This is a genomic window from Brevibacillus parabrevis (assembly GCF_003710905.1).
GTDB lineage: Bacteria > Bacillota > Bacilli > Brevibacillales > Brevibacillaceae > Brevibacillus > Brevibacillus parabrevis.
Genome location: NZ_RHHV01000006.1, coordinates 230,686 through 288,356 on the forward strand (window position 1 = coordinate 230,686; position 57,671 = coordinate 288,356).

Annotated in this window: 53 protein-coding genes (2 of these 53 only partly in view); 10 read left to right on the forward strand and 43 right to left on the reverse strand. The window is 51.4% G+C overall.

What is annotated here, in order from left to right; genetic code table 11:
• A protein-coding gene (locus tag EDM60_RS07505) for a DEAD/DEAH box helicase (protein ID WP_122963407.1) crosses the window boundary here: on the forward strand, nucleotides 1-2,673 show its 3' portion. Its footprint begins 195 nt before the window's first position; only the last 2,673 of its 2,868 coding nucleotides appear in the window; its start codon lies beyond the left edge, outside the window; its stop codon occupies nucleotides 2,671-2,673.
• Between the two features lie 2 nt (nucleotides 2,674-2,675).
• A complete protein-coding gene (locus EDM60_RS28475; RefSeq protein ID WP_167470250.1) occupies nucleotides 2,676-2,813 on the forward strand; it encodes a hypothetical protein in 138 nt (45 codons plus the stop codon).
• A 66-nt stretch (nucleotides 2,814-2,879) separates the two neighbouring features.
• On the opposite strand, the gene EDM60_RS07510 is transcribed toward EDM60_RS28475, so the two are convergent.
• From EDM60_RS07510 to EDM60_RS07525, 4 genes are all read right to left on the reverse strand, one after another.
• Entirely contained in the window at nucleotides 2,880-5,132 is a 2,253-nt protein-coding gene (locus EDM60_RS07510) for an EAL domain-containing protein (protein ID WP_122963408.1), read from the reverse strand.
• Between the two features lie 184 nt (nucleotides 5,133-5,316).
• A complete protein-coding gene (locus EDM60_RS07515; RefSeq protein WP_122963409.1) occupies nucleotides 5,317-6,102 on the reverse strand; it encodes an IucA/IucC family C-terminal-domain containing protein in 786 nt (261 codons plus the stop codon).
• Nucleotides 6,103-6,193: 91 nt separating this feature from the next.
• The gene (locus EDM60_RS07520) at nucleotides 6,194-7,942 is read right to left on the reverse strand and encodes an ABC transporter ATP-binding protein (protein WP_122963410.1); all 1,749 of its coding nucleotides are present in this window, start codon (nucleotides 7,940-7,942) and stop codon (nucleotides 6,194-6,196) included.
• Between the two features lie 197 nt (nucleotides 7,943-8,139).
• Entirely contained in the window at nucleotides 8,140-8,889 is a 750-nt protein-coding gene (locus EDM60_RS07525; RefSeq protein WP_122963411.1) for a YheC/YheD family protein, read from the reverse strand.
• 414 nt (nucleotides 8,890-9,303) lie between these two features.
• Between EDM60_RS07525 and EDM60_RS07530 the strand changes: the two genes are divergently transcribed.
• Nucleotides 9,304-10,758, forward strand: coding sequence for a SulP family inorganic anion transporter (locus tag EDM60_RS07530; protein ID WP_122963412.1), 1,455 nt, complete (start codon nucleotides 9,304-9,306; stop codon nucleotides 10,756-10,758).
• A 226-nt stretch (nucleotides 10,759-10,984) separates the two neighbouring features.
• On the forward strand, nucleotides 10,985-12,214 hold the full coding sequence (locus EDM60_RS07535) for an MFS transporter (protein WP_122963413.1): 1,230 nt from the start codon (nucleotides 10,985-10,987) through the stop codon (nucleotides 12,212-12,214).
• Nucleotides 12,215-12,367: 153 nt separating this feature from the next.
• Here the strand turns inward: EDM60_RS07535 and EDM60_RS07540 are convergent, their stop codons facing one another.
• From EDM60_RS07540 to EDM60_RS07590, 11 genes are all read right to left on the reverse strand, one after another.
• On the reverse strand, nucleotides 12,368-12,994 hold the full coding sequence (locus EDM60_RS07540) for a LysE family translocator (protein ID WP_122963414.1): 627 nt from the start codon (nucleotides 12,992-12,994) through the stop codon (nucleotides 12,368-12,370).
• A 96-nt stretch (nucleotides 12,995-13,090) separates the two neighbouring features.
• Nucleotides 13,091-14,428 carry a sensor histidine kinase gene (locus EDM60_RS07545; protein ID WP_122963415.1) on the reverse strand — a complete coding sequence of 446 codons (1,338 nt, stop codon included), beginning with the start codon at nucleotides 14,426-14,428 and terminating at the stop codon, nucleotides 13,091-13,093.
• Between the two features lie 7 nt (nucleotides 14,429-14,435).
• Nucleotides 14,436-15,125, reverse strand: coding sequence for a response regulator transcription factor (locus EDM60_RS07550; protein WP_122963416.1), 690 nt, complete (start codon nucleotides 15,123-15,125; stop codon nucleotides 14,436-14,438).
• 23 nt (nucleotides 15,126-15,148) lie between these two features.
• Nucleotides 15,149-15,751: a TVP38/TMEM64 family protein gene (locus EDM60_RS07555; protein ID WP_122963417.1), complete on the reverse strand. Its 603-nt coding sequence runs from the start codon at nucleotides 15,749-15,751 to the stop codon at nucleotides 15,149-15,151.
• 131 nt (nucleotides 15,752-15,882) lie between these two features.
• Complete coding sequence (locus EDM60_RS07560; RefSeq protein ID WP_122963418.1) at nucleotides 15,883-16,374, reverse strand: GyrI-like domain-containing protein; 492 nt, start codon at nucleotides 16,372-16,374, stop codon at nucleotides 15,883-15,885.
• A 74-nt stretch (nucleotides 16,375-16,448) separates the two neighbouring features.
• Nucleotides 16,449-17,393: a helix-turn-helix transcriptional regulator gene (locus EDM60_RS07565; protein WP_122963419.1), complete on the reverse strand. Its 945-nt coding sequence runs from the start codon at nucleotides 17,391-17,393 to the stop codon at nucleotides 16,449-16,451.
• 112 nt (nucleotides 17,394-17,505) lie between these two features.
• The gene (locus EDM60_RS07570; RefSeq protein WP_122963420.1) at nucleotides 17,506-17,715 is read right to left on the reverse strand and encodes a hypothetical protein; all 210 of its coding nucleotides are present in this window, start codon (nucleotides 17,713-17,715) and stop codon (nucleotides 17,506-17,508) included.
• Between the two features lie 76 nt (nucleotides 17,716-17,791).
• Complete coding sequence (gene eutC / locus EDM60_RS07575; RefSeq protein WP_122963421.1) at nucleotides 17,792-18,625, reverse strand: ethanolamine ammonia-lyase subunit EutC; 834 nt, start codon at nucleotides 18,623-18,625, stop codon at nucleotides 17,792-17,794.
• 22 nt (nucleotides 18,626-18,647) lie between these two features.
• Complete coding sequence (locus EDM60_RS07580; protein WP_122963422.1) at nucleotides 18,648-20,009, reverse strand: ethanolamine ammonia-lyase subunit EutB; 1,362 nt, start codon at nucleotides 20,007-20,009, stop codon at nucleotides 18,648-18,650.
• A gap of 298 nt (nucleotides 20,010-20,307) precedes the next feature.
• Complete coding sequence (locus EDM60_RS07585; RefSeq protein WP_122963423.1) at nucleotides 20,308-20,697, reverse strand: response regulator; 390 nt, start codon at nucleotides 20,695-20,697, stop codon at nucleotides 20,308-20,310.
• A 265-nt stretch (nucleotides 20,698-20,962) separates the two neighbouring features.
• Nucleotides 20,963-21,403: an Rrf2 family transcriptional regulator gene (locus EDM60_RS07590; protein ID WP_122963424.1), complete on the reverse strand. Its 441-nt coding sequence runs from the start codon at nucleotides 21,401-21,403 to the stop codon at nucleotides 20,963-20,965.
• Between the two features lie 155 nt (nucleotides 21,404-21,558).
• Here EDM60_RS07590 and EDM60_RS07595 point away from each other — a divergent pair, with 155 nt between their 5' ends.
• Together EDM60_RS07595 and EDM60_RS07600 are read left to right on the forward strand one after the other, a co-directional pair.
• On the forward strand, nucleotides 21,559-22,845 hold the full coding sequence (locus EDM60_RS07595; protein ID WP_122963425.1) for an acyl-CoA thioesterase/bile acid-CoA:amino acid N-acyltransferase family protein: 1,287 nt from the start codon (nucleotides 21,559-21,561) through the stop codon (nucleotides 22,843-22,845).
• Between the two features lie 433 nt (nucleotides 22,846-23,278).
• The gene (locus EDM60_RS07600; protein WP_122963426.1) at nucleotides 23,279-23,617 is read left to right on the forward strand and encodes a histidine triad nucleotide-binding protein; all 339 of its coding nucleotides are present in this window, start codon (nucleotides 23,279-23,281) and stop codon (nucleotides 23,615-23,617) included.
• 17 nt (nucleotides 23,618-23,634) lie between these two features.
• Here the strand turns inward: EDM60_RS07600 and EDM60_RS07605 are convergent, their stop codons facing one another.
• On the reverse strand, nucleotides 23,635-24,612 hold the full coding sequence (locus tag EDM60_RS07605; RefSeq protein ID WP_122963427.1) for a YpdA family putative bacillithiol disulfide reductase: 978 nt from the start codon (nucleotides 24,610-24,612) through the stop codon (nucleotides 23,635-23,637).
• 151 nt (nucleotides 24,613-24,763) lie between these two features.
• Between EDM60_RS07605 and EDM60_RS07610 the strand changes: the two genes are divergently transcribed.
• A complete protein-coding gene (locus tag EDM60_RS07610; RefSeq protein WP_233454086.1) occupies nucleotides 24,764-26,368 on the forward strand; it encodes an S-layer homology domain-containing protein in 1,605 nt (534 codons plus the stop codon).
• A gap of 105 nt (nucleotides 26,369-26,473) precedes the next feature.
• Here the strand turns inward: EDM60_RS07610 and EDM60_RS07615 are convergent, their stop codons facing one another.
• The 5 genes from EDM60_RS07615 to EDM60_RS07635 form a co-directional block, all read right to left on the reverse strand.
• On the reverse strand, nucleotides 26,474-26,947 hold the full coding sequence (locus EDM60_RS07615; RefSeq protein WP_122963428.1) for a GNAT family N-acetyltransferase: 474 nt from the start codon (nucleotides 26,945-26,947) through the stop codon (nucleotides 26,474-26,476).
• Between the two features lie 57 nt (nucleotides 26,948-27,004).
• Nucleotides 27,005-27,811 carry a TrmB family transcriptional regulator gene (locus tag EDM60_RS07620; protein ID WP_122963429.1) on the reverse strand — a complete coding sequence of 269 codons (807 nt, stop codon included), beginning with the start codon at nucleotides 27,809-27,811 and terminating at the stop codon, nucleotides 27,005-27,007.
• Between the two features lie 153 nt (nucleotides 27,812-27,964).
• The gene (locus tag EDM60_RS07625) at nucleotides 27,965-28,927 is read right to left on the reverse strand and encodes an L-threonine 3-dehydrogenase (protein ID WP_122963430.1); all 963 of its coding nucleotides are present in this window, start codon (nucleotides 28,925-28,927) and stop codon (nucleotides 27,965-27,967) included.
• Entirely contained in the window at nucleotides 28,924-30,117 is a 1,194-nt protein-coding gene (locus EDM60_RS07630; RefSeq protein WP_063227081.1) for a glycine C-acetyltransferase, read from the reverse strand. Before EDM60_RS07630 ends, EDM60_RS07625 begins: the two co-directional genes overlap by 4 nt.
• Before the next feature lie 311 nt (nucleotides 30,118-30,428).
• On the reverse strand, nucleotides 30,429-30,806 hold the full coding sequence (locus tag EDM60_RS07635) for a (2Fe-2S) ferredoxin domain-containing protein (RefSeq protein WP_122963431.1): 378 nt from the start codon (nucleotides 30,804-30,806) through the stop codon (nucleotides 30,429-30,431).
• 173 nt (nucleotides 30,807-30,979) lie between these two features.
• Here EDM60_RS07635 and xerS point away from each other — a divergent pair, with 173 nt between their 5' ends.
• Nucleotides 30,980-32,092 (forward strand): tyrosine recombinase XerS, encoded by a 1,113-nt coding sequence (xerS, locus tag EDM60_RS07640; RefSeq protein WP_122963432.1) that lies wholly within the window; start codon nucleotides 30,980-30,982, stop codon nucleotides 32,090-32,092.
• 100 nt (nucleotides 32,093-32,192) lie between these two features.
• On the opposite strand, the gene EDM60_RS07645 is transcribed toward xerS, so the two are convergent.
• The 16 genes from EDM60_RS07645 to EDM60_RS07720 form a co-directional block, all read right to left on the reverse strand.
• A complete protein-coding gene (locus EDM60_RS07645) occupies nucleotides 32,193-33,086 on the reverse strand; it encodes a manganese catalase family protein (RefSeq protein WP_063227078.1) in 894 nt (297 codons plus the stop codon).
• Nucleotides 33,087-33,154: 68 nt separating this feature from the next.
• Nucleotides 33,155-33,403, reverse strand: a complete 249-nt coding sequence (locus EDM60_RS07650) for a YuzF family protein (RefSeq protein ID WP_122963433.1) — start codon at nucleotides 33,401-33,403, stop codon at nucleotides 33,155-33,157.
• Nucleotides 33,404-33,711: 308 nt separating this feature from the next.
• The gene (locus tag EDM60_RS07655; protein WP_122963434.1) at nucleotides 33,712-34,545 is read right to left on the reverse strand and encodes a transglycosylase domain-containing protein; all 834 of its coding nucleotides are present in this window, start codon (nucleotides 34,543-34,545) and stop codon (nucleotides 33,712-33,714) included.
• 109 nt (nucleotides 34,546-34,654) lie between these two features.
• Nucleotides 34,655-36,235, reverse strand: coding sequence for an acetate--CoA ligase (locus EDM60_RS07660; RefSeq protein WP_122963435.1), 1,581 nt, complete (start codon nucleotides 36,233-36,235; stop codon nucleotides 34,655-34,657).
• Between the two features lie 232 nt (nucleotides 36,236-36,467).
• Complete coding sequence (locus EDM60_RS07665) at nucleotides 36,468-37,373, reverse strand: C40 family peptidase (RefSeq protein WP_122963436.1); 906 nt, start codon at nucleotides 37,371-37,373, stop codon at nucleotides 36,468-36,470.
• 280 nt (nucleotides 37,374-37,653) lie between these two features.
• Complete coding sequence (locus EDM60_RS07670; RefSeq protein ID WP_122963437.1) at nucleotides 37,654-38,283, reverse strand: fumarylacetoacetate hydrolase family protein; 630 nt, start codon at nucleotides 38,281-38,283, stop codon at nucleotides 37,654-37,656.
• Between the two features lie 72 nt (nucleotides 38,284-38,355).
• Entirely contained in the window at nucleotides 38,356-38,889 is a 534-nt protein-coding gene (locus EDM60_RS07675) for a hypothetical protein (protein ID WP_122963438.1), read from the reverse strand.
• Nucleotides 38,890-39,046: 157 nt separating this feature from the next.
• A complete protein-coding gene (locus tag EDM60_RS07680) occupies nucleotides 39,047-39,658 on the reverse strand; it encodes a VanW family protein (RefSeq protein ID WP_122963439.1) in 612 nt (203 codons plus the stop codon).
• A gap of 216 nt (nucleotides 39,659-39,874) precedes the next feature.
• Nucleotides 39,875-40,186 (reverse strand): ABC transporter substrate-binding protein, encoded by a 312-nt coding sequence (locus EDM60_RS07685; protein WP_141254141.1) that lies wholly within the window; start codon nucleotides 40,184-40,186, stop codon nucleotides 39,875-39,877.
• The gene (locus EDM60_RS07690; protein WP_122963441.1) at nucleotides 40,176-40,700 is read right to left on the reverse strand and encodes a helix-turn-helix domain-containing protein; all 525 of its coding nucleotides are present in this window, start codon (nucleotides 40,698-40,700) and stop codon (nucleotides 40,176-40,178) included. Before EDM60_RS07690 ends, EDM60_RS07685 begins: the two co-directional genes overlap by 11 nt.
• A gap of 188 nt (nucleotides 40,701-40,888) precedes the next feature.
• Nucleotides 40,889-41,239 carry a TroA family protein gene (locus EDM60_RS07695; protein WP_141254139.1) on the reverse strand — a complete coding sequence of 117 codons (351 nt, stop codon included), beginning with the start codon at nucleotides 41,237-41,239 and terminating at the stop codon, nucleotides 40,889-40,891.
• A 237-nt stretch (nucleotides 41,240-41,476) separates the two neighbouring features.
• Complete coding sequence (locus EDM60_RS07700; RefSeq protein ID WP_122963443.1) at nucleotides 41,477-42,409, reverse strand: VanZ family protein; 933 nt, start codon at nucleotides 42,407-42,409, stop codon at nucleotides 41,477-41,479.
• A 28-nt stretch (nucleotides 42,410-42,437) separates the two neighbouring features.
• Nucleotides 42,438-45,029 (reverse strand): ABC transporter permease, encoded by a 2,592-nt coding sequence (locus EDM60_RS07705; RefSeq protein ID WP_122963444.1) that lies wholly within the window; start codon nucleotides 45,027-45,029, stop codon nucleotides 42,438-42,440.
• Nucleotides 45,026-45,709 (reverse strand): ABC transporter ATP-binding protein, encoded by a 684-nt coding sequence (locus EDM60_RS07710; RefSeq protein ID WP_122963445.1) that lies wholly within the window; start codon nucleotides 45,707-45,709, stop codon nucleotides 45,026-45,028. The genes EDM60_RS07705 and EDM60_RS07710 overlap by 4 nt, the downstream gene beginning before the upstream one ends.
• Nucleotides 45,710-45,810: 101 nt before the next feature.
• Nucleotides 45,811-46,812: a sensor histidine kinase gene (locus tag EDM60_RS07715; protein WP_122963446.1), complete on the reverse strand. Its 1,002-nt coding sequence runs from the start codon at nucleotides 46,810-46,812 to the stop codon at nucleotides 45,811-45,813.
• Entirely contained in the window at nucleotides 46,813-47,496 is a 684-nt protein-coding gene (locus EDM60_RS07720; protein ID WP_122963447.1) for a response regulator transcription factor, read from the reverse strand.
• 259 nt (nucleotides 47,497-47,755) lie between these two features.
• Between EDM60_RS07720 and EDM60_RS07725 the strand changes: the two genes are divergently transcribed.
• Nucleotides 47,756-49,075 carry a serine hydrolase domain-containing protein gene (locus tag EDM60_RS07725; protein WP_122963448.1) on the forward strand — a complete coding sequence of 440 codons (1,320 nt, stop codon included), beginning with the start codon at nucleotides 47,756-47,758 and terminating at the stop codon, nucleotides 49,073-49,075.
• Between the two features lie 132 nt (nucleotides 49,076-49,207).
• On the opposite strand, the gene EDM60_RS07730 is transcribed toward EDM60_RS07725, so the two are convergent.
• Together EDM60_RS07730 and EDM60_RS07735 are read right to left on the reverse strand one after the other, a co-directional pair.
• Nucleotides 49,208-50,044, reverse strand: coding sequence for a hypothetical protein (locus tag EDM60_RS07730; RefSeq protein ID WP_063227064.1), 837 nt, complete (start codon nucleotides 50,042-50,044; stop codon nucleotides 49,208-49,210).
• 422 nt (nucleotides 50,045-50,466) lie between these two features.
• Nucleotides 50,467-51,633: an SMP-30/gluconolactonase/LRE family protein gene (locus tag EDM60_RS07735; RefSeq protein WP_063227063.1), complete on the reverse strand. Its 1,167-nt coding sequence runs from the start codon at nucleotides 51,631-51,633 to the stop codon at nucleotides 50,467-50,469.
• A gap of 543 nt (nucleotides 51,634-52,176) precedes the next feature.
• Between EDM60_RS07735 and EDM60_RS07740 the strand changes: the two genes are divergently transcribed.
• Nucleotides 52,177-52,833, forward strand: a complete 657-nt coding sequence (locus EDM60_RS07740; protein WP_122963650.1) for a TetR/AcrR family transcriptional regulator — start codon at nucleotides 52,177-52,179, stop codon at nucleotides 52,831-52,833.
• A 481-nt stretch (nucleotides 52,834-53,314) separates the two neighbouring features.
• Here EDM60_RS07740 and EDM60_RS07745 read toward each other — a convergent pair whose 3' ends face one another.
• From EDM60_RS07745 to EDM60_RS07760, 4 genes are all read right to left on the reverse strand, one after another.
• On the reverse strand, nucleotides 53,315-53,818 hold the full coding sequence (locus tag EDM60_RS07745) for a DinB family protein (protein WP_063227062.1): 504 nt from the start codon (nucleotides 53,816-53,818) through the stop codon (nucleotides 53,315-53,317).
• Nucleotides 53,819-53,999: 181 nt separating this feature from the next.
• Nucleotides 54,000-54,422: a hypothetical protein gene (locus tag EDM60_RS07750; protein ID WP_063227061.1), complete on the reverse strand. Its 423-nt coding sequence runs from the start codon at nucleotides 54,420-54,422 to the stop codon at nucleotides 54,000-54,002.
• Between the two features lie 43 nt (nucleotides 54,423-54,465).
• Nucleotides 54,466-55,527 carry a methyl-accepting chemotaxis protein gene (locus EDM60_RS07755; protein ID WP_122963449.1) on the reverse strand — a complete coding sequence of 354 codons (1,062 nt, stop codon included), beginning with the start codon at nucleotides 55,525-55,527 and terminating at the stop codon, nucleotides 54,466-54,468.
• Between the two features lie 602 nt (nucleotides 55,528-56,129).
• Nucleotides 56,130-57,671, reverse strand: the 3' portion of a protein-coding gene (locus EDM60_RS07760) for a glycerophosphoryl diester phosphodiesterase membrane domain-containing protein (protein ID WP_122963450.1). It continues 282 nt past the right edge of the window; the window shows 1,542 of its 1,824 coding nt (coding positions 283-1,824); the start codon falls outside the window, past its right edge; it ends in the stop codon at nucleotides 56,130-56,132.

Genomic DNA, 57,671 nt, shown 5'->3' on the forward strand with positions numbered 1-57,671 from the left:
GAGGCCCTGTCCTTTTTTTCCGATCCGCCATGGCTCTTGCACGGGAGTTACTCTGTGGACGAGCGTTTTGCGGAGTACCGCGATGCGGCTGTCACACTGACGCATACGCTTGCCGCCGGTGCCATCCTCCCCGATTTTGCCGAATGGAAACGGGGGCGGTTTGGCTGGAAAGCGGAGCCTGCTCCTTCGACGCTCCCCTCCTACGGCGACAGGTGGCTCTCGCACGTCCTCGAAGAATTGGTCGATGCGCCTGGAGAAGTCGGTCGTGCCTGGGATCAGCTTGTCGCCCATTTTCCCGCTCTGTTGGTTGCGGGCGACGAGCTTTCCGTCCATTTGCAAGAAGGAGAATGGCTGCAATCGATCGGCTGGCTCCCGGATGTGACGCCGTTTCGCACTTGTTTGCAAATTATCGAGCCTGCCCATTCGGAAAGCGACTGGCTGCTGCAAATTTACTTGCAGGACCGGGAAGAACCGGATCGGCTGTTCGTGATCGAGCCTCATTTGTTGGGGGCGGCTACTGCGCAAATGGCGAAAATCCCGCTGGAATGGAAAGAGCATTGGCGGCGCCTGCAGAGCGATCTGGAAAAATGCCGCGAGATTTTTCCTTGGCAACGATCCGGTGCAGGTGAACGGACTGAACTGCGCACCCAGCTCACGAATGAGGAGGCGTGGATTTTTCTTACCTCTTGCAGCCTGCAACTCGTGCAAGCGGGCATTCACGTCTTTTTGCCCGCCTGGTGGGAGCAAGTACGCCGGGTCAAACCAAAGCTCAAGGCAAAAGTTTCCTCGTCTGTCGGTGCGAGCAGACAGTCTTTTCTCGGCATCTCCCAAGTCATGGACTTCGAATGGAAGCTCGCCCTCGGGCCTGTCGAGCTGAGCGAAGAAGAGTTTGCCCAACTGATTCGCCAAAAGCAACGGCTGCTGAAAATAAGAGGGCATTGGGTTCAGCTCACGCCCGATCTGTTTGCTGAGCTTCAGCAAGCGTTGCAAAAAACGAACGCCAAAAACGGCCTGACCTTGCGCGACGTGATGAGCATGCATCTCACCACCAATACCGAGGTCGAGGAATCGCCTGACGACCACGATCCGGATGAACCGTACCCGCTCACCGTGGAAATCCAGCTCAATGCCCATCTGCTGGAGCTGATGCACCGTTTGCAGGAGACGAAGCGCATCCCGATTTTGCCCCAGCCGGACGCTTTTCACGGGACGCTGCGCAACTATCAGTTGGAAGGAAGCTCGTGGCTGTTGTTTTTGCGGCAATTCGGCTTGGGAGCGTGTCTCGCTGACGACATGGGGCTGGGAAAAACGGTGCAGTTCATTACGTACTTGCTGCACGTAAAGGCTTCCGGCGCGAGCCAGTCGCCTTCGCTGCTCATCTGTCCGACGTCGGTCATCGGCAATTGGCAGAAGGAATTGCAGCGGTTTGCCCCTTCGTTGAAAGTGTTCATTCACTATGGGAACAATCGTCCCAAAAAAGCAGAGTTCGAGCCTGCCATCGCGGGGGCCGATCTGGTTATCACGTCCTATGCCCTCTCCCATCTCGACGAACAGGAGCTGTCCACGATCACCTGGAGTACGATTTGTCTGGACGAGGCGCAAAACATCAAAAACGCCTACACGAAGCAGGCATCCGCCGTCAGGGACTTGAAGGCGTGGCACCGCATCGCGCTGACGGGAACGCCGATCGAAAATCGATTGAGCGAGCTTTGGTCGATCTTTGATTTCCTCAATCCCGGCTATTTGGGCAGTCTGAGCGAATTTACGCACCGCTTTGTGCAGCCGATTGAGCGCGACCGCGATCAGCAGCTGATTCAGACCGTGCAGCGGCTCATTCAGCCGTTTTTGCTGCGCCGGGCCAAGACCGATCCAGCCATCCAGCTTGATCTGCCGGAGAAAAACGAGAGCAAGGAATACGTTCCGTTGACCGCCGAGCAAGGTGCGCTCTATGAAACAGCGATTCAGGAAATGTTTTCGCGGATGGAAAACGTCTCCGCCATGGAACGGCGCGGTCTGATTCTCACGACATTGACCCGGTTGAAGCAGCTGTGCGACCATCCCGCGCTGATCTTGAACGAGATCACGACTGCAGATGAAGCAAGCCGCTCCCACAAGCTCGAAAGACTTCTGGAGTTGATCGAGGAAATTCGGCAAAAAAACGAGCGCTGCCTGATCTTCACGCAGTATATCGAAATGGGCAATTTGCTCCAGCGCGTGTTGACGCGCGAAGGCTACGGTCCGGTGTTCTTTTTGAACGGGGCGACCAAAAAGGAAAAGCGCGACGAGATGATCACCCGCTTCCAGGATACGTCCCTGCCCGATGAGGAACGCGGCGCTATCTTTATTCTTTCGCTGCGCGCGGGCGGCACAGGGTTGAACCTGACCGAAGCCAACCACGTCATTCACGTCGACCGCTGGTGGAATCCGGCTGTGGAAAACCAGGCTACCGACCGGGCGCACCGGATCGGGCAACGCCGCAATGTCCAAGTGTACAAGTTCATTTCACTCGGCACCATCGAAGAGCGGATTGATGAAATGATGGAGCGGAAGCTGTCGCTCAGCCAGCAAATCGTCAGCAGCAGCCAGGAAGCGTGGATCACAGAGCTGTCTACGGCTGAGCTGCGCGAGCTGTTCGCCCTGCGCCACGATTGGAACGATACGAAAGGACTGTGACCATGAACTCTCCAGATGAAGAAAAAACTTCTGTTCCCGTGTCCTCTGACCAGCAAAAGGCAGACTTGCCCGACGTCTGGAAACGGTTTTTGCAGACGATCCAGACCCGGTTTGCCGAGCAAAAGCGCCCTCGTCCATGACAATGCGCAAAAGGTCCGACCTGCCAGCCTGGCGTTCGGACCTTTTGCTTTTTCAGTCTATTCGCTTCAAGCCGTATCCGGCGGCCGATTCAAAGGGAAGTACACTTCAACCGTCGTACCTTTGTTGGGCGTGCTGGAAAAATGAATGTACCCGTCGTGATACTGAATAATTTTATAAGTAATCATTAGGCCAAGCCCTGTCCCCTTTTCTTTTGTACTGTAAAAAGGCTCACCCAGCCGCTGCAATCTCTCTTCCGACATGCCGCAGCCTTTGTCCACAATCCGAATCAAGATGTGCTCGTGCTCTGTCCGCAAAGCCTTGATCCGAATCGGGCCTCCATCTGGCATGGACTCTACGGCATTGGACAGCAGATTGATGAAGACTTGCCTGATTTGGCTTTGATCGCCCCACAGACGTATCCCCTCCACCTCTTCCACATCCAGCAGCAGTTGATGGTTCGGTGCCTCTTCCTGGACCATCCGGGCAACGCCGCGCAACAAGTTTGCGATGGACAGCGCTTCAAACTGATGCGATCTTTTCTGGGTCAAAAACACAAACTCGCGCAAAATGCTTTCCAATTGGTGAAACTCCGCGAGCATGATATCGAAATATTCATTCTTCCATTGATCACGTCGCAACAGCTGGACGAAACCTTTGATCGAGGTAACCGGATTTCTGATTTCGTGCGCTACTCCTGCGGCCAGCTGACCAACGACCGTCAGCTTGTCCATTTTGCGCAAAAACTCCTCCGCTTGCACCTGGGCTGTACTGTTGCGAATGATGAAAACGACTTGCGACACTTCTCCTTGCTCGCTCTGGACAGGCGTTCCTTTTGCCTCCAAAATGAGCTTGCTGCCATTTTTATGCTGGCAGGAGAACGTAATCAGCCGCGGCAGCTTCCACTCCATAATTTCCTGAAACGTCTGCCAAACCCGTTTCAACTGTTCGGCTGGCAATAAGTTTTGCAGGTTTTGATGCAGGAGAACTTCCGGAGCTACCTCCAGCACGGCGCGAACGGACGGCGACACGTATGTAACATATCCGTGGCAATCGATGACCACGATCATATCCGATATGTTTTCCGCTATCAGACGGTACTTGGCTTCGCTTACCCGCTTTGCTTCTTCTGCTTTTTTCAGTTCGGTGATGTCGACACAGGAGGCAATCACTTCCTTCACACGGCCATCGCGAAAAATCGGCCGCATGGCTGCCAGATAGCAGACGCCATTGACGACACCTTCGTATGTGACATGTTCTTCGCCACTCCATGCCCGCTCGTAATACATCGTCTTGCGCAGAGCCTCCTGCATCGGTAAAATATCGCGCAACTCGCTGCCTACCACTTGCTCTGGCGTCAAGCCGATGCGATAGATCAATTCTCCGGCGCAAAACGTGTGGATGAACGTCGCGTCCTGTTTGCGAAACGTAAATGTCATTCCTTGCTGATTGCGCATCACCTCTCGCAAGTAGACGAAAGGCTCGCCCCGCTCCTTGTGTGCATGCACGGCCAGGTCAAGCATGGCTTTTCCTTGTTCTCGCATTCGCACTTCCAGCTCGTCGGCCGAAAGCGGTTCACAAAAATAATGACCTTGTGCGAGATCGCAATCCAGTTTCAGCAAAAGCTCCACTTGCTCGCGATGCTCTACGCCATCGACTGTCGCCTGGATATCCATGGCTCGTGCGACCGCCAAAAGCGATTTGACCGCCATCTCCTGAGCAGAATCTGTCGTCGCTTGCTGGATCAGGGAGGAATCTATTTTCAACTTATCCAAAGGCATGCGCGAGATAACCGAGATAGAGCTGGCGCCTCTCCCAAAGTGGTCCAGACTTACCTGGACGCCAAGCTGCTTCAGTTGGGAAAGCACCATCATCCTCTCCCCATGCGTCTTTGCCTCTTCCGTAATTTCCAGTTCCAGATAGCGGGCAGGCAATTGACAATCGCGGAGAATCGCCTGGACGGTGTCCGCCAGTCCGACAGACTCAAAAGCATGCGCGGACAAATTAACCGCTATGACCAACGGCCCAAAACCGGCATCAATCCACTGCTTGCACTGCTCGCACGCTGCCCGCAAGACCCATTCTTCCAGCAGATGCACCACTCCGCTCCTTTTGGCAAGCCCAAGCAATGCTTTCGGCGACAAAAATCCCCGCTTTGGGTGGTGCCATTGGACAAGCGCCTCCACCCCCCTCATTCCTCCCGTTCTCAAATCGAAAAAAGGCTGGTAATGGAGCGTGAGCTTGCGGTTCACAATCGCTTGATACAAGTCTTCATCACTCTGCTTCTGCTCATCCTGGTCCATTGTTTGAATACGAACCACTTCCCTCCTATTGGTTAGTCATCAAGCACGATCAGCCATTTCAAGCTTTGCAATTCCGAACTATTCTGACTCTTTCTCTCTTTCTACTTTATAGGAAGAATGCATACCCTGTCCAGATATCCGCAACAACGACAAACACCCTCTCACAAGAAGAGGGTGCTTTTTGCCATGCTCTTTCGCTTGCTCAAGCTTGCAAGGCCGCTTGTCTGCGAACGGCGCGCGCGTCTTCCTTCAGCCGCGGACACGTATAGCAATATTGTCCTTCACCGGTCTGATAGTACAAACAGCATTGATTTTTCAGGCGTACCTTCTTGCTCGGATCGCGCATGTCTTCCACCCAACGCACTTTTACGTCGAACGGATTTTTGTCCAGACCGAAGCACGCTCCTTCGAGCTGCCGACAGAGCGAGTCGTAGTCATCACGCAAATGCTGCCGGACGCGCTCGTCTTGACTCTGCTCGACGAAGTAATCCAGATAGTAATTGAATCTGGTCGGCAACTGACCCCAGATCAGCTTTTCCGGGTTATCCGTAGCCTTGGCAAGCGACTGGATCAACGGTCGCAAACTATGCTGGTAAAACGCGCGGTATTGCTGATCCAGCCAAGCTGCACGCCCGGTTTCCGGTGCCTCGACTTTGTTCCATTCGTCTACGACAAAGGAAAACTGGGCATAGTCATCTGCAACGTAAAGCTGCACAGTCAGTTGATCGAGCGACAGGTGGAGCGAAACGTTCCACACCGACTGCATGTACTGCAATCCGAGCGCCACGCCGCCCAGCCAGCCCCCGATGTACGTGCCGACAGGTTTGCTGTCGTTGGCCTTGATGAGCGGAGCATACAGGCTGACCAGCTGATCCATGTTTTCCGGCTTCACCAGATCGCTCGCTTTCATGGAAAGCAGCGTATCCGCTCTCAGCTCTGACGTCAGGCGAAAATGCTCTGCTAAAAAATGTTCGTTCCAGCTTAACAAGCATGATCTTCCTTTCTTTTTTCGGTTGGGGAAAACGGCAAGGGTGACACCCATGAAGGTGCCCTCTTCACCGCAGTACACGAAAAATGGCTTATCTGGAAAAAGCGCTCTGCGTCTGCTCCAGGTACGAACCGAACTGCGCGTGGTACAACCGGCTGTAAATGCCGTCCTGGGCCAGCAGCTGCTCATGGTTCCCCTGCTCTGTGATGCCTTGCTCTGTCACGACAACGATGCGATCGGCATTTTTGATCGTCGCCAAGCGGTGGGCAATCACCAGTGTCGTCCGGCCTTGCGACAATTCCGCAAGCGATTGCTGGATCGCTGCTTCCGTCTCCGTGTCCAGCGCCGAGGTCGCTTCGTCCAGGATGAGAATCGGCGGGTTTTTCAAGAACATGCGGGCAATCGCGAGCCGTTGTTTTTGCCCCCCGGACAGCTTCACGCCGCGCTCGCCGATAACAGTATCCAAACCAGTCGGCTGCGAGCGGATAAAATCTTCCAGCTTGGCTCGCCGTGCTGCCTGCCAAATCTCTTCTTCCGATGCCTGCTGCTTGCCGTAGGCGATATTTTCCCGGATCGTGCCAGAGAACAAGAACACGTCCTGCTGTACGATCCCGATCTGGCTGCGCAGCGAAGCCAATGTCATTTTGCGGATATCCAGCCCGTCGATCGTAATGCTGCCATCCTGCACCTCGTAAAAACGCGGCAGCAAGCTGCACAATGTCGTCTTCCCAGCGCCGGACGGGCCGACAAAAGCTACCGTTTCCCCTGCGCGAATCTGCAAATCGATCTTTTGCAACACATTCGCTTCGTGCTCGTAACCGAACGAAACACCCTTGTATTCGATATCGCCCGCAAGTGCCTCGACCTTGACGGCATCGGGAGCATCGGCAATATCAGGCGCCGTATCCATGATTTCTATGTAACGCTTGAAACCGGCAATGCCTTTCGGGTAACTTTCGATGATCGCGTTGATTTTTTCCAACGGGCGGAAAAAGACGTTCGTCAACAGCAAAAACGCGACAAACTCCCCGTAGGAAAGCGAACCTTCGATGACGAACCAGCTTCCGCAAATCAGCACGAACAAAATGACCAGACGCATCAAAATGTAGCTGACCGAAGCGTTTTGCGCCATGATTTTGTAGGACAACAGCTTGGTCAGGCGAAAGCGCAGGTTGTTTTCCGCAAAGCGCTCCTTTTCAAAGCTTTCGTTGGCGAATGCCTGAATCACGCGCATACCGCCCACATTGTCTTCGACGCGGGCATTGAAATCAGCCATGTCGCCATACAAGCGGTGGAAAGCTTTCGTCATTTTGCGGTTGAAGTACACGACAAAAAACGTCATGATGGGGATCACCACAAACGTAAGCAACGCCATTTCTTCATTGATGCTGAACATCAAAATAAAGGCTCCAACCAGCGTCATGATTGCAATGAACAAATCCTCCGGCCCGTGGTGGGCAACCTCGCCAATTTCCATCAAGTCATTGGTCAGGCGAGACAACAGATGTCCTGTCTTCGTATTGTCGAAAAAGCGGAAGGACAGCTTCTGGATATGGTCATACAACTGTTTGCGCATATCCGTCTCGATGTTAATGCCTAGCATGTGCCCCCAATACGTCACGACGTAGTTCATCCCGGCATTGATTGCGTACAGGACGAGCAGCCCGAGACAGGCCCACATGATCAGCTCCCAGTCTTTGCTTGGCAAAAGCTGGTCGACAACCATGTTCACAGCAAGCGGGAATCCCAGCTCCAGAAGAGCGACGAAAATCGCGCACGTAAAATCGAGCACAAACAATCCGCGATAAGGCCGGTAATAAGAAAAAAATCTGCGAAGCATCGCAGCCACTCCTCTCTCGTTGACAAGCTACATAAACACAGCTCCCCAATGTTTTTGAAAATCATTTTCATTATAGCTGGATTTCTTTTGAAGATCGATCAGGAATTTGCCAGTGATTTGCTGAAAGTGCAGTTTGCCAGGTGGGCTTGTCTGCTTTGGAAAAGCAAAAGACCGGACGGCCTTTTGCGCTCGCTGTCTCATTTCTTCCTGTTTCGATAGGCGCGTGCCAATCGTCTTATATTGCGATAAGGCGCTTTGTCCTTCAAGCGCAAAAACAGGACATGCGAAGGAACCTCATGATTCACTTCGATCAAATAAATTCGCCCTGAACGATCCACGGCGAAGTCGATGCCCAGCTCAGAGCGGCGCTTGAACTGGTTAAAATGTGCGCTGATCTCGTATCCAAGCTGGATCAGCCGCTTCGTGACACGCTCGATTTGTGCCTTGGACAGTGTCGGAGCCAGAGCCGTGCTGACTTTCAGCGCATAACCGCCCCCGCGGCGCACATTCGTAATGATGCTGTCCTTCCCTGCCACTTTTGCCAGCATCGCGGCAAATTCCCACTTCCCGGCGGCATTGCGCATCATCATGACCCGGATATCAAACCGCCTGCCGTGCACTTTGGCGAGCGGAATGGTTTTTTGGATAATATGCCGGGTGCTGCCGCTTTTTTGGCGAACCTTTTTGTACAGTTGATCAATCGAGCTGGCGTGCTTTTGGGAACCCTTTTCTTTCACAAATGTGTAGCGGCCCTTTTCCTTCCACGCCTTGATTACGCCCCTGCCCATGTGCTCGTTGTCCGGCTTGATGAATACGGAGGAATAACGGGACATGTAATCGCGCAGCGTTTTGCGGCTGAATATCGCAGTGGGCGGCAAATACCTTCTCAAACTTGCGGAACGGGAGTAATAGTTGTGCAATGCCCACTTGGAGGAGTGAAACGGCATAAGCGTTAATCCCCTTTCCTGTGCAAAGTAGCCTTGCCAGTGTCTCTTTTGCCAATATATCTTTCCGGCGGCAAAGCGGCACGGCACTTCGCCAAAGACGGGACGATCGCCCCTATCCAAAGAAAGCCCGAAAAAGCATCCGCTTCGAACAAGAAGAAACGGCCAGCCATTTCGAGCCGTTTCGTTTCTGGCCATTGTACGCTTTCCCGGTTGGACGCGAGCTTCCTTCTGCTAGGCGCGACAGATCGCGATAAGCAGGAACCCCTCCGGCTGCTTCTGCTGCCCTTGTCTGCACCTGAACAAAAAAGGCTGGATATCGTGAGGGGTTTTTCTTATAATAGTGACTTGTGAAAAACGGCCCCGACTTTTCTGAAAGGGGAAAGTCACCATACTGAACAGAAAAGAGGTACCGTTTTGAATCTTACCCAATGGAAACTGGACTGGTTCGCAAACGTCCGCGCTGACGTGCTGGCTGGCGTTACCGTCGCGCTCGCTTTGATTCCCGAAGCGATTGCCTTCTCGATTATTGCCGGGGTCGATCCGATGGTCGGCTTGTACGCGTCTTTTTGCATTGCCGTGACGATTGCGTTTGTCGGCGGGCGTCCCGGGATGATCTCGGCTGCGACGGGTGCCATGGCCCTGCTGATGATTACGCTCGTCAAGGAACACGGGATCGAGTATTTGTTTGCAGCCACTATCCTGACCGGACTTTTGCAAATCGTATTCGGCGCCTGTAAAATCGGTCGCCTGATGACTTTTGTCCCGCACACCGTTGTGATCGGGTTTGTCAACGCGCTTGCGATTCTCATTTTCATGGCGCAACTGCCGCATTTTGTCGGGGCATCGTGGACGATGTACGCCATGCTGGCAGGGACGCTCGCGATTATTTACTTGTTGCCGCGCCTGACCAAAGCAGTACCGTCTGCTCTCGTCGCGATTGTCTTCATGACTGCCCTGACCATCCTCTGTGGACTGGATATGCGCACAGTCGGCGACATGGGCGAGATCACGCGCCAGCTCCCGCTGTTTCACGCCCCTGTGGTGCCGCTCGACATGGAAACGCTTTTGATCATTTTGCCGTATTCGCTTCCGCTCGCACTGGTCGGGATTTTGGAATCGCTCATGACTGCGGCGATTCTCGATGAGATGACGGATACGCGCAGCGATAAAAACAAGGAAGTCAAAGGGCAAGGAATCGCCAACATTGTCACCGGATTTTTCGGCGGGATGGCGGGTTGTGCCATGATCGGCCAGTCTGTGATCAACGTCAAATCTGGCGGGCGAGGCCGCTTGTCCACATTGGTAGCCGGCGTGTTTTTGCTGTTTTTGATTCTCGTCTTGGGCGATGTCGTGAAACAAATCCCGATGGCCGCGCTCGTCGGCGTCATGGTGATGGTTTCCATCGGCACTTTCAACTGGAAGTCTGTGCTCGACCTGCGAAAAATGCCGCTCGGCGATGCTGTCGTCATGGTCGCAACGGTTCTCGTCGTCGTAGCCACACACGATTTGGCAAAAGGCGTCCTCTCTGGCGTCGTGCTCAGCGCCCTGATTTTTGGCTGGAAAATGGCCCGGCTGCATTCCACTTCGTACAAGAGTGAGCTGGGCGAAAAAGTGTACGTCATTTCCGGGCAATTGTTCTTCGGCACGATGACGCATTTTATCGAGCAATTTGATTTTCAGGATGATCCAGGGCAAATTGTCATCGATTTTTCCCGCTCGCATGTCTGGGATATGTCAGCTGTAACCGCTATCTCCAAGGTCGTCGCCAAATACCGCGAGCTGGATAAATTCGTCGTGATCACAGGTTTGAACGAAGAAAGCAAACAGCTCGTGAATCAGCTCGGAATCAGCGTTCCGGCTGGACATTAACCACCGACAGCCCCCTCTTTTTGCAGGCAAAAGCGCACAGCTCGCTTGCGAAAAGAGGGGTTTTTTATGCGACTTTTTCATGCTTGTCGAACGTCAAGGTTTTTTGCTTATTTCAATTTTGCAATAGTCCGATCACAATTCTTGATTGGTCAGTACGGAAAACCAGTGCTAGAATGATCAATATTAAATTCCCCTGCTTCTATGCGGCAAAGGTTGTGACAGAAAGATGGAATTTTCATGGAAGCGCAATTTGTTTGTACTATGGGTCGGCGTCTTTTTTTGCAGCACGGCCTACTCGATCTCCATACCATTCTTGCCCATCTTCCTCCATACATCTTTGGGTGTTCACGAGCATTTGGAAGCCTGGTCTGGTATCTCGTTCGGCATTACGTTTTTGGCCAGCGCCCTGATCTCGCCGTACTGGGGCTCGCTGGCAGACAAATACGGGCGAAAACCGATGTTGATCCGCTCCGGTTTTAGCCTGGCTTTGCTGTATTTCCTGACTTACTTTATTACAGATCCTTACCTTTTCCTGGTACTGCGTGTGTTTCAGGGACTTCTGGCTGGATATGTTCCGGCAGCAATTGCCCTTGTAGCCACCAATACTCCGGAAAAAAACGTCGGCTACGCGCTCGGCGTCATGGCTACCTCCGGCGCAACAGGCGGGATTGTCGGGCCGCTGGTCGGCGGAGTCGTCAGCCATGCATGGGGCAATGCGGAAGCGTTCCTCTTCTCCGGCTGCGTGGTGCTCGTAGCGGCACTCATCGCTACCTTCCTCGTCAAGGAGACGAATATGAACCGCTCAGGCAGCCGTTCCAACGTCCGGGAGGATTTGCGCTCGGCCATCGCCAACCGCTCGCTGATGACGATTCTCGGGCTTAGCCTGATGGTGACGATCTCCGTCATGCTGCTGGAGCCGCTGTTGACGGTGTACGTCTTGCAGCTTGGCGCATCGCAGCAGGAAGCATCGCTCAGCGCCGGAATCATTTTCGCCGCGGTCGGAATCGCTACCGTCATTGCTGCGCCGCAGTGGGGTAAGCTCGGCGGCAAAGTCGGCTACACGAAAATTTTGTTCATCGGCTTGCTTGGCGGCGCGGTCGGCAACCTGTTGCAGTTTTTCTTCACCAGTCTGTCCGGCTTCGGGATTTTGCGCTTCGCGTACGGCTTGTTTTTTGCCGCGGTGTACCCTTCGATCAACGCGATGATTGTCAAGGTGACCGACCCTGAGTTCCGCGGCAGAGCGTTCAGTTTGAACCAATCCGTCAACCAGCTGGCGACCATGCTCGGCCCTGTGCTGGGCGGCGTGCTCGGCGGAATCATCCCGATCCGCTACGTGTTCATCATCAACGGGGTCGCTTTGCTCGCTACGGCTATCGTCATTCGCACGAAAAGGCCGGGCCAGCTCGGAAAGCAAGCGTCACCACAATCCTCCGACCCGCAGCTTGCAGCCAAATAGCGCAAAAAACTCCCTTCCGCTTTCGTCCGGCGAGATTGTCCGGTGTCAGCAGGAGGGAGTTTTTCGTGCTTTTTCGTGCTGTCGCACTGTGCAGTTGCCTTGCCAGCGGCTGTGATGGCTCTAGCGACCGCGAACATGCGGCTGCGGCCAACCTCACTTTTGTTGCAGAGCTACTTTCAAGCCAAGCAAAATGTAGACGGAGCCGATGATTTTTCCGCTCCAGCGGCCGAGCCAGGAGATGCGCTTGACCAAGTGCCCCAGCGGACGAACCGACAGGGCGATCAGCGTCGTGTAAAAAAATCCGAGAATCGCAAAAATCAGTCCCAGGATCAAAAACTGCACCACAGATGCTCCCCGCTCGGGATGGACGAACTGCGGCAAAAACGCGAGGAAAAACAGGGCTGTCTTCGGATTCAACAGCTCAGCCACGATTGCTTGCATATACGCCTTGCCCGGCGGCAAAGGCGACACTTTCGGCAGCTGCGGATCGCTCGGCTTTTCCATGATCGCCTTGATGCCCAAATAGACGAGGTACACAGCCCCGGCGATTTTCACGATGTTGAACGCCCATGCCGATGTCATCAAGATCGCCGACAAACCAACCGCGGCAAAAATCGTGTGAATGAAATCGCCCGTCGCGATCCCGAGTCCCGCCATGATGCCCGCCCGACGGCCGCCCTGAACAGTCCGTGTAGCCGTCAGCAGCACCGCAGGGCCGGGAATTAAAAAAAGGCCGATCACGACCGCCAAAAACGTGCTCATTGTCGCCAGATCAAACAAACAGCTCCCCTCCTCTTTCTCTCTCGTTGTCTATGGATGCTCTCATTATATCGCGCCGCGAGATTCGTGGCGACAGGATCATATGCTTACAACCGCCTAGCGCACCGGAAACAGCAGCGTAAACACAGTTCCTGCACCGAGGTTGCTTTCCACCGTAATCGTCCCGCCGTGCGCCTCCATGATCCCTTTGGCGATGGTCAGCCCCAGACCGGCTCCTCCCCGCTCTCGCGCACGCGAGCGATCTCCCCGGTAAAACCGTTCAAAGACGTGCGGCAGATCAGCCGGAGCGATTCCAGAGCCGTTGTCCCGTACGTCCAGCCTGACGGAATCTGCTGATTTTGCAATCGTCACGGCTATGCGACCGTTCGGCGCTGTATGCTTGCAAGCGTTCGTCAACAGGTTGGTGATGACTTGCGCGATTCGTTGCCTGTCGCCCGTAATCCACGCGTCCTGTCCGCCTTCCAGTTGAAACTGAATCGCGGAACGGGCAAAAGCGACATGCATCGCTTCGCTGACTTCCTCCACGATGGCCCGCAGCAAGACTGGTTCGCGGCGGATCGGCAACGCTCCCGCTTCTACCTGGATCACCTGATCCAAATCGTTCACCAGCCGAATCAACCGCAAAACTTCCGCGCGCGTACGCTCCAGATGCTTCGGGCTCGCTTCCCAGATTCCGTCGATCATCCCTTCCGTTTGCGCAAGCAGCGTATTGAGCGGAGTGCGCAGCTCGTGGGCGATGTCCGAAGTAAGCCTTTTGCGCAGCTCTTCCTGCTCGTTCAGACTCGCCACCAAATGGTTGAACGCCAGCACGAGGGAAGCCATCTCGTCTTTTTGTTCAGGCGCAGGCACGCGAACCTGCAAGTTCCCTCTCGCTACTTGCTGCGCGGCCGCGCTCACCTGCTCAACCGGACGGACCATGGAGCGAGCCAGCGGGATACAGAGCAGCACAACGAGCACGAGCAGGACTGCCGTCGTCCAAATCGCCGTATTTTTATGAGCCCATTGGAAATGTCCTTCCAGCGCCTTGTACGCATTTTGATCTTTGTGGCTGATGCCGATGCGCCCCACAACTGTCTGCTTGTCATCGTACAGCGTAATCGATTGGGTCGCACGGTCGAAGTCCGCTCCGGCACCCGTAACTTGCCCCCATTCCCCCAGCTTGCTTCCCTGCGGATCGTACAGGACGAGATGCAAACCCAGCACAGAGGAGATCGCTTCCAGCTGCCAAAAGGCTTGCCTGTCCCAGCCTTTGCTGTTCCGGTAGGCTGTCAAAGCTGCCTGGACAATCTCCTCGCTCTGTTGGCTCTTTACTTCATCCGTGTACATCAAAAAATGATCGTCCATCTCTTTGACGGCAAGCAGCGTCGTGATCAGGACGGCCCCCACGCCTACTGCCATGAAGGCGAGTGCCAGCTTCAGCCAAATCCGTTTCATCCGAACCTCATTTCTTCACCGGGACGTCAAACCGATAGCCCAGCCCGTATATCGTTTTAATGTAGACAGGCTGCTTCGGGTCGTCCTCGATTTTTTGCCGCAAATTTTTCACATGCGTGTCAATCGTGCGATCGTACCCTTCAAAATCGTAGCCAAGCACCTCGCGCACCAGCTCGTCCCTGCTCCACGTACGCCCAGGATGGCGAGCCAGCGTCGTGAGCAAGCGATACTCGTTCGGAGTGACATCCAGCGCGATGTTGTTTTTGCGAATCGTTTTGTCGCGAATGGAAATGATGAGCTGCCCTGCCGCAAACTCATCGCTCAGGGCTGAATAATCACCCGCTCGCCGCATGACAGCACGCACACGAGCAACCAGCTCGCGCGGACTGAACGGCTTGATCAAGTAGTCGTCCGCACCGATCTCCAAGCCATGAATCCGGTCTGCCTCCTGACTTTTTGCGGTCAGCATCAAAATCGGGACGCGGGAATGCTTGCGAATCCGCCGACAAACCTCTTCCCCGCTGACATCGGGAAGCATCAAATCGAGAATGATGCAATCGACCGCAGCCGAATCGGCGATCTGAATCGCGGTTTCGCCTGTCATCGCGGTCAACACGTGGTAGCCGTCTTTTTGCAAATACGATGTTAAAATTTCCAGAATTTGCGTCTCGTCATCGACCAGCAAAATGGTTGACATGCCCTGTCCTCCTTTCCTCTCTTTTACGGCTGCTCAGATTGCCCGGTTTGCTCGGATTGCGCTGGTTTTCGCCGCCAGAAAAGCAACAGGACAAGGGCGCCCGCCACGAGAGCAAGCAAAAGCCGCAGCTTGTTTTCCCCAAAGTAGATGAGATCGTGTCCGACGAACGTCTCAAACACCATCGAAGGCACTTTTCCGAGCAATGTCGCCAGAAGAAAGTCAGCGAACGACATATTCGTCATGGCTGCGCCGAGATTGATCACACCCGAGGGGATCAGCGGATTGAGCCGCAACAAAACGACAGCGAGTGTCTTCTTGCCTCTCGTCGCGCCGTTGATAGCCGACACCCATTGGAATGACGCCAGTTTCTGTTTTTTGTCAGCTTTTTTGATCACATAGCGGTAGAAGAAAAAGGCGATCCCCGCACCCAGCACCTCCCCAGTCAAAGAGATGAAAAAACCGCCGTACAGGCCGAAGACAACCGCATTTGCCCCGGACAAAAAAATCGATGGCAGCACGCCTGCCACGCTGATCACGATATTCAGCGCGATGCTGCCGACGATCGCAAGCACGCCCCAGGAGCGAATCCATTCGGCCAAGCCTTCTATATTCATCAACCAATCCATCTACGCATACAGACTCCTCTCACATGCTGTTCCTATAAGCGTATACGAAACTTGTGAAGAAATCATGGAAAAAAACAAACAATCGCTTCCGACGGGGGAAGCGACTGAGCGAAGAAACCATGTGCAAAAAACTACTCGTCGGCGATGCCGATGTAAATATCGATCTGCGCCTGATTCATGTCCGCGCAACGCACGCCATCGTACAGCTCAAAATCGGCGACAAACGTCCGTGTTACACCCGGCTGCTGGGACCATTCCCATATATGCTTCCACGCTTCCGTGATCACTTCCACCGTCGGGCCGACTCTTGTCGTAAAGACGGCATACGTGGAAGCAGGAATCTCCTTCACAGTCAGTTCAGCAGGCAACGGCGCTTCTGCCTCGACTTCTTTTCCGACGAGCAGGGAGTAAGCCCCGTTCTCGTCGCTCTCGTAGTCAGCGTAGACGCCAAACACGACAGCAGGGTCCTTTTGTCCTGGCGTACTCGCCGGATAACCTTCCTGGTAATAGCGATTCCATAGCGCTCCAATTTTCGCGTTTGGCCCGCACTCCGCTTCATTGGTTGTCCGTATTTGCAATCCTGCTACACGCATGTGGCCCAGTTCGACGATTTTGGGGTTCATATTGTTGCACGCTCCTGTCCGGAAAAAGTAGCTTACATCGTCCAGTATAACTGCCCTACCTTGACAACTGTTTGTCAACGTTCCGGCTCATCCCCATAAAATGCCGCTATTTTTTTGGCGCTATCCGCGATTCTTTGCCGGATGTGAGCTGGCTCCAGCACCTTCAGACTATCCCCGTAGCTGAGCAGCATGCCTGCCAGCCATTCATCGTCTGTCATCGTCGTGCGAACCGTCATTTTCCCATCAGGAGCCGTCTCGATCGATTGCGGATCAAACATGTCTCTTACCCGGACGTGAGCGCGCGGGGCAAATTGCAGAACCAGCGCGATTCGTTCCCCGCAATTCCACTGCTCTTCCCATTGCAACTTTTCCAGCTGGCAATCACGGGCGGCAAACTCCTCCGGCAAAAGCGCCAGATCAGCGATGCGCGACAGCCGAAACAGCCGAAACTCTTGCTTGCTTTGGCAAAAGGCGTACACGTACCAGACGTAGCCTTTGATGATCAGCCTCACTGGCTCGATGACCCGTTCGCTCGACTCGCCCTGCATTTTCGTATAGACGATTTTGACTCGCTTGCGGCACAGGATCGCCTCGCGCAAGCTGCTCACTTTTTGCTCGATGGCCGGAGTGCTGCCCCACGGATTGAAGTCGTACACCACCGGATGCTCCCCGCCTTGAAAGGCAGACGGAGCCGTTGCGAGCAATGCCTTGATTTTTTCCAGCAGTTGACCGATTTGCTTGTCGTCTGTGGAAGAATGCACGCCTTTCAAAGCGGCAATCACGGCAACCAGCTCGTCGGCCGAAAGGTATTGCCGATCGATCGTAAAGTTTTCCATGATTTCGTAGCCTCCGCTTGTGCCCGGATAGGCAACAATCGGGATGCCCGCCGCATTGATCGTCTCCAAATCACGGTATACGGTGCGCAGCGACACTTCAAAATGGTCGGCAAGCTCGCGAGCGCTCATTCGCCTTTTGTTCAGGAGCATCATGACGATCGCCAGCAATCGTTCTACTTTCAAATCTCGTTCCACCTTTTTTCGCTTCCAGAGGAGCCTATTTAAAAAGGAGAACCCGCAGCAAATTGCCCTGCTGCAAATTCTCCTTTGTTCGTTCTTTCGTTTGGAGGAAAAACTAGACACCCATACGTCTGCGCTGATTGTTTGGCTTCTTGGTCAGCTGGCTTTTCATCGATTGGTTTTTCGCTTTTTGGTTCACAGGACTGTTTGCTTGCGCCTGTGCCTGTTTCTTTTCCGCCAATTTGCGTTTCATCGCTTCCTGGAGACTGATTTTTCCCGGTTTTTCTTCTTTCGTTTCCAGTTCGTTTTGGTTTGGCTCGGTCATGCGTAGCAACTCCTCATAGAAATTGGTTATCTTCTATGTATTCTAGTGCAAGACCGGAGGATTCGCCAGTAGTAATCTAGCCGTTTTTGGCGCGAAGCTGCATATATTTTACGCCGCTCGCCTGATACTTCAAAATTTCCTCCAAAAGCTCTGCAAGATAAGCTCCTGCTTCAATCGGCAGAGTCCCGCCCCGGTGAATATTAGAAATAACCGTACGATCCGATTCTACCGTATTCGCATCCGGTTTGTAAATCATGTAAGCGCTGAGACTTTCTGCCGTCGCGAGTCCCGGTCTTTCCCCGATCAGGGAGATGACGACTTTGCAGCCGACGATTTTGGCGACCTGATCCTGAATCCAGACGCGGCCTTTGTTGATGAAGATCGGCTTGCCCACGCTGATGTTGCGCATCGCCAAGCCTTGTTGCAGAGCGGGCAGCAAATCGGGAATGGTCGCTTCGCAGGCAGACGTGCTAAGCCCGTCGGAAATGACGATCTGCACGTCTTTTCCTTTGTCGCCATGCTGTTCCAGCCACTTCGCCGATTCATCGGACAGCATTCGCCCCGAATCGAGGTTCATCAGGTACTCCTGCATGCTCGTCGCCCTGGAATGCAGCTCAGGAAGTTGCAGACGCGCAAGCCATTCCGGGCTGATTGCTTTCATCACCGCGTCATGTGCTGCCGCCTGGTCGATGCGGAACTGCAAGTAGCTGGTTGTCTTCATCCGCGTGCCTGTCCGGCCGATCCCGATCCGCGCCGGAGTTCTGTTCATCGCCCGCTCCAGCGCTTCCGCATTGTTCGGATTGTCTACCCCGCGCACTTTTTGCTCCGGGAAGTGAATGACTTCCTGCGTCTTTTTGGAAAGCTCATCCATGACCCGCTGGACAAGGTCATCCATGTTGATCTGTCTCATCGTGTTTGCCCTCCCCCAATCGTTAGTCGAACACCGATAGATCGCCCGCACGCTCTGTCAGCCGCCCGTTTTCCATCAGTCCCATTTTTTCCATCCATTTTTCAAACTCGCGCAACGGACGCAAGCCCAAAAGCTCGCGGTAGCTGGCATCGTCGTGATAGCTCGTATCCTGATAGCTCAGCATGACGTCGTCTCCGCCCGGCACACCCATGTAAAAATTCGCTCCGCCAAGCGTGGTGAGCATTCCGGCGATCTCCTGGTCGTTTTGGTCCGCGTACATGTGGTTGGTATAGGTAGGGGCAATTCCCATCGGCAGGCCGTGCAGCTTGCCCATGAACAAATCTTCCAGATCGGCGCGAATCATTTGTCTGCCGTCGTACAGCGTTTCCGGCCCGATGAAGCCCGAGACGTTGTTGACCATGAACGGCTTCCAGTGACGGCAAAAACCGTATGTGCGCGCCTCCAGCGTCTGCATGTCCACTCCTTCGTGCGAGTCCAGCGACACTTCCGAGCCTTGCCCGGTTTCAAAATACATCACGTTCGGTCCCGACGCCGTTCCTTTGCGCAGCATCAATTCCATTGCTTCATCCAGCAAATCTTTGGAGACGCCAAATGCGTCATTCGCCCGCTGCGAGCCAGCCAGACTCTGGAACATCAAAGAGATAGGAGCGCCGCCGCGCAGCGCCTGCATCTGGGTCGTGATGTGGGCGAGCACGCAGTTTTGCGTCGGGATCTCCCATTTTTGCATAAAATCGTGGGACATTTTCAGCAGCTTGATAACGCTTTCAACGGAATCGTTATTCGGGTTGATTCCGATAACAGCATCCCCGGAGCCGTAAGACAAGCCCTCTTTCATCGAGGCGAGAATGCCTTCCGGATCGTCAATCGGGTGGTTGGGCTGACAACGGAACGCCAGTCTGCCCGGCTCGCCGATCAGCGTGTTGCAATACGCCTGGTGCTTCATTTTTTGCGAAGCCATCACCAGGTCAATGCTGGACATCAGCTTGGCTGTAGCAGCAATCATCTCGCTCGTCAGACCGCGACTGATGCGGGTAAGCTCCGGCATGCCCGTCGAGAAGGACAACACGTACTCGCGCAGCTCGCCCACTGTCCAGTTTTTGATTTCCTCGTAGATCGACAAGTTCAAATCGTCGTAAATAATCCGGGTGACCTCATCCTTTTCGTACGGAATCACCGGATTTTCGTAAATGTCCTTGAGTTGGAGCTCGCTCAGTACGACTTTGGCTGCCATCCGCTCCAGTGCGGAATTTGCAGCAAGTTTGCTCATGTGGTCGCCTGACTTCTCCTCGCTCGCTTTGGCCAATACATCGCGAACGGATGTGAACTGGTAATGTTCTTTACGGATGACGCATGCCAATTTCATCTCGCTTCACTCGCTTTCTTTGGTGGAACTTTTTGTCCGCCCGACATTCTTTGAGTGAAAACGGCCATCCTGCATACTTTCGCGTTTCTCCCCGGAAAAATTCGTGTGAGACCAGCTCATCATTGAGCAACCGCGTTCGTGCGGATGATATTACCCAAAATATGCCTGGCGGGGATATGCTTGCTGCTTTTCGAGCGCGTCGTTGCGCTTGTTTCTTTCGTCCGTATACGTCAAAAAGACGCCTGGAAAAGGAGACGGTCATCCGTCTTCATTCAAGCGCCATTGCTTTTGTTGCGATTCACTTTTCAAGCGTATGCTGTTTTTCCAAAAGGAGCGTTTCCACCGCCGGGAGAAATTCCTCCTCCATGACCGGCTTGACCAAAAACGCGCAAACTCCTTTTGTTTTCGCTTTTGCTACCACGTCTTTGTGACTGTATGCCGTTAACAGGAGGATGGATGCATCCGATTGTCCTCTGATGATCCCTGTTGCCGTCAATCCATCCATAACAGGCATTTTTACATCCATGATGATGAGGTGCGGGTCCCACAGTTGCGTCAGAGCAACGGCTTCCTCGCCGTTCTTCCCGTCAGCCACAACGTTGTAGCCTTGTTCCTGCAACATCTCGACCAGGTCCATTCGCGTGATGGGGTCGTCGTCTATGATTATGATTCGGTAACGCTGACGCAATACTCCACCTCCCGCTAAGAGAATGGACGTGCCAACTGCTCATCATACGGTCAAACCTGCAACCGACGCCGTTGTCGGGTTTTTTTGCAGCTTTTTGAATACTCTCATTATATCTTATTACCGTTGGCTATTTCTACCCTTAATCCCGTCCTTTGCCGCCTGCCGTCCCGTTTTTTCAAAGCGGCTTGCTGATTTTCTATCGATCCTCGCGACCGCAGAAACGACCTGGGCATTCCTTCCGTTCACCGTCGCACTAGCAGACTTTCTACTTGGCCTGCTCCGTAATCTTTTGCCGCAAATCCGAGACTAGCTCCTGCATCGTAACGCTTTGCAAAATCGCTTCCATCGCATGCTCGGCACGAAGCAGGATCAATTCCAGGACGAACTGGATGTTCGCCCCCACCGGACAGGCTGGATTCGGCTGGTCATGAATGTGAAAAAGCTGGCCTTCTTCCACGACCTCAACCGCCCGGTAAATGTCGAGCAAGGTAATGCTCGCAAGCTCTTTGGCGAGTGATGCGCCGCCTGCTCCGGCCCGGACGTTCACCAGGCCCGCCTTTTTCAATTGGCCAAGTACCCGGCGGATAATGACCGGATTCGTATTCACGCTTCCGGCGATCCACTCGGACGTATGATGGGAGTTTGCATCGATAGAGAGAAGTGATAGTATATGAACCGCAATGGAAAAACGGCTGCTGATTTTCATGTCGGTCACCCTTTCGTTGTAATGATTATAGTTACACCTTCATTTGGAAGTCAAGTTAACCGTTCCGTCACATTTGCTGCTGTGGCGCATTTGTGAATTCTACTATAATTACGGTGTCATAAAATCCCATATTGTTGATGAGGAGTGTTGACTGTATGATGCATCCACAGATCGATGTTTCACCAGCAACGGCCTTGCTCGATGTTCCTGTCCATATTACACTAAGCGGTTTTCAGCCGCATCAGTTAATCACGCTCAACGCTACCCTGACGAACGGATTGCCAGGAGGAGAACTGACAGCGTCTTCCCATGCGATTTTTCAGGCAGACGAGAACGGCTCTGTTGATCTCGTCTCCCAGGCTCCCTTGTTCGGAACGTACGAAGGAATCGATCCGATGGGGCTTTTCTGGTCGATGAACGTGCAAACACTGCGCTTTTACAGTGCCTATTCACTCGATGACTTCCAGTTTACTCCCCGCTCTACCGAGATTCACCTGACGGCAGAAGTCAATCAAAAACCAGTCGCCAAGGCTGTTGTCAAACGCGTTTTCGTTTCCCGCGACGTCTCGATTACAAAAGTCAAGGAAGACGGCCTGGTCGGTCTGTTTTTCAGCAAGCCTCACCCTGAGCCGAAGCCTGCCGTGCTCGTCCTGGGAGGCAGCGAGGGCGGGATCGGCTCCTGTTCACAATTTGCCGCCTTGTTCGCCTCTCACGGCTATCCGGCGCTTGCTCTCGCCTATTTTCAATGCGACGACTTGCCGACGGACATTCAGCAAATTCCGGTTGAATACGTCCAGCGCGCCGTGCATTGGCTCAAGCAGCAGCCAACCGTGCATCCTGACAAAATAACTGTGTTTGGCCGCTCCAAAGGCGCCGAGCTTGCTTTGGTCACCGCGTCGCTCGAACCGGGTATCCACGCCGTCATCGCATCCAGCCCCAGCTCAACCGTCAACATCGGGACAGACAGGGCTTTTGCCGATTCCGAAATATTTTCACCGCAATCGTCCTGGTCGTTTCGCGGCGAACCTCTGCCATTCGTTCCATGGACAGAGGAGCAATCCCGCCAATTCCGCGAGCTGCTCGATGCCGGACAACGCATCGATCAAATTCACAAAGACGCGTGGCGCGCCTGCGAGTGGCTTGCGGACGCCGAAATTCCTGTGGAACAGATCAACGGTCCGATTTTGCTGCTTTCCGCTGACGACGATCACTGGTGGCCTGCTGCCGAACATTGCGAGCGCATGGTAGCACGGCTGAAGGCCAAGCAGTTTGCCCATCCGGTCGTGCATTTGCGCTACGCCGACACGGGTCATGGCATTCGGTTTCCGTACATTCCTACGACGCGAATCGCCCAGAACGGAGGAACGCCGAAAAACAATGCGCAAGCGTCCGAGCATTCGTGGAAAGAAGTGCTCGCGTTTTTGGAAGAAACGTTTGCATAACCGCATAAGCACATGCTTTTTCTTGCCCGCTTACATAAGCTGTAAAGAACAGCTAGTCATGACTTTTCATAAACGGCGGTGAAGCCATGTGAACTGGAGAAGGCAAGGACAGCTCAGGCGATTCACAGCAAGAATCGGGCAAACTTTTCGCATGACGCGCTGGAAGTTGACACGCTCATGGAGCAGCTTCCGGCATCCTGGCAAAGTTTTGCTGCAAAAATGCTATGCGCTCCTCAGAAGAATGTATAAATAGATTTCCCCTCTTCCCGCAATGGGTGGAGGGTTTTGTTTTTTCGCAAGCAAGATCGCAGCATAAGCGTCGGAAGCTTCCCTCCCAAAAACTTCCGCCTCTCCAACAGGTAAAGCCTACTCCCGTGACGAAGTAGGCTTTAGACATGTGACTATTCAAATTTCAGAGAGGATGAAAAAACAAATGGATTGCCTTTTTTGCAAAATCGTCAACGGTGACATTCCCTCCAAGAAAGTGTACGAGGACGAGCATGTTCTCGCTTTTCATGACATCAATCCTGTCGCGCCAGTCCACGTGCTGGTCATCCCGAAAAAACATATCCAGTCCGTAATGGCGATTGAACCGGAGGACAAAGAGCTGATCGGCCACCTGCACCTCTCCTTGCAAAAGGTAGCCGAGACCATGGAGGTAACCGAGTCCGGCTTCCGCGTCGTGACGAACATCGGAAAACACGGACAGCAAACGGTGTTCCACCTGCACTACCACCTCATTGGCGGCAGACAGCTGGAGTGGCAGTTCTAGCACGAATACATTTTTCGTCAGGCGTTGTTTTGCGAGACGATGTGGCGGGCGATCCCTTCGCCGTGAAATCTGCCGTTTTCGATGAAAATGGCATTGGCGTGGTGGCCCGCCGCAATCACGCCCGCTATGTACAGACCCGGAACGTTCGTTTCCATCGTTTCGGGATCATGGGCTGGCACGCCTGTCTCCTCATCCGTCTGCACGCCGAGCGACCGCAGGAACGTCCGGTCGGGACGATAGCCGATCAGCGCGAAAACGTGATCGTTGGCAAGCGTAATCTCACCGTCAGCCGTATTGACGTGAATCGCCCGTTCCTCAATAGCAGAAACCGTCGCTCCGAAAAACATTTGGATGCGGCCTTTTTTTATGAGACTTTCAAACACCGGACGAGTCCACGCCTTGACTTTGTCTGACAGCTCGGTTCTGCGGCAGATGACGGTGACATGCGCCCCTGCCCGTTCCAGTTCCATCGCGGCGTCTACAGCGGAGTTGTTGCCGCCCACAATCGCCACTTGCAAGCCGGCGTACGGGTGCGCTTCCTTGTAAAAAGAAGAAACTTTCGGCAAGTCTTCCCCCGGCACGTTCAACCGATTCGGATTGTCGAAGTAGCCAGTAGCGATGACCAGCTTTTTCGCTTCGTAGTGATGTGTCTTGGAAAAACGGTCCGTCGTCGTAACGTGAAAACCTTCTCCCACGCGCTTCGCTTCTGTCACGGTTTCGTATACGTGCACGCGCAAGTCCTCGCGGGAGGCTACCAGCCGATAGTAATTGAGCGCTTCTTGCCTGGTCGGTTTATCGTTGGCTGTGGCAAAAGGAATGCCGCCAATCTCCAGCAAGTCCGGCGTGCTGTGAAAAACCATGTACGTCGGATAGCGATAAATGGAATGCACAAGCGACCCTTTTTCAATAATGAGCGGATCAAGTCCGGCTTTTTTGCAAGCGATGGCTGCTGCCAGACCGCAAGGCCCGCCGCCAATAATCAGTACATCTTCCATTTCTCTTCCGCCTCACTTCTTCATTTCTCTCTCTTCTCATTCCAATCCTTATCATACCATATCGGAATTTCCGCAAAAGAGTTCCCGGCTGTTCTCTTACCAATAAATGACCAATGAAAGATTGGTTATGTCTCCTTATACTGGATGTATGATGAAAAAACAAAACATACATATTTGGTTGGTTTCTCTGGCATTTCTGACATACTGCCTGACTCTGGCTGTCGGCGTCCCTGCCTCAACCGCTTCCACAAAAGCGTTGAAGGACATTGCCAACAGCTACGCCAAAGAGCAAATCCGCTCCTTGCACGAGGCAGGTGTAATCGCAGGAGATGAAAACGGCTATTTCCATCCGACTCGTCCGGTCACTCGTGCCGAGTTCGTCGCGATGCTGACACGCACGCTGGGCATCCAGCCTGTTGCGAGCAACATCCCCGCTTACACCGATGTCGCGAAAAATTCCTGGGCGTACGGCTCGGTGCAGGCAGCGGCTGCGGCAGGCATCTCAAGCGGGATCAGCGCTACTGCCTTCGGACCGAAACGCACGATCTCGCGCGAAGAAGCAGCGACTTTTCTCGTGCGGGCTCTCGTGCAAAATGTTCCGGCACAAGCCAATCCAGCCGTCAGCGACGCCGCTTCCATCTCCAGCTGGGCAAAAGCTGCGGTCGCCAAGGCGCTCCAGAACAAGTGGCTCGTCGGCTACGAAGGCAACTTCCGTCCGAACGATGCCTTGTCGCGTGAAGAGACAGCCGTCATTTTGCAGCGTATTTTGACCGAGCTGAACAAAAAACCTGGTACGTCAGCGCCGCTGGTTTCGCTTGGCTGGCAATACCAGTCCACCACGGACGAGTTTATTGCCCAAGTCAAGAAAAGCGGTGTCAACACGCTGTCGCCACGCTGGTACTTCCTGCAAAAAGACGGTACGGTCAGCGACTTTTCCGACGCTGCCCTCGTTCACTGGGCACACGCAAACGGCAAACAGATCTGGCCTTTGTTCGGAAATCGCTTTGATTCCGCCGCCACACATGCAGCGCTGTCCAGTGCGGACAAGCGCAAGGCAATCGTGCAAAAGCTCGCTGCCTTTGTGGACAAGTACGAGCTGGACGGCATCAACGTTGATTTTGAAGGCTTTTCACCTGCTGACCGCAACAACTTCACGCTGTTCATCCAGGAGCTGTCAACTGCGCTGCAAACCAAAGGAGCTGTCGTCTCCGTCGATATTCCACCTGATACCAAAACCGATTGGAGTGAACCTTACGACTTTGCCAAACTGGCAAAAGCCGCAGACTATTTGATCGTCATGGCTTACGAGGAGCATTGGGTGGGTGGCCCGAAAGCCGGCTCCGTCGCTTCGCTTCCGTGGTTGAAAAAAGTGACGGAAGATTTGTTGGATGATATTCCGGTGCAAAAATTGATCGTCGGTTTGCCGCTTTACACCAGAGACTGGTATCAGGCAAAAGGCGGCGTGCAATCGACCGATATCAGCATCCCCGAGTCGTATCAGCTGCTCTCGCAATACAGAGCGAGCACCAAATGGGATGCGAGCCTCGGACAGTACCGCTCTGCGTACAGCAAACAAGGGGTGACCCATTCGATTTGGCTGGAAGAAAGCCGTTCGCTGGGCCTCAAGGTTCAAGCAAGCCTGCAATGGCAAATCGGCGGTCTGGCTTACTGGTATGTAGGCTCCGAGTCTACCGATGTGTGGCCGGCCATCGCCAATGCGATCAAGCTGAAACAGGTGCGAGCCAAACTTTCCTGACGGACAACAGCAAAACCGCCTCCGCTGACGATACGTGCAGCGGAGGCGGTTTATTTTGTGAGAGCGGGGGTGACCACGATCGTACGCAACCTCTAGCCTAGCGCACTAACGCAATTTTCGCTCCATGAACATGGCGCCTTCCAGCGGGTTGTAGATGTAAGGCGTCGTCTCGGAAAACCCGAACGCCCGATACAACGCCTGCGCGCTCGTCATCGTCGCCAGCGTATCGAGCCGCATGAAATCGTACGGAAGCTGTTCCGCTGCCTCAATCACTTTTTGCACGAGCGCCCTGCCGATTTTCAACCCGCGATATCGGTCGCGCACATACAGTCTTTTCATCTCGCAAATCCGTTCCTCGCTTTTGCGCAGGGCGATGCAGCCCGCTGCTTCTCCGTCTACCAGCGCGAGGATCAGCACCCCATCTGGAGCCGCATACTTCCCAGGTAACGATTCGCATTCTGCTTCGAAGTCCTGAAAGCCCAGGTCAAGCCCGAGCGACTCGGTGTATTCGCGGAAAAGCTGCTTCACGCTCTCCAGCTCTGCCTCGTGTTCTTCTGTCACATAACGAAATTCGATCATCTGTTCTTTCCTCTCCTGCCTGTCTGTTTTGTCTGTCTCGATGTGAAAAATCGCTGCTTATTTTCTTGCGCTGTGAACGATATACGCCAACCGTTCATCGCTTTGGCAAAAGTCTGCCAAGTTGCCAACGCCCCATTTCGCACTCACTGCTTTTAGCGTCATATCGTGGCGAATGTACTCCTTGGCAAGCAAAATCAGCATCGGATCTGTCGTCTGAATCGCTTGTGGCACGCGGCCATCGAGGAAGCTGGCGATCAACACCTGCTGGTCGTCCTGGATCACGATGGTCAGTCGCTGGCCCATGCGCCGTTTTTCGATCGCGGAAGTTTCTTCGTGATAGAAGGCGTTGCCGAAAGAAGCCGTTTTTTGATCGGCAAACAACAGGGAGAACAGCCTGATTCCTTGCGCTTGTGCCGCCTCGGCCGCCCCCTTCAATTCATCCAGCTCCTCTTCCCACGCCGACAGCCACACTTCCTCTTTTGCTTGTGTGAGCAAGCTTTGCATGGCGGACAAAATTTTCGCCCGCTCCTCCATGTGCCTGATCACGTGAACCTCCACGGGCTTTTCCATCGCTTGCAGCTCTTGCTCCAAATAGTCAATCGTCTCGACATGCTGCTTTTTCAGATTCGCCATCAGTTCCTTGATCGGCACAGGCCGATACGTTGGCGGCTCTGTCCGCAGTTCGATGACAGCCTGCTTGCTCACCAGCTTGGCAATAACCGCGTACACCATCGATCTGGGAACCCCGCTCTTTTTGCTGATTTCGTACCCGTTTTGCAGCGGTTCTTTCAGCAATGTCACGTATACTTTTGCTTCATTTTTGGAAAAACCGATTTCCTCAAACTTGTCCAGTAGCAGCTCCATAACAACACCCTTTTTAGTTGTAATAAATATGACTACTATAACTCAATCCGTTTGACGAAGCAACCTGATTCGCGCTGCTCCGGCCAATGCCATAAAAAAACCGTCGCTTTGCCTGTTACGCAAAGCGACGGTTTCCTCTTTGATGCTATTCGTTTAGCCAACCTGCTGCAGCAGCTTTCCCCGCAGTTTGGTCAGCATGTCTTCGGTCATTTTTTCGAGATCAAATTCGGCTTTGAAGCCCCACTCATTCATCGCTGCTGTCGCGTCAATCGAGTTAGGCCAGCTGTCGGCGATCGCCTGACGCACCGGGTCTACGTCGTACGAGAGCGCAAACGTCGGGATGTGCTTGCGGATCGCTGCCGCTACATCTTCCGGCTCGATGCTCATCGCCGTTACGTTGAACGCGTTGCGGTGAATGAGCTTGGATGGGTCTGCTTCCATCAACGCGATGATCGCGTTCAAAGCATCGGGCATGTACATCATGTCCATGTACGTGCCTTTGCCGATGTAGGAAGTGTAAGCCCCGTCGAGAATCGCTTTGTAGTAAATATCTACCGCGTAATCGGTCGTTCCCCCGCCTGGAGGCGCCACGTAAGAGATCAGTCCCGGAAAACGAACGCCGCGCGTATCGACGCCAAACTTTTGGTAGTAGTAATCGCACAGCAGCTCTCCGGACACTTTGTTGACCCCGTACATCGTCGTCGGGCGTTGGATCGTGTCCTGTGGCGTGTTGTCTTTTGGCGTGGACGGCCCGAATGCGCCGATGGAACTAGGGGTGAAAAACTGGCAGTTCAGCTCGCGAGCTGCTTCCAGCGCGTTGACCAGTCCGCCCATGTTCAGGTTCCAGGCAAGCAGCGGTTTCGCTTCAGCGGTAGCCGAAAGCAGTGCAGCCAAATGCATGATCGTATCGACCTGATGGGTTTTCGCCAGCTCGAACATGCGATTTCCGTCCGTTACATCCAAAATCTCGAATGGCCCGGAATCCACCACAGGGTCAGCTTCTTTTTTGCGGATATCTGTCGCGACAACCTGATCGGCTCCGTAAACTTCGCGCAGCTTCATGATCAGCTCAGAACCGATTTGCCCCAATGCTCCCGTAACTAATATCTTTTTCATGACAGGATCCCCATTTCTTTCCCAACTTTTTCATAGATGCCAAGGGCGCGATCCAGCATTTCCTTGGTGTGAGCGGCAGTCGGCATGTTGCGTACACGGCCTGTTCCTTTTGGCACGGTCGGGAACACGATCGCCTTGGCGTACACGCCCGCTTCGTACAGGCGTTTGCTGAACTCCTGTGTCTGTTGTTCGTCGCCAATGATGCAAGGCGTGATCGGTGTTTCGCTCGCTCCGATGTTGAAGCCAAGCTCTTTCAAGCCTTTTTTCAAATAGTGGCCGTTATCCCACAGCTTGTCGTGAAGCTCTGTGCTGCTTTGCAAAATTTCAATAGCGGCGATGCTTGCAGCCACGTCGGCTGGCGTCAATGCAGTGGAGAACAGGAACGGTCTGCTGCGTACTTTGAGCCAGTCAATCAACTCCTGGCGTCCAGCGACATAACCGCCGACTACCCCGATCGCTTTCGAGAGCGTACCGATCTGGAAGTCAATTTTATCGGACAAGCCAAAATGCTTGACTGTTCCAGCGCCTTTTCCGAGCACGCCGGAACCGTGAGCATCATCTACATACGTAATGAGGTCAAATTCTTCGGCCACCTCGACGATTTCCGGCAGCTTGGCAATATCGCCATCCATCGAGAAGACGCCATCGGTGATGACCATCAGTTTTTTATATTTACCGGACTCTTTCGCTTCTTTCGCCTTGGCGCGAAGGTCGTCGATGTCGGAGTGGTTAACGCGAATGATTTGCGCGCGCGACAGACGGCAGCCGTCGATGATCGACGCATGGTTCAGCTCGTCTGACAAAATCGCATCGTCCTTGTCCATCACGGCAGAAATAGCTGCCATGTTGCAGTTAAAGCCGGACTGATAAGCGATGGCTGCTTCTGTATGCTTGAAGGCAGCGAGTTTTTCTTCGAGTTTGACATGCAGATCAAGCGTACCATTGATGGTGCGAACCGCCCCTGCTCCAACTCCGTATTTTTGCGCAGCAGCAGTCGCCGCTTCGATCAGGCGCTGGTCTGTTGCCAGTCCCAAATAGTTGTTGGAAGACAGGTTAACCAGTTCTTTTCCCGCAATGGTGATGACAGGGCCGTTTGCGCTTTGCAAAGGATCGATGACGTTGTACAGACCTTTGCTTTTCAAATCAGCCAGATTTTCGTGTAAAAAATGCTCCAATGTTTTGCTCGCCAACGAGAATCCCTCCAGCATCCAGCCATCGGGCCTTACATCTGACCATCGTGGAAGTAATTCCCACGAAAACAAATGTGCACCCTACGCGGACATATTTTTCTTATGAAAATCCCTTTAAATCAACCTTATTTACTAATAGGTTACCACCATTTTCTTTAAATGTCCATATCACAAAGACATATTTGATGACGCTTTCAGGCAAATCGCAGAAAGACCTATTCCTACATAAGTTCTCCTTTTGTTGGAATCTTAGACAAAAGCCGCGCAACAAAAAACCACCCTCCTCTTTTCCAGTGGAGCGTGGCTCTTGCTTACTTTTTCGCTTTGGCCGATTTCAACATCCCCGGTTTGGCATCGGATGTGCGGGCAAATCCATCCCCTGCAAAGCGATGCGTCATCAAAGCTTCGATCGGTTGACCCAGGCGAAAATGCTGATCGACCATCTGCTTGGCGTCTTCCGGGGTCACGTTCTGATACCAGATGCCTTCCGGATAGACGACTACGACACAGGCATCCTCACAGCGCCCGTTGCAACGCGTGCGGCTCGTATGTACATAGTCGTCCAGACCAGCCTCGGTGATCGCCTCCCGCAGCGCTACCGTCACTTCCTCGCCCCCGTTGCGCATACAGCTCCCGCCATTGCAGAGCAACACATGGTGACGCGTTTGAGACAAATCCCACGTTGCCAATGAACATTCCTCCCGCGAAATAATCGTAACGATTACGTTTTATTTACTTTTCTACTTTACTTTTTCTCATCATGACTGTAAATAGCGCAATTTGCAATTCCCAGAACGTTTCCTTTTTGCTAGAATATATGTTCGTATACAACTATTCCAATCTTTGGAGGGCGGTGGATCACATGTCCGTAACCAAGCAGCGAGATGCCTTGCAACTGCTCCAGACAATCGGGTCTTTTCCCTGGTATGTAGAAAAATTTATCGACCATAAAAAGACGAAAAAAAGCTCCCCTTCCACCTTGCTCGGGTATTTGCGCGACATCGCCTTTTTCTTTCGCTGGATGATGACAGAAGGTTTGACGCAGGCGACAGAGCTCAAGGACATGCCCCTCTCTGACCTGAACGAGCTGAAAAAGGAGACGATCGAAAGCTACGTCTTGTACTTGCAAGAATCGCATTTGTACGAACGCGCCGCCCTGCTGACCAACCCGACGCGCAGCGCGAAAAAAGAGTACAGCGACCGGACGATCAGCCGAAAAATTTCCAGCCTGAAGTCGTTGTTTCATTATTTAGCGGCGCTGGCGGAAGACGAGCATGGCGAGGCGTATTTGAAGCGCAATGTCCTGGCCAAAATCGAGCTGGACGCAACAGAGATGACACCGCTCGCCCGCGCCCACGCCATCCGGGCCAAAATTTTGATCGACGATGAAATTTATCAGTTCGTCGATTTTGTTTACAACGGCTACCTCGCCCACTGTGACACGGAAAAAAAGCGGCAGTACCACCTGCAAAATCGCGACCGGGATACGGCAATGATCGCGCTGATTCTCTCTGGCGGGTTTCGCGTCTCGGAGATCGTCAGCCTGGACTTGTCCGACATCGTCATGGAAAAAAATCAGTTGAAAATGATCAGAAAAGGCAAGAAGGAAGACGCTCCCTTTTTCAGCGACTGGGGCAAGGAGTATCTCGGCCGTTACCTGGCTCTGCGCGACAAGTATCATCCTGGCTCCCAGGAGGACGCTGTTTTCCTCGCCGTATCGCCAACGAAGCCGCACGGCCACCGAATCGAAGTGCGCTCGGTACAAAAGCTGGTCAAAAAATACGCGAAAGCATTCGGGATCCCTGATCTGTCCGTCCACAAGCTGCGGCACAGCTTTGCCACCCAGTTTTTGCGGCTGAATCCCGACCCTCACCAGCTGCAAGCGCAGTTGGGACACTCGAAAATCGAGACGACGATGCAATACGCCCACGTCCTCGAAGATGCGCTGGAGAAAGCGGTCAATCGCACAACCTGACCTGACTCCCCTAAAAAAGCAATCGACCAATCAGCCCTCGCCCTGGCGAACTCAAGCTGATTGGTCTTTGTTTTGCCTTTGCGTTCATCCTCTTTTTCCCCTACAGCCCGGCTGATCGCTGCAACCGTTTGGCAATTTCCAAAAAGTCTTCCCGCGACACCCCTGGCGCAAACTCCTCCGGCAATTCATCCAGATCGGGAACAGGCCCGCCATCCGGGACGCCTTGAATGACCTCCGCGGTTGATCCGTCCGGCAAAGGTCCGCGCCAGATCATCGCGATATCCTGATAGTCCTGGTAGCTGAACGTAAACAGCTTGCGGTTTAGCCCCATGGCAATATACGGATGAGTCGCGTCAAACTGCTCGTTGTCCAAGTCCGGGACAGGAAGCATTTTCGTCAAATCGACTCCCGTAGCAATTTCCAGCGCCTTGGCGTAGGCCACCACATGCACGCCGCCTCTGACGAGCAAATAGCCAATCATCGCTCGTGCCGTCGGGTGATCAGTCATCTGGTACACGCGCATTTTGTGGGTGCGCGCCCCGCATTCGAGAAAAAAGTTGTGCAGCAGATCAAGCACGAGATTGCCGCTGGTGAACACGTAGTCGCCCGTCCACGATTTGCCCATCGAATCACCGGGCAGCGCGGTCTGTGCCGAGGCAATGAAATGATATGTGTTGCGCTTGTTCAAGCCGTTGGCGAGCGGTGTAGTGTCGGGATCGCCAGGCCGCGTAATGCCTTTCATGCACAAGTTGATCGCATTGGATACCAGCTCGACGTGCCCTACCTCTTCTGCCGTGATGCTCGCGACGAGGTCGTAAAACGGCTTCAGCTTTCTTTTCCCGCGAAAATTGAACGATTGATACAAATAGTTGTTCAAAGTCGACATCTCGCCAAAACGGCCGCCCAATAGCTCCTGGACGGCCGCAGCGGCGTTGGCGTCTCCGTATTCCGGCTCCGGAAGCTCGATAGCCAATCGGTTAATCCGTGTAAACAACGCGATTCCCTCCCCCGTCATCCTCCTGTCTTTACTGTTTTATGAGGGGGAAAGGTTGTATCATGTCACTAACTCGGCATGACCCAGACGATTTGCTGTATGCGCACGAAAAACGTAGAGCCGCCGACTCGCAAAACGACGTGGTCGGGCAGGACGTTGACTACGTTTCCTCGGAGGTTTCCTTGCGTCGTTTGGATGGTAACATCACGCTGCACAACGCCTAACAACGTTTGATACACGAACGGGTCAATCAACGACGTCATCGACGGGGTGTTTGATCCCGGCTGGGACTGGGGCTGATATGGATACGCACTCATGACACTCGTGGCTCCTTCCTGTAATTCCTCCCCTTACTTTATGCAGCGTTCGGGATATGGGTGAGAGCACAGCTCATCCATGCCGCACGCTCTGCGACAGATGAGTGAACAGCTACAACCCCTACTGCCTGCCCTGTGACTGATGAGCAAACAGCTACAACCCTACTGCCTGCCCTTCGACAGATGAGTGAACAGCAACCCTGCCGCCTCCTCTGTAACTGACGAGTGCCCCCCCGCAAAAAAAGCCCGGCCCCCTGCCTTTCAGACAGAAGACCGAGCCTCGCTTCATTAATCGTGTAAGGATGGAGTTACAGCGAAGACTTGCCCTTGCTGTTTTTCGCTCCCGTAACCACTACGCTTTCCAGCTTGGCCGCTTTGAGCGTCTCTTGATCGATGAGGTTCAACTCCGCCATTCTGTTCAGGACAACGGCCTGGCGGGACTTGGCCTTTTCCCAATGCTTCACAGGCGAATACGCTTCCGGCGCCTTTGGCAAAGACGCGAGGATCGCGGTTTCCCCGATCGTCAGCGGAACTTTTCCCCCTGCTGTTGCCGCAGATTTGTTGAAGTAAAACTGGGCAGCTTCGCCGATGCCGTAGTGCCCGTGTCCGAAGTAAATCACGTTCAGGTACATTTCCAGCAGCTCTTTTTTGCTGTAGCGCTGTTCCAGTTGCAAGGCAATCGCCATTTCCTTGACTTTTCTGCCCATCGTTTTGTCATGGGTCAAAAACAGGTTGCGGGCGAGCTGCATCGTGATCGTGCTGCCCCCCTGCACGTAGGCACCTTCGCGAACATCGATCCAGATCGCCCGGGCAAGCCCGTACGGATCGACTCCCGGATGCTGCATGTACCGATGATCTTCAATTGCCACGAACGACTTCCAGACATAATCAGGCATCTCGTCGAGCTTGACGTAGGCACCGTGAGCCGGGTGCTGCACAGCCGCCAGCTTTTGGTCATCGATCCACCAGTTGCCGGCCCAGGTCAAGACAACCGGAGTCAAAATCGTGACAATCAACATGAAAACGAGCAAAATGCCCGCTCTTTTTTTCCACGACCATGCCCGCTTTCGCGCTGGCTGGTTTACGGTTGCTGCTGCATATGGATTCGCGTTTCCCCCTACCGGGACGGAAAGCTGGTTCATGCTACATTCCCCCTTGCCTTGCAGTACACCTTCATTGTAAGGAAGGGGGATGTTTTCTCCCATCGAATCCACTTACAGCAAGCTTACAATTTCGTAAGGCTTGCCCCGATCAATAGCGGTGCGTTCCGGCCTCCTGCTGGCGCAGCTCGATCCGTCTGATCTTGCCCGATGTCGTTTTCGGCAGTTCCTGGACAAATTCGATCTTGCGCGGATATTTGTACGGCGCAGTCAATGTCTTGACATGATCCTGAAGCTCGGCAACCAGCCCGTCAGACGGCGTCTGGCCTTTTTTCAAAATCACAAACGCCTTCACCACATGTCCGCGCTCCGGATCGGGACTGGCAACCGCCGCGCACTCGGCCACTGCCGGATGCTTGACCAGCGCATCTTCCACTTCGAATGGCCCGATCGTATAGCCGCCAGAGATGATGATGTCATCCGAGCGGCCTTCGAACCAGATGTAGCCGTCCTCATCCATCTGCCCCTGATCGCCCGTAACGTACCAGTCGCCACGGAAAGCTCTCGCCGTGCGCTCGGGATCGTCCAGGTACCCTTTGAACAGCGCCACCAGATTGCGGTCAATGGCAATATCGCCGACTTTGCCGACGGGCAGCTCGTGCCCTTCCTCGTCAATAATCGCGATCCGCACGACTGGCGAAGGCTTGCCCATCGAACCAGGCTTCGGCTCCATGCCGACAAAGGTACCGACCAAAAGCGTGCTTTCCGTCTGTCCATAGCCGTCGCGCACCGTCAACGCAAATTCGCGGCGGAACGTGTCAATCACTTCCCGATTCAACGGCTCGCCTGCCGAACATGCCGAGCGCAGCGCTTGCAGCTTGTACTGCGACAGATCGGATACTTTTGCCATCAGCCTGTATTCGGTTGGCGTAGCACACAGCACGGAAACGGGGTAATTTTGCAAAATAGTCAAATAGTTTTCGGCAACGAACCGTCCTTTGTAGACGAACGCCGTCGCTCCCATCCCCAACGTGGATACGAACGGACTCCAGATCCATTTCGCCCACCCAGGGCCTGCTGTCGCCCAGACCAGGTCGCCTTCGCGCACATCGAGCCACTGCTTGGCTGCTACCGCCAGATGGGCGAACGGCCAGCCGTGGACGTGCATGACGCCTTTTGGCCCGCCTGTCGTCCCGGACGTGTAGGACAAAAACGCAAGCTCGTCAGCGTCCGTATCTGCTGCGGTACATTCTTCACTCTGCCCTTCCATCAGTCCGGCAAGCGATACCCAGCCGTCTTTGCCTGCTCCTGTTGTGATGTAATGCGTCAAGCTTGGGCAGTTGCCGCGAGTCGGCTCCACCTCGTCCATCACCCCGTCAAAGCTGATGACTGCTTTCGCTCTGGCGTGGTTCACCCGATATTCGATGTCTTTGTAGCGCAGCATTTCCGATCCGGGCATGATGACGGCGCCCAGCTTCAGCAAGGCGAGGTACAGTCCGTAGGCAAGTGTGCCGCGAGAGACGAGCACCAGCACCCGATCCTTTTCGCCAATCCCGATGGAGCCAAGTGCATTGGCGATGCGATTGGAATAGCGGCGCAACTCCTCATAGGTCAAAATGTGTTCGTTTCCTTGCTCGTCCAACTCCCAGACAGCGCGTCTTTCCGGGTTCTTTTTCGCCCACTCATCGACTTGCGCCGCGAAGTTGTATTTGACTGGCATGTTCAATTTCAAATGACACACCCCCACTTTGTTTACCTTTGTTTACGTATGTAAAAAGACACTTCGACGTTTTTTTAATTTTTCCTCTTTACACTCTATTCAAACAAAAGAAAAACAGCGTCATGATACAAAAATTGGCACGCCATACGGGCGAAACGATTATGGCACTTCCTACGTCATACATAACAAAGGCTCCCATGCAGATGCACGAGAGCCGATTCGAACTGATGACACTGTATGAAGGTTACAGAACGCGCTTGACTTTGACAACACGCTTTTCCCAGTTCGTCCCATCGTACTTGGAGTATGTCACACCAGGACTGCCGTACGTGTGCAAGATTTTGCCGTTTCCAGCATAGATCGCCACGTGCGTGATCCGGTCGGAGGAGCTGTTGGCGGAAGCCTTCATGAAGAGCAGGTCACCTTTTTGCAGGTTCTTCTTGGACACAGTCGTACCTACTGTGGATTGCTGGCGGGAGTCGCGCGGCAACGTGATTCCCGCTTCCTTGAAGACGCGCTGCGTGAAGGAAGAGCAGTCAAACGTTTTGGTGCTGCTGCTGGAAGAACCGTACTTGTATTTCGTTCCCATATACTTTTCACCGATCTTGATTACTTTGTTGGCAAGATCGCTTGGAGCTTGTTGTGTATCGTCTCCGGAATTATCCGAAGAGCTTGTCTCTTCCAAAATGCGGCGAGCCCCTACGAATTTGTCGCTGTACTCGGAATAGCTTTTCACGACAACGGCATCCTCGCCTTGGGAGGAATAGACGAATTGATCATTGCCTATGTATATTCCCATAAAAGATGCGCTTCCGCTTCCTGTCGATGAGAAGAATACCAGGTCTCCCGGCTCAACGCTGTCTTGGGAGACTTTTTTGCCTGCCTTGGACAAGCTTGAGATCGTGCTGCCGATTGTGATGCCGACTTGTTTGTACGTATACGTAGCCAGCTCTGCGGAACCGAATTGTTTTGGACCTTTTGCTTTATATTCATAATCTTTCCCAATCAGCGATGTGGCAATATTGACTACATCAGATTGTTTTGAATCTTGCGTCTTAGCGGCCGCCTGTCCAACTTGACCACCCATTAACAGGGACGTACTCAGTAGGACTGCTATTGTTGACTTCATTACCCAATCTCGTTTCGTCACTTTCTTTTCCTCCTTGTTATGTTGTGGCACCCGTCTTGGGTACATGGACAGATTACCGCAGGAGGAAACAGGAGGATAAGACCGTAAAATTTACCAATTCAGGAATTAGTAGCATCGGACTACTCAGAAAACAAGCGGCAAAGTAGGCTGTTCTTGCCTTTTAGTTCCATAGCACCAGAAGCCATTGAGAAACGATTTCAATGGCGCGATGCACGAAAAAAACCCATCTTCTGCCTGATCATGTCAGAAGATGGGTTTTCTCTTGGCGGAGTAAGGCTCGTTATCCTTTCAATCTGGCGGTAAACTGGCCCCGCTCTTCGTCGCCCCATTTGAGTGTCAGCACATCGCCGTCTGCCACTGGCCCGACACCCGCTGGTGTTCCCGTGTAAATGATGTCGCCAGCTCCCAGACCGAAATGTTCTTCTACATAAGCCAAAATCGTTTCCAGATCAAAGATGACGTCGCTAATATTGCCTCGCTGAACTTGCTCGCCGTTTTTATGCAGCGAAAAGTCGGCTTGCTGCAAGGCAGACAGCCCCGAGAACGGCTGAAACGGCGTCAAGATTGCGGAATTTTTAAACCCTTTGGCAAGCAGCCACGGATGGCCAGCGCTTTTCAGCTCGCTTTGCACATCGCGCAACGTAAAATCAATGCCCAAGGCGACTTTGTCAATCACCTGCTCAAGTGCACAGCCTGGCTCATACGGTCTTGCGATATGCACGACAATCTCCGCTTCATAATGAAGCTCGCCGCGCGTGCCAGGCAGCGCGATTTCCTGCCCGTTCGTCATGGCCAAAGCGTGTGTCGGCTTGGCAAATATCATCGGCTTTTTCGGTACGTCATTCCCCAGCTCAGCCGCGTGCAGTCGGTAGTTGCGGCCCACACAGTATATATTGCGGATTTGTTCCATTTTTGTCCTCTCCTTATGAAAGCTTGTCGCTCCCATTTACTATATCATGGCAGAGAGGACGGCAAAAGCCGCTCAATACTCGTCAAAGCAGTTGTCATAGCCCGGCCACAGCCTTGCGTTTCCTCTGGCCTCCACTTCAAATACGGTATCGCAAATCGCTTCCAGCGCGCTCTCCAAATCCGTTGCTTCATCAGAAGCCCACATGAACCCGTAGCGGAGTCTGACCATTTGTTCGTTCTTTTCATACAGGACGAACTCCAGCTGCTGGTGCTGCTCAATGACCGCTTTGCGCGCCAGAACGGTTGCGTCGAGCGAAAACAATCCATCCCACTCCGAGATGACATAAGTGGAAGTCACCTCGATCCAGAGAGCGCAAGCATCGTTTTTCCGGCGAAAGACAACAGAGTCTTCGCGATAAAATCCGTATCCAGAAGGAAGGGCGCCTTGAAGCTTGAATGCAATTCCTACAGGCAAGTCTTCCGGCTTCAGTGCTCCGACAAACCTTCCCGGCAAAAGATAGTATTCATCTTGCTGGCAAGAGCTGAGAGGCTCCCCCATCACGAGCACGCGCTGGTTCTTTTTCTCGCCTGTCACCTGTACGTACATTGCGGCACCTCCTTTTCACACAGTATGGTCACGAATGCCTGCCTCAAAACCAAATTGTGTGTGGCTCTATCCATTATTTTACTTTTCCTGAAGACAAAAAAACAGAGAGGTACATCCCAATTTGATGTCCTCCCCGGATTTGCCTGGCTATTCGCGATTAGGCACGCACGATGGCGATCACTACATCGCTGTCTTTGTATGTTTTGGCTTTCACTTTAACGGGAAAATCGTACGGATTTTGAAATTGAAAATCAAGCACACCGAAGGCAACGGTCGCATCTTGGCCCGCTGGCACGTAGCCCACAGACTTGCTGTGATTGTGGCGCTCGACGATCGTCATTCCCGCCTCCGCTGTCGCGTTGTACAGGGTGCTGGAGACTTGGCAAATCCCGCCGCCGAAATCGTCTGTAAGCTGTCCGTTCAAGATGACGCCAGCCTGCTTCCAGCCGTCTTCCTCCAGATTGGAGTTTCCGACTTCTTTATTATAAGAAAAGACAGCTTGTGGCGCGATCTTCTCGTTGTTGATTTTTTTCATCGCCTTTTTGATGTTGTGCTTGCGTGCATCTGTGCTGTCTTTCATCGTCGTATGGTAAAAGCCGAGGACGTCTTTGTCTTTGATGTCCATTTTGTCCAAAAAGGCTTCGCGCTGCTCAGTCAAGGAAAGCTCAGCCGTATCCAAGGCAAAGGCAGGAACGGACAAAGCGTGCGTCCATCCGGAAAACAATAAAGCCGTCATCACACCTACTCGCCAAAGCCGAAGTTTGTTCATGCTCCTCTTCTCCCTCGCTTCCATTCATGCTGTCTGTGTATCAGTCGGGCCTGCAAGAACCAAGCCACAACCTCGCTATCCTACTGTAGCCCATGCATGAATGAGCGAGCAACCTGCAAATCTTGGACCGCTTTCCTAGAAAAAGGAAGACCGCTCCCATCCGGGCGGTCTGTCCTGGCTATGTGGCTTTTCTTTTGCACAAACGGGAATGATCGCTCAGCCCAATGCCTGGACGACCTGCTCCAGCTTCTTGGTGTTGGCAATCATTCCGTTGTTCATCCACGTCAAAAAGTCGACCTCGTAAACGTGCTGGTTGCGAACGGCTGGAAGTGCGCTCCACACAGGATCAGCGAGTATGTCACGCTCCGCTCCGGGCGCTTGCGTATGCCACTTGTCAAAGGTCACAAACAGATGGTCAGCTTGCAGATGCGCTAGTTGCTCCCTGGTCAGGCTGACCATCGGTGCATGCTCCGTCTCGGTAAAACCAGGGTATTGCCGATACGGATGCAGCCCCAAATCACGATACAATACAGAGCCGCTGAACCCTTTTTCTGCATTTGCGTACAGAAAAATATGGTCGGCGGAAATGCGCAGCGATATCTTGCAAACGGTCGTCGGTTTGCGCCAGCATTTTTTTCGTGCGCTCAATCCGCACGTCGTTCAAAAAATCGAGCGGCAGCTGCCCTGTCGCCTGTTTAAACAATCGTGTAAACCGCCAACGATCCACCTGGGCGATACGCGCCAACTCTTCTACGGTCAACGTCTCCTGGCAATAATGAAGCATGTGCTGGATCGAGCGCTCCACGGCTTCGCGCTTGTCGGGCACGCTTGCGGACTCGGCAGACAGCCGCTTGTTTTGGAACAGTAACAAAAGCAATTGCTGAAACCGAACCTGACAGGCAAACGCCGCTGTCTCCTTCTGCGCGAAACGACAGCGCATCATTTCATCCAGCCATTCCAGACAGAGCGAAAACGGAACACCTTGCACCGCTTCCCCAGCAAGGAAAGTGCTTGTACGGCTCCCCTTCTTCGCCTGGATCATCGGCGCTGTTCGGCTTCTGCCTGTGCATCGAAAAAGCGAGCCAGTAAACTGATTGCTAGGTATCTACCATGAGCTTTTTCACTTTTTGAAAATGAAATTCATTATCATCAACTCCGATTGTAGCGAAAAAAAGAAAACTCTTCAACCTATGTTGAAAAACTTTCTTCTGCGTCAATCGCGCTATTGTTTTAGTTGGCAAACAGCTTCAGCAACTCGTCCATTTTTTGGTAGTTCGCCATAATCGCGCCCGTCTGCCAGTAAGAACGCTCCACCGGATAGACGTTGCCTTTTTTCACCGCAGGGACCGTCTGCCAGACCGAATTTTTCAACAGCTCCTGCAATGCCTGCTCGTTGCCCGCCTCTGCCCACGTTCCATTCGACGGCAAAATAATCAGATGATCAGCGTCAAGCTGCGGCAACGAGTCGCTTTGCACTGCCTGTCCGCTCGCCCCTTCTTTTGCCGCGCAGCCTGTCAGCGCAATCGCCGCTGACAATGCGAACGCCAGCAGACCCGTTTTTCTGGAACTCAACCGCTTCACATCAACCACTCCTACAATATAAATGATTCTCATTATCACTGATTCACAAGCATTGTATCCCATGCCTCCCCTTCCCTCAATGCACTTTCTCGACAGTGGCGTTTATACAAAATTTGTCTGTTGCTGGTTTCCATAAAAGAAACAGCGGCGAGCCAAGACCTGAAACGAAGTCCTGGACTGCCGCTGTTGTGAGGAATTTGGCCAAGGAAATAGTTTCCCCGTTGCGTAATGCCTGGCTCAATTCCAGAAATATTTCATCTCTCTAAATCCCACATCCCATAGTTGTTCATTTCCCTCAATGGTGATCGTCAGCTCATTTGCTTGTTCGAGGAAAATTTCAAACACTCCCGGCTCATGGAGTTGATCTTCTGCAGCCGCGAACAGAAACTCATGTCCATCGACGGCAACCCTTATGCTTCCAGTAAAATCCTTTTGGTCGGGAATCCCATAATACAAGGAGAGAAAAAGCTCCTTGTTGCCCAACGTATACGTGTACGTTTCCCTGTTTTTGCCTTCGACGCTGTACACATTGTATGTGGGTTCTACCTGTTGACCGCCGATTTTAAAGCTGTATGGTTTGCTTCCCGTTGCTGGATTTCCGGTGCTATCTGTCAGTTCATGTAACGCCACAAAAGGTCCTGCTTCTTTGGTGAACACGTTGTCAACAATCGCGCAAAATCCCCACACCCCGATCATCAGGACGACAATGGAAATGCCTGTCGCAGCTATATTTCTCCAGACGTTTTTGGTCCGCATGCCCAGTTTGTACGCCCCGAATCCGATTGCTGCCCCTGATGAGTTTTGAATGACGTCGTTCACATCGAAGCTGCCGAGCAAAGTGAGCGCCTGAATGGTTTCCAGCACAAGAATGGACAGCAAAAACCATGCAATGAATCGAACAAAGCTAGTCCGGTATAGCAACGGAATCAACACGCCAAAAGGGATGAAAGCGGCAATGTTGCCAAAATCCACAAAATCCATCAGTGTAGGATGAAGCAAATCTGCTATACTTGGCAGCTTGAAAAAACTGTCCGGTACAAAAAGAAAGGTGTAGTCGGTCATTTGCCCGATCGTATCTAACCTGCCGAAAGCGAGAAAGATAAAATACAGAATCACCATGGTATAAAGTATGGTTAGGGCAAGAATGATCTTGCGCTGCTGGGTAGTCATGGTTTGCTCCTCCAAAGACGATTGCCTATCATGCATGCTCTTGCTTCAACGCATCGATAATGTTTTCCCCTTTTACTTTCGCGCCGGCATACAGCATGGCGGAGCCGACGATGACAAATACGGCGACAATGACAGACAAAATACTCATCCAGGGCAGGGCGAATCCATAGCTGAATTTGTTCGCCAATGCTCGATAGATCAGATACATCACGACGAAGCTGATGGGAAGCCCAAACAGCAGCGCCTTGACCCCGTAAAAAATACTTTCGTAGTTCAGCATCTTCGCAAAGCCTTTTGGCGTCATTCCAACAGATTTCAGCATCGCAAATTCTCGCTTGCGAAGGGCTACACCCGTCGAGATCGTGTTAAAAATGTTCGCAATGGAAATCGCTGAAATTAATACGATAAAGCCATAGGAAAAGACGGACATCAACAAAATCCGTTGTTCTTTGCTTTTTCTGGATTGATACAAATTGTAGACGTGCAGATTTGTCTCATGCAGCTCTTCGATTTCTTGCTGCGTTTTCAACGGTTCCGTACTTTTCAAATGGAGAAAGGTCTGAACGTGAGCCAGCTCCTCGGCATCAGCGAGTCGATTCATGACGCGTTCCGAAACGACGATGTTTAACCAGCCTATTTCTGGCGTGTTCATCCCCATAGGAGCTTGATCCGTCAACGCAGCAACGGTCACTTTGTTTCCCTTCGTTTTTTCTCCCGTTTCTTTATCGCTTTTCGCAAACTCGATACTTTCACCGACTTGTGTATAGATCGCTTTCGCTTGGACATATTTTCCCGTAGCCATCTCTTTGTAATGAATCGTATCCAGCACAATCGCGGCAGGCTGATCCGGATTCGTAAGCTGTTCGTAATCTGCGCCGACCGCTTTGGCATAAGCTTGCAGACTCGAATCGTCTAAGGCGTGAATTATTATATCGTAAGCATATTTTCCGTTCCGGAGCAAACTCCTATCCTGCTTAACCTTCTCTCGCAATTCATCGGCGATGAGCGCTTCGTCGACCCAAGCGTTTCGGTACAACGCGTGAATCACGTTGTATTCCGTTACGTTATCAAGGGAGGCAATCGATTGAACCAGCCTGTCGTCGATTCTTTTTCCATCGCCGTACGATACTTCCATATCGTAATTGACGCCTTCCTGCGACAGTTCGATGGATTGCTTCAGACTGGCGGTAAAAAACGATACCGATAAAAACAAAACGATGCTGATGACGAGCGAAAAAACGATGGCATGGTATCTCCGTTTGTTCCTTTTCAAGTTTTTCAAGCCGATCTCCGCTTCGATGCCAAACAGCTTGCGAACGAGCTTTGACGTTTTCACCGCTTTGGCCGTAAGCTTTACATCGGTAGTTTGGCGAATCGCGTCCATGGCGGAAATCTTGGATGCTTTGACAGCCGGGAGATACGTCGAAATGAAAATCGTCAACATCGAAACAACACAGGTAATCAGGATCGATAACGGTGTGACGACGAGCGTCAGCTTTTCCGCCGTCCATAATGCCCCTTGAATCATGGAGTTTATGAACCAAATCGTAATCCCGATCCCGGCAAGACCGCACAGGATGCCAACGGGAATGCTGATCAAGCCAATAACGACACCTTCAAAAAGCACTGAATTTCTCTTCTGCCTTTTCGTAGCCCCCACGCTCGCAAGCATCCCTAAATGGCGGGAACGTTCCGAGACGGATATGGCAAAAGCATTGTAGATGAGCGACACCGAGCCGATCATAATGACCGCCATCAGAATCGCCGTTAATGAAAACATCATGCTGTACGACGCTTCGCTTTTGGACAAGCCGTAATAATGAAGCAAGTCGTTATTATAGTGAACGGTTTCGATCTGGTTGCTCTCAGCCAAATTTTCCGCATGAGCGAACAAGGTCGGATTGACTTTCTGCAAAGCTACCGCTGCATTAACCCGATCGTTTGCCCCCATGATGGTTTCATCGACATAGCTAATGACCGTATACCCCGGTGCCCACGCCGTTTCCCATTGTGGACGCTTGATGAAGCCTACCACCGTGTACTCTCTCGTCTTTAGATGCTGCAACGTTTCGGTCAACTGGTTTTCTGCCCTGCGCAGCGGTTCGGTTTGATCCAGGGGATGATCACCCCCGTTCTCGAAGCGTTCGCCGACGTGAAGGGTGAGACGATCGCCGATTTCGTACTTCACTTTGGCGTTCGTGGCAACGGCTTCGGAAATAACGACTTCCTTGTCCGTTTGCGGAAGACGCCCCTTGCTCAATTCAACCGGAAATTGCGCGAAGCCTTGCGCATCATATTGCTTGATGAACAAGTACGGCTTGTTTGCATTTTGGCTCCCTGCCAATCGGGAATAGCCGAGATCTCGTGTGATCGCAACGGTTTTGGTTGCCTCATCGTCGCGGATCGCCGCAAGCTGTTCTTTGTTTACATCTTGATATTGGACGTGCCACTCCCCATTATCTGCGATGGCTTGCCTGATCATTAAATCCGCAAAGGAAAAAACGAGCGTAGCAACAGCGGTCACCATCGCGACGGAAATGATGACGCCGATGATCGTTACGAGCGTTCGTCTCTTGTTTTGCTGCAAATGCCGGATGGTTAGCGTATGGACAATGTTCATCGCCGGATCACCTCGTCTTTGGCAATCCTTCCGTCTTCAATCGAAATGATCCTGTCGGCTTGCAAGGCGATGCGTTCGTCGTGCGTGATGACGATCAGCGTCTGATGATAAGTTTTATTCAACATTTTTAACAAGTCGACGATCTCGCTGCTGTTTTTGCTGTCCAGATTCCCGGTCGGTTCGTCTGCCAGCATGATCGCAGGATTGCTGATCAGCGCGCGGCCGATCGAAACCCGCTGCTGCTGCCCGCCGGATAATTGATTGGGCAAGTGGTTTAAGCGATGCTGCAAATTCAACGTATTCACAAGACTGTCCAGCTGCTTTTTATCTACCTTTTGTTGATCCAGCAAGAGCGGCAGTGTCATGTTCTCTTCCACCGTCAGGACGGGAATCAGATTGAAAAACTGGTAGATCAGACCGATTTGTCTGCGCCGAAAGATGGCGAGCTGCGTTTCGTTCAAGGCATACATGTCCGTCTCTTCCACAAAAACGTTGCCGCCAGTCGGCCGATCTACGCCGCCCAGCATATGCAGGAGCGTTGATTTTCCCGAGCCGGACGGTCCGATAATCGCGACAAATTCGCCTTTTTGGACCGAAAAAGAAACATCGTCAAGCGCCTTCACCGCCGACTCGCCTTTGCCGTATGTTTTGGACAAATGCTCAATCTTTAAAATTTCCATTGTCAAACCTCCATAGCTGTGCTGATGGCTATCATTTTAATGGGCTAAAATGACTTTCAAGTGACGATGAAGGTGACAATTTAGTCACTTACGGACTGCCGCTAAATCACTTGCTTATAAAATTTAATCCGAAACTCGGTCCCCTTCTCGCTGCTGCTCGTCACATCGATCACGCCGTTCTGGCTGGCAACGATGCTATGCGCCATCGCAAGCCCGATGCCGATGCTCCCTTCACTGGCGTTCTTGCCTTTGTAAAAACGTTTAAAAATATACGGCAAATCTTCTTTCGGAATGCCTTTTCCGTTGTCGGCAATGATTATTTCGGTAAACAACGCGTTTTCAAAAAAGGTGATCGCGATTGCTCCGCCTTCATGCGTGTGCTCCACAGCATTTTTCAAAATGTTGATGATTGCTTCGGCTGTCCAATTGAAATCGCCGACAAAAGAGACGTCGGCATCGCCTGCGATGGAAACCGTTTGTCGCTTGATGTCCAGCGGAATCATCACCGGCTCCAGCGCCTTTTCGATCAGTCTGTTCACCGGGATTCGATCTTTTTTGAATGGGACCGTCTTCGCGTCGATTTTCGACAGCTTTAATAAGGAAGAAACAAGCCAATCGATGCGTTCCAGCTGGATGCGAATATTGTGGGTGAACTCCGTTCTTTTGGCCGGAGGGAGGTCGGGGTCGCTTACTAAATCCGCCATGACCGTCATAGAGGTGAGCGGCGTTTTGAGCTGATGCGAAATATCGGAAATCGCATCCGTCAGTTGCCTTTTATCCCGTTGCAAAAGCGAGCGGTGCTCCGAGAGCATGAGCGTCACTTTGTATATATTGTTTTTTAAAATGCTCAGCTCGCCTTCTTGATTATCGCGAACGTCAAGGGAGTCATTGCCGTTGCTAATTTCCCGCAAATAGACGGACAGCTTGTCAAGCTCGCGATATCTCCATCTGGTAAATAACAAACTGCTGCCCATGAGCAAAATCGATAAAATGAACACGAGCGCTGCGGCGACAGGCGAAATAAAAGCGGCGGCAACAAGCGCCGTTACACTGATCAAGCCCATGACGAACAATAACATTTGAATTTCCCGATTTCGCAGCATCTACTCACCAACCTTATAGCCGAAACCGCGGACCGTTTTGATCAATGTCGGATGTTGCGGATCATCCTCCAGCTTTTCCCGCAGCCTTTTGATATAAACGGTTAACGTATTATCGTTCACGAAGTCGCCAGCCACGTCCCAGATTTGCTCCAATAGCTGATTTCTTGTGAGCACTTGTCCAATATGGTTTCCAAAAATTAGCAACAAGCGATACTCCAAGGCGGTCAACGGAATTTCAGTGCCGTTTTTATGCACTTTGCCCTCCAACGTATTGATGCGGACATGGTCGATGTCTATGATCGTTTTCGTTTGAGACAGCTTCTGGTATCTGCGCAAGACAGACTTGATTCGGGAGAGAAGCTCGCGAATCCGAAAAGGTTTGGTAATATAATCGTCGGCCCCCATGTCAAGCCCCATCACGACATTGACTTCATCGTCGATCACCGTCAAAAAGATAACCGGGATGTCTCGGCGGTCTTTCACCATTTTGCACAGTTCATAGCCATTTCCGTCCGGAAGCGATAAATCAAACAAGCATAAAGCGAATTGATCGATGTCTTCGGCGAGCACCTTTTTCGCTGAGGCGACATCATGGCAAAGCACGGTGGAAAAGTGGTCTTGATGCAGCGAATATTCCAGACCGGACGCGATCGTTTTGTCATCTTCGACTACTAAAATTTTCATCCGCAGATCATCCTTATGATAGAATCACATTCATTTTCCGACTTAATTTCGGCATTATAACAAATTTTTTCTGCAACAGGCAAAAAAATGGCCGTTTCGACGCGCGTGAATGGCGAAACGGCTGTTTTGGTTGCTTGATTCTGATTGCGGAATGAGTTATCCGACCTTCCACCAGAAAATTCCTAATTCCTAAGTTATTTGTTATCATGTTGATAGTTAGCATGTTGCGTTGTGTAACTTCATAGGCAGGGGGAAACTCATGACAGTAGAGGAACGGATTCATCATTGGTTCGAGTCATACGAGAGAAATGGTTACCTGAACGGGTCAATATTGGTTGCTTCCAATGGAAAAATTCTCCTAAACAAAGGATTTGGTATGGCGAATCGGGAACATCAGGTACCGAATACGCCTAACACGAAATTTCGCATCGGTTCCATTACGAAGGCTTTTACAGCTATGTGCATTTTTCAATTACACGAGAAACAAAAATTGAACATAACGGATTATGTCAGCAAGTATCTCCCCTATTATCCCAATAGGAACGGCGTCACGATTTATCATTGCTTAACAAATACATCTGGCATTCCCAATTATACAAGTCATCCAGACTTTTGGTTGCGTACCATGAGACTTCCCTCCTCGTTGCATCAACTTATCGATTCATTTAAAGAGCAAGATTTGGACTTTGAGCCTGGAAGTAACTACGGTTACTCAAACTCTGGCTATGCGTTATTGACTGCCATCATTGAAGCTGTTTCAGGCATGTCCTATGCTGAATATTTACAGCAGCATATTTGTCTTCCGTTGGGTATGTATCATACGGGATGTGATGATGGCGTAAAAGTTATACCTGGTTTGGCTTCCGGATATTCATTTTGGGAAGAACCGATTCATCCCGCCCATCCAGATATGTCTTTTCCGTTAGGAGCATATGGCATGTACTCTACTACGGAAGATTTGCTTATTTGGGATCAAGCCTTACAATCAGCGAAGCTTCTTAACCAAGAACTATCGGAGAAAATGTTTACTCCGAATCTCGGCTCCTATGCTTGTGGTTGGATGATCACTGAATTATTCGGTAGAAAATGTATGCACCACTTTGGAGATATTAGCGGATTCTTTAGTGATTTCCTCAGATTTTTGGAGAATCAAGTTACGATCATCTTTTTGAGCAATTTAAATGTTACCCCTGTCACACATTTAAGTAGAGAAATAGCAAAAACCATATTTGAGGAACATGTCACTTTCCCACCCCCCGCTGACCGTATTGAGTTCACAAAGCTGGACTTTCTAACGGGAAGCTATTTCATTGAAAACAAGATCAATATATCCCTGGAAGTTTCTGCGAAAAATCAGGAACTTTATTTAACGGTTCCGAAAATGTATGGCGTGTTATATAAATTCAAGCTTACTCCGGTCAGTCATGACTCTACCAAGACAACTTTTATCACGGAAACCATTTATGAACAGCTTACGTTTTATCATTCAGCGTCCGGCGAAATAACACAGCTGGAGTACACCGACTATTACGGCGATATTCATAAGGCGTGTAAGGTAGAATCGTTGGGCCATACATGACCGGATAAAGCACTCCCTTTCCGGTCAAGCCTCCCCTTAACACCTCGGCTGGCTTATCCAGCGAAAAATAAAAAGGAGCTTGTCACAACATGACAGCTCCTAGAAATCCAATAGGTTCATACGACTTGTGCTCTAGCCGACAAACGTGCCAAGCAAAGACGGCCATACAGAAATGTTCTCGCGGCAGTGTGGACATACTGTTTCCCCCGCTAAATAATGCAGCTGCCTCACCAATGTTTGCTCCCCGATCGCTTCCGCCTGCTCCGCTAATGTTCGAATTTCTTCCTCTGCAAAAGACGGGGCCGGAACGATTTCATGGGGTGTCTGCTCCGTGTGAAAGACGGGATCTTGTTGAAACACTTGCAGGATTTTTGCCGGATGATCTTCCTGAGGCCATATGTATACATCTTCTGTGCAGGCCGGGCACACGGCCACATACTCGTCGCCGTTCATAAAAGTCATCAACATATTGGCAACAGCATGCGAACCTCGATAAGCGGCATCCGCCACCAAAATATAACGCTTCTCCGTCTCATCCAGGGAAGAATCGGCTGCATAGGAGAATACTTCTTTTGTTAGCGCCTTGAGCTTCGCAATGGCCTCTTCATATTCACGATACAATTCCATACAGACAGAGCTGCCTGCATCTTCAGCCAACTCCGCCCAAGATTCGGGAAATGGGTCCTCGTCGCGCTCATCGCGGCTTGCCTCGATGACACCGCAATTGATAAACAGCTCTTTGCGCACTTCCGCATCAGATGTAGAGCAGGCTATTTGTGCCAAAAACGGCATCGCCGCATATGTAGCCGTATAGATCGTATTTTGGTGGAACAAGTGTTCCTGAAAAAGTTCGTCAAAAATGCCCTGGTCATATTCCTGTATCAATTGCTGTAATAACACAGGTACGTTGTCTGCGGTACTGTAAGGTCCTGTCAGCTTTCCCCATATATCGCTATCCCACTTTAGCAAGTTTTTCCTCCGTTGGTGAGCAGGCTCAAGCCTCTTCCTTTTCTCCCATGAGCCTGCCTCTATCGTTTATTGGCTGACGAGCAAATCCAATCGCCCTTTCCATTGTTGTTCCAGCGCAGTTTCTCGTTTTCTCGCAAAAGCAGTGCGTTTCAGCCGGAATGGTCTGCAAATCAATCTGGTAGAGCTTTCCTCTTACCCGTTCAGCTTATTGTATCACATGAAAAGATTGGCAACAGGGTCAAACATCCCAACTCTTGGAAATCATACAGGATGCTTCTTTGCTTAATGGATTAATCGGGTGATACTGATACTGCTACGGCACGGCACAGCGCGCCCCACTGCTCTCACTTCCGCCCGCGCAGTATCGTGATCGTGCGAATCGCCGTCTTTTGGGAGCTGTGGATCGTGCCAAGATCCAAACATTATTTTGTTAAAAGCACGCGATGAACACCCTTGCTGCCTCCCGGTGCCGTTCCTATATATAAATATCCGTTATGGCTTACAGCCGTAGTTACGCCATACAGTTTGCCTTCCGGATCATGCCAGCTTCCGATCAGCTCCCCCTGCGGGCTGAGCTCTACAGCAAGCCCATGCTTTGCCGGTGCGCTAGCCCCGCTAAGCAGCGACTCCGGCAATTTGGCCATGGTACTGGCTAGCCAAGGATTGCTATGCATCTGATCTACAAAAGAAATGCGAGTCGTGTAAATACCTACCCAGAAATGACCTTGATCATCACGCGTAATGTTGTCTGGAAAGCCTGCGAGATTATCTGCGAAAATATCAGATGTACCCTTCTTCGGTCCTTTAATCCAGTATCTGGTTAATTGATAACGATACGATTCGGCCACTAACACAAAATCTTCATCCGCAGACAAGGCAACTCCGTTTGCAAAATAAAGGTTTTCTAACAAGACGGTCGTTTGCTTGGTTTTTGGATCGTACTTCAGCAAACGACCATGCGGCTTGTTCTCGGCAATTTCTTTGAAAGTTACACTACCATAATTCGAAGTATCCGAAAAATAAATGGAGCCGTCCTTGGCAATATCAAGCTCGTTAGCTAGATAGATCGGCTTACCATCCACTTGATCAGCCAATACCTCTATGTTCCCGGATGGATTAATGGAAAGTAGTCCTCTCTTGATGTCAGTAACGATCAAATCGCCTTTGGCATCGAATATAAGCCCATTAGGGGTTCCTTTGGTGTCTGCAAAAAGTTGGGCTTTTTGCGGATTCCCCTCTGCATCGAAAGGAACCTTGTAAATTTTCCCATCCGAATCTCCTGTATATAGCTGACCTGCTTTATCGAATGTAATAAATTCAGGGAATTGCGGAGCATCAGTCACAAGCTGAGCCGAGCTGAGTTTCCTGTTTTGTTTCCACGGACCCGTTTCCTCAAAAGACGGAGCCGTCGGTGCTAACCATTTTGCAGGCTGGATCGGTGAAGGTACAAGCAAGAAAACGAGTATTCCTAGAACGAGCACTGCGAGCAGCGATAGCCCCCATCTGTATATCCTCGCACGTAATCGTGAGCGTTTAGGGCGATTCACTTCTCCAGCAGATGTAACGGATCGAACTTGTGTATTAGGCATTAGCGTGACTCCTTTTTTCATTTAAGCGTGATTTTAGATTTTGACTTCCAAAATATTGCTTTTATCAAGCTAAGAGCGTGAATGCTTCTCCAGTTTCGGCTAAAGCTGGGTTCCCTCTCTCGCAAGATCCATAACTATAGCCTCGGCTTTGATGCTAAACGTTTTTCTTGTTTGGCCAGTTGCCTCGCGAATGGCTCTCCAATACCGAAGAAGCTCCCATGATGCGCGTCCATTTACCTTAAATCTTCATAACGCCACTCTCCCTTTAGATACTTCGTTTTATTTTGGAAACACCGTTACCGAATGAGCAAAAGTTACTATTGCCGATGCTCAAGGGACGCAACAACAATCTTTTCATTTGGTAACAGTGTTTCTATTCGATCTCATTGTATCCGTGCTTTATTAGAAAGTCAACATGCTCTTTGAATATCGTTGAACATCTGCCGTCTCATTGACAATCGCTTAACAACTGTATAAAATTCCTTGCAAGAGCGTCAGAAACTTTGTTTCCTGACGAAAACCTGATAACCGAAGGTGATGATTATTAGCGATCAAGATATCTCCTCCACTGCGAACTCACGAGTGTTGAAAACTTACCAAGAAGCCCGCTTGCAAAATATTGAAAATCTCCGCAAGCTCGTTGTTGACGCTGCTGCAATGCTCTTGCAAGAAGAAGGTCCGGAAGCCGTTACGGTACGTAAAGTAGCGCAGCAAATGGGTTGCTCGACAAAAATCATTTATAACTTGTTTGTCAATAAAGAGGGATTGGCTCAGCAGTTGTATCTGGACGGTTGTAAACTTCTCGCTAACGAATTAGACGGAACGCCGCAAGCTGCTGATCCTGCACAGCATTTGCAGAATTTAGGCGAAGCCTTTTGGCAGTTCGGGCAGCGTTACTCAAGTTATTATAAATTGATGTTCGGAGGCGCATTCGCGGATTTCAAACCGGATGAGGAAAGCCTAAATGGTACCAAAACGGCCATGCAGCAATTATTGACAGTGATCAACAATGCACAAAAGCAAGGTCTCATCGCTGGCCAGTATGCCCCTGAATTAGTTATACGCGTATTCTGGGCTTCGCTCCATGGTGTCATTCATCTTTACATGGGGGGACATTTGGGAGATGTACAGTCTGCACATGCGGTATATAGGCAAACATTGTCTTTCATTGTAAACTCGTTAATTCCGAATAAAACTTAAAAAACGGCAAGAGGCTTTTTAAAAAAGGCAGATTAGCTAACATTAAGCAAGCGGAAACATTGATTTATCAACGTTTTTGAAATGAATAAGGGGCGTCCCTCAGCCGAAAATCGACTTTTTGGGACAGCCTCTTGTCTTTTAAGCGTACATTCCATGATAATTTCAACTTCCATTCTTTGCTTTACCACTATTTGTGATACGGTTCACCTCAGCGGGCTGCTGTATCAGCTCTGCAAGATGGTCAAGCTCACTCCGAGAATAGTTCCTGTGGACAAATCTGCTTGTGGATTTGAACTTTTCCGCTGGCAGACAGGTTGCCTCTACCTTTTTCACGGCTTCAAGAAACGGCTTCAAGAAAAGAGGATTGCTCCACCTCGATTTGGAACCCTTTCACCTCTCTCTGCACACATAAAAAAGCAGCAGTGCAAGACCTTGCGCATAAAGTCTTAGACTACTGCGATTATATGCCGTTTTACTCACGTTACATTTTCGGGGCTTCCATCCCGAAAATCGCCCATTCTTCTTTTGCCGGGCCGTAAATCCCTGGAACGGTTAAACCTGCCTGTCGCATCAAAACGGTCATTTGTCCGCGATGATGGCTTTGGTGCAAAATCAAAAACATCAAGAGCGCTCCATTGGGCATTTTTTGACCGAGAAAATCTATCCGTTCTTGCAAAGCATCGTCGCTCCATTGCGTTTGTACAGCCTGCACAAAGGCATGACTGGCTTGCTGGTAACGCTCTGCTATGAATGACGCCGAAGTAGGAACAGGCCAATCTTTTTCTGTAGCTTCAAATGTTAAGTCGGTATTGGAAGTAATGATGCGAATGGCCGCTACCGTATGCCAGGCCGTGCGTCCCAAATTCCAGTTCTCCGGAGTGATTTCCTGTTTCAGCGACTCATCCGTCAGATGATTGAGCACTCTTTGTGTTGCTGCGGCTTCGTACTCCCACGATTTTACAAAATGGTCCAAGGTTTGGAACATAGCCAACCTCCACCTCCCTGATCGTTATTGATGATCAGTTCGCCGCACAAATGGATAATCCTCCCAAACACGAAAGCGAACAGATTGGCGATCATTTCAAACTTGTACGTATCTCCCATTGTTGCCTCCCAATCCGCTTATGCTCTCGATTATGAAGCGAAAGTCGTCACGAAACCAACGTCTACTTTCTCCACAAAGTTTTGTTAATATCCGCTAGCCTACTTAACGCTTCTTCTCTGGTATTGACAAACATCAGCTTACGGTCAAAATCGGGAATTTGCTTCGTCAGTCTCGCAATTTGAGATTGGGCGATTGCAGAGGTTAATTTGGTCATAAATCTATGTTTGAACGAAAAGTCGTCCGACACATAAAGAGTCAAGGCGTTGACGAGAGCGGTTTGTACCTCTGTAGAGGATGGTTTGACGTCCTTGACATCCACAATCAGTGCGTATTCGCTTTGGTTCGGAATTTGATTGGCCGTATTCATAAACTCCATGCAGAAAGCCCCGCCCTGCTCCAAATCAAAAAGCCCCTCGGCAAAAGCAATAAAGATACGAGTCTCTTTGTCCACAATCATCCGATACGTCCCTGAACCTTCTTTCATTTGTTCTTCCTCCTTGGTTTGTGAACAACGCTGGTTCACCTATTTAGATTTCTTTGAACTCTTCTACAACTCGGCGCATCTCTTCTGCCATATTGTTCAGTTCTTGAATTTTGATACTAGCACTTTTGATATACCCAGACTGCTCCGCTATGGTACTTGACACTTGTTCCGTAGAAGCAGCCGTTTCCTGAGAAACTGCCCCAATATTTTCGAATAAAGCTTGCACATGCTGCATATTTTCATTCAAGCTTCTCATTTCGCGCATCGTGTTATGGATATCTTCATCGATATGAATAACGGAGTGACCAATGGTAGCAAAAGAAGCAGTAACGTTAGCCACTACTTCATTCTGATCATGTACAATCTCATTAATGGTTTCAAACTCCGAATACGTAATGCCAATTGCTTCATTAATGTCGAAAATGATCTTATTAATCCCAGTCGCTTGCTTCTTAGAATCATCCGACAGCTTGCGGATTTCACTGGCTACCACAGCAAACCCGCTCCCGTTCTTCCCAACTCGTGCAGCCTCAATCGAAGCATTAATGGAGAGAAGATTGGTTTGCTGAGCAATCTCATCGATTAGTTTGGTAATTTTTTCGATTTGACTGGCTTTTTGCTTCACATTACTCATGGAAGCGACCAGATTTTCAATGACCATCATGTTTATTCTCATGGTTTCTTTTTGCTTCTCAATCATCAAGTTGCCTTCCTCAATCGCTTGATTCACTTGCCTGACCATGATGGCAGACGTTGTCAAATCGCCTGAAATCTTTTCAATAATATCCAGAATACTCTTGCCGGAAACAGCAGCCCGCTCAATGGAATTGCAATTATTGACAGCTCCTTTGGCAAGCTCCGAGGTAGCCAAAAAGATTTGATCGATTCCATTTCGAACGCCCTTGATTTCCTCCAGTAGTTCCGAGGAAGAGGCAAACACAAATTCGTTAATTTCCTCTGTACACGCCACAAACTTTTCGATTCTTTCATCAAAAGCGGAACTGGCCAATTGTGTTGAGAAAGGAACTATTTCCGTCTCTGCAACGATGCTCTTTTTCGAGCTCATTGAAACTTTGCTCCACAGGCTTCTTGTTGTCTTTAACAAGGCGCTTTCCCTCCTGATCTTCTAAGCCTGATACTTCTTAATCTCTTACTTACGCAAAGCCGCTATTACGTTGCATCATCTTCTGCCTTAACCGCAGACATAACTAGGAATAATTACTCATTGTTTCTCAAATGATTGCGTTATATGGGTATTTTATACCAGTATCGTTAAGCTTCTTGGCATTTTGTGTTAAAATTTGTCGAAAAAATAGACGCCCCTCACTAAACAAGGGGTGTCCCTCAGCCGAAAATCGACTTGTGGGACAGCCCCTTTTTATTTTGTACAGATGCATTTTTGTGAAAAACCCATAAAAAAACCTGGACCGCGTCCAGGCAATCTGTTAGAGAATGCGAAAGTTGGTGTGATCAAGACTGTTTCCGTCTCAATCGCCTTTGTTATTGTAACACAAATCGTTTTCGAGTCAAAGAAAATTATCGGACAAGCGCCACAATGTAGATGCACTCGTCTTTTCTACGAGTTCTACAAACTCCACCTCCGTCCAACAACAAAAGATAGAACGGCACATAGAAGCAGATATATCCGATTATTGGAAATAATCGTTATCAAATCAGACTGCATCTGCGCGGACTGTCCTTTGCTCGCTAAATCCGCAGGAAAGTCAGCCAATTGGTGAACGAAACCACAGATCCACTTCTCAGCTCTTCCACAACGGACAACGCTTCCTCCGGCTCATCCGTGATAATCCCATCCACGCCCATACTGAAAAAAAGCTCCATATTGTCCCTGTCGTTCACCGTCCATACGTAGAGAGGTTTGTTATGTTGTTTGGCAGAAGCGACGATGGATTCGTTGACCATATATTCTTCCATGACGACAAAATCGGCATGGAGCTGTTCCAGATCAGGGACCCCGGCGAACATGATGAACCCGACCTGAAGCTCTGGAGCCGCCTCTTTTAACTCCTGAACGATTCCATAATCCAGCGACTGGACGACGCATTCGTTCTGAAAATCATTGGCGCGGATGGTCTTGATAAATGTGTTGACCAGGTCGCGTTCTTCCCCGTGTGTTTTCACTTCTATATTCAGCTTGATTTTTCCGCGAGCGGCCTGCATGACTTCTTCGAGCGTACTGATGCGGCTTGTGAAATGGCCTTGCTTGACTTCCAGCTGCCTTAGCTCATCCATCGTCAACTCATACACTTCGGCGTTGCGCCCCGTCAGTCTTTTCAGATTGGTGTCGTGAATGACAGCCAGTTGCCCGTCTTTCGTTTCCAGGATGTCAATTTCCGCATAATCCGCGCGAGCATTGATCGCGCCTTGAATCGCTTCGATCGTGTTCTCGGGGCCTTCCGCCACATAGCCGCGATGGGCCATCACCGTCACCTTTTGCTCGCTTGGCGCCACTTCGCTGATGGCTGGAGCCAGCACCATTGCCGTTCCGAAGGCGATGATCAGCCCGAACGCAATCAGCTTTTTCCCATGCTTGTGAAACAGCTGGTAGCTCTGGGGCGAACGGTTTGCAATGGCGCTCCCTTCCGGCAGTTGCAGGACGGCATGCTGCGGGTCCGCTTTCGCCATGTATATACGGGTCAGCGTGGTGATGTAAATCGGCGATACAAACAAAATCGCCAGGTACAACGCAATGACAACGCCCTTCGATACGACAGATCGCGCCGTTTCGGCAAAAGCCTCCCCTTGCGGCAGCATGACGTAGAGGAAAATCACCACGGCCAGGATCAAGACAACGACGATGATAAACAACAGAAAAACAGACAGCAGCACCACAAACATTTTCAGGTAGCTCTTTCGCAGGATCGCTGCGCTTCTTTTGGCGGCTTGCCGGAAGCTGCTCGTTCCCTCGATGACGATCATATGCAACAGGAACGTCCAGCGGATATTGAAAAAGGTCAGGACGGCAAACACCCCTGCATACAGCAGCGTTCCCCAGCCCGTTTTCAGCAGCTCTCCCGAAATAAAGTTCGGAATTTGCAAGGAAGGCAGTAAGGTGGAGCCGCCTCCTGCGCTCAACAAAGGCAGAAACAGCAGCAAGTAAAGCGCCCAGCCAACAAAACCGTACTTGAAAAGCGAAGGGATATACGAAACAGATTGCAGAAATGCCGGAATCAGTCCGATTCTCTGTCTTTTTTGCCCGTAATACGAGATGATGATCTGCACCGAAAA

Excerpts from the sequence above, each read along its gene's own strand:
- xerS (WP_122963432.1), top strand. The coding sequence starts at position 30,980 with ATGTCCGTAACCAAGCAGCGAGATGCCTTGCAACTGCTCCAGACAATC.
- EDM60_RS07715 (WP_122963446.1), bottom strand. The coding sequence starts at position 46,812 with ATGCTGCGAAATCGGGAAATTCAAATGTTATTGTTCGTCATGGGCTTG.
- EDM60_RS07550 (WP_122963416.1), bottom strand. The coding sequence starts at position 15,125 with ATGTCAACCATTTTGCTGGTCGATGACGAGACGCAAATTCTGGAAATT.
- EDM60_RS07655 (WP_122963434.1), bottom strand. The coding sequence starts at position 34,545 with ATGAACCAGCTTTCCGTCCCGGTAGGGGGAAACGCGAATCCATATGCA.
- EDM60_RS07520 (WP_122963410.1), bottom strand. The coding sequence starts at position 7,942 with ATGCTTCGCAGATTTTTTTCTTATTACCGGCCTTATCGCGGATTGTTT.
- EDM60_RS07650 (WP_122963433.1), bottom strand. The coding sequence starts at position 33,403 with ATGAGTGCGTATCCATATCAGCCCCAGTCCCAGCCGGGATCAAACACC.
- EDM60_RS07555 (WP_122963417.1), bottom strand. The coding sequence starts at position 15,751 with ATGGATTGGTTGATGAATATAGAAGGCTTGGCCGAATGGATTCGCTCC.
- EDM60_RS07535 (WP_122963413.1), top strand. The coding sequence starts at position 10,985 with ATGGAATTTTCATGGAAGCGCAATTTGTTTGTACTATGGGTCGGCGTC.
- EDM60_RS07705 (WP_122963444.1), bottom strand. The coding sequence starts at position 45,029 with ATGAACATTGTCCATACGCTAACCATCCGGCATTTGCAGCAAAACAAG.
- EDM60_RS07680 (WP_122963439.1), bottom strand. The coding sequence starts at position 39,658 with ATGAACAAACTTCGGCTTTGGCGAGTAGGTGTGATGACGGCTTTATTG.
- EDM60_RS07595 (WP_122963425.1), top strand. The coding sequence starts at position 21,559 with ATGATGCATCCACAGATCGATGTTTCACCAGCAACGGCCTTGCTCGAT.
- EDM60_RS07560 (WP_122963418.1), bottom strand. The coding sequence starts at position 16,374 with ATGAACCCCAAAATCGTCGAACTGGGCCACATGCGTGTAGCAGGATTG.
- EDM60_RS07545 (WP_122963415.1), bottom strand. The coding sequence starts at position 14,428 with ATGAAACGGATTTGGCTGAAGCTGGCACTCGCCTTCATGGCAGTAGGC.
- EDM60_RS07570 (WP_122963420.1), bottom strand. The coding sequence starts at position 17,715 with ATGACCGAGCCAAACCAAAACGAACTGGAAACGAAAGAAGAAAAACCG.
- EDM60_RS07670 (WP_122963437.1), bottom strand. The coding sequence starts at position 38,283 with ATGGAACAAATCCGCAATATATACTGTGTGGGCCGCAACTACCGACTG.
- EDM60_RS07735 (WP_063227063.1), bottom strand. The coding sequence starts at position 51,633 with ATGCCTAATACACAAGTTCGATCCGTTACATCTGCTGGAGAAGTGAAT.
- EDM60_RS07580 (WP_122963422.1), bottom strand. The coding sequence starts at position 20,009 with ATGAAATTGGCATGCGTCATCCGTAAAGAACATTACCAGTTCACATCC.
- EDM60_RS07725 (WP_122963448.1), top strand. The coding sequence starts at position 47,756 with ATGACAGTAGAGGAACGGATTCATCATTGGTTCGAGTCATACGAGAGA.
- EDM60_RS07590 (WP_122963424.1), bottom strand. The coding sequence starts at position 21,403 with ATGAAAATCAGCAGCCGTTTTTCCATTGCGGTTCATATACTATCACTT.
- EDM60_RS07710 (WP_122963445.1), bottom strand. The coding sequence starts at position 45,709 with ATGGAAATTTTAAAGATTGAGCATTTGTCCAAAACATACGGCAAAGGC.
- EDM60_RS07610 (WP_233454086.1), top strand. The coding sequence starts at position 24,764 with ATGAAAAAACAAAACATACATATTTGGTTGGTTTCTCTGGCATTTCTG.
- eutC (WP_122963421.1), bottom strand. The coding sequence starts at position 18,625 with ATGAGACAGATCAACATGGATGACCTTGTCCAGCGGGTCATGGATGAG.
- EDM60_RS07600 (WP_122963426.1), top strand. The coding sequence starts at position 23,279 with ATGGATTGCCTTTTTTGCAAAATCGTCAACGGTGACATTCCCTCCAAG.
- EDM60_RS07605 (WP_122963427.1), bottom strand. The coding sequence starts at position 24,612 with ATGGAAGATGTACTGATTATTGGCGGCGGGCCTTGCGGTCTGGCAGCA.
- EDM60_RS07615 (WP_122963428.1), bottom strand. The coding sequence starts at position 26,947 with ATGATCGAATTTCGTTATGTGACAGAAGAACACGAGGCAGAGCTGGAG.
- EDM60_RS07700 (WP_122963443.1), bottom strand. The coding sequence starts at position 42,409 with ATGACTACCCAGCAGCGCAAGATCATTCTTGCCCTAACCATACTTTAT.
- EDM60_RS07745 (WP_063227062.1), bottom strand. The coding sequence starts at position 53,818 with ATGTTCCAAACCTTGGACCATTTTGTAAAATCGTGGGAGTACGAAGCC.
- EDM60_RS07525 (WP_122963411.1), bottom strand. The coding sequence starts at position 8,889 with ATGCCGTTTCACTCCTCCAAGTGGGCATTGCACAACTATTACTCCCGT.
- EDM60_RS07625 (WP_122963430.1), bottom strand. The coding sequence starts at position 28,927 with ATGAAAAAGATATTAGTTACGGGAGCATTGGGGCAAATCGGTTCTGAG.
- EDM60_RS07690 (WP_122963441.1), bottom strand. The coding sequence starts at position 40,700 with ATGATCCAGGCGAAGAAGGGGAGCCGTACAAGCACTTTCCTTGCTGGG.
- EDM60_RS07620 (WP_122963429.1), bottom strand. The coding sequence starts at position 27,811 with ATGGAGCTGCTACTGGACAAGTTTGAGGAAATCGGTTTTTCCAAAAAT.
- EDM60_RS07675 (WP_122963438.1), bottom strand. The coding sequence starts at position 38,889 with ATGTACGTACAGGTGACAGGCGAGAAAAAGAACCAGCGCGTGCTCGTG.
- EDM60_RS07750 (WP_063227061.1), bottom strand. The coding sequence starts at position 54,422 with ATGAAAGAAGGTTCAGGGACGTATCGGATGATTGTGGACAAAGAGACT.
- EDM60_RS28475 (WP_167470250.1), top strand. The coding sequence starts at position 2,676 with ATGAACTCTCCAGATGAAGAAAAAACTTCTGTTCCCGTGTCCTCTGAC.
- EDM60_RS07720 (WP_122963447.1), bottom strand. The coding sequence starts at position 47,496 with ATGAAAATTTTAGTAGTCGAAGATGACAAAACGATCGCGTCCGGTCTG.